52 protein-coding genes (1 of these 52 running past the window's edge) are annotated in these 57,671 nt (G+C 44.7%); 26 read left to right on the forward strand and 26 right to left on the reverse strand.

Annotated features, from left to right (window positions below; all coding sequences use genetic code 11):
• Positions 1 to 1,158 precede the first annotated feature (1,158 nt).
• From A8L45_RS15250 to A8L45_RS15260, 3 genes are read left to right on the forward strand one after another with little or no spacing between them, the layout of a single operon-like run.
• Positions 1,159 to 2,787: an AMP-binding protein gene (locus A8L45_RS15250; protein WP_217492169.1), complete on the forward strand. Its 1,629-nt coding sequence runs from the start codon at positions 1,159 to 1,161 to the stop codon at positions 2,785 to 2,787.
• Positions 2,787 to 4,121, forward strand: a complete 1,335-nt coding sequence (locus A8L45_RS15255; RefSeq protein ID WP_068903793.1) for a ferredoxin reductase domain-containing protein — start codon at positions 2,787 to 2,789, stop codon at positions 4,119 to 4,121. Before A8L45_RS15250 ends, A8L45_RS15255 begins: the two co-directional genes overlap by 1 nt.
• A gap of 13 nt (positions 4,122 to 4,134) precedes the next feature.
• Positions 4,135 to 4,896, forward strand: a complete 762-nt coding sequence (locus tag A8L45_RS15260) for an enoyl-CoA hydratase-related protein (RefSeq protein ID WP_068903795.1) — start codon at positions 4,135 to 4,137, stop codon at positions 4,894 to 4,896.
• 71 nt (positions 4,897 to 4,967) lie between these two features.
• On the opposite strand, the gene A8L45_RS15265 is transcribed toward A8L45_RS15260, so the two are convergent.
• On the reverse strand, positions 4,968 to 5,531 hold the full coding sequence (locus A8L45_RS15265) for a DUF2726 domain-containing protein (RefSeq protein WP_068903797.1): 564 nt from the start codon (positions 5,529 to 5,531) through the stop codon (positions 4,968 to 4,970).
• Positions 5,532 to 5,872: 341 nt separating this feature from the next.
• Between A8L45_RS15265 and A8L45_RS15270 the strand changes: the two genes are divergently transcribed.
• The 4 genes from A8L45_RS15270 to A8L45_RS15280 all read left to right on the forward strand — a co-directional run bounded on the left by A8L45_RS15270 (position 5,873) and on the right by A8L45_RS15280 (position 10,550).
• Positions 5,873 to 7,786, forward strand: a complete 1,914-nt coding sequence (locus tag A8L45_RS15270; RefSeq protein WP_068903799.1) for a hypothetical protein — start codon at positions 5,873 to 5,875, stop codon at positions 7,784 to 7,786.
• Between the two features lie 186 nt (positions 7,787 to 7,972).
• On the forward strand, positions 7,973 to 8,116 hold the full coding sequence (locus A8L45_RS24615; RefSeq protein WP_175402000.1) for a hypothetical protein: 144 nt from the start codon (positions 7,973 to 7,975) through the stop codon (positions 8,114 to 8,116).
• Between the two features lie 231 nt (positions 8,117 to 8,347).
• Positions 8,348 to 8,752, forward strand: a complete 405-nt coding sequence (locus A8L45_RS15275; protein ID WP_068903801.1) for a hypothetical protein — start codon at positions 8,348 to 8,350, stop codon at positions 8,750 to 8,752.
• A 196-nt stretch (positions 8,753 to 8,948) separates the two neighbouring features.
• Positions 8,949 to 10,550: an SIR2 family protein gene (locus tag A8L45_RS15280; RefSeq protein WP_068903802.1), complete on the forward strand. Its 1,602-nt coding sequence runs from the start codon at positions 8,949 to 8,951 to the stop codon at positions 10,548 to 10,550.
• A gap of 26 nt (positions 10,551 to 10,576) precedes the next feature.
• Here the strand turns inward: A8L45_RS15280 and A8L45_RS25730 are convergent, their stop codons facing one another.
• From A8L45_RS25730 to A8L45_RS15305, 5 genes are all read right to left on the reverse strand, one after another.
• Complete coding sequence (locus tag A8L45_RS25730) at positions 10,577 to 10,786, reverse strand: hypothetical protein (RefSeq protein WP_390335568.1); 210 nt, start codon at positions 10,784 to 10,786, stop codon at positions 10,577 to 10,579.
• Between the two features lie 675 nt (positions 10,787 to 11,461).
• Positions 11,462 to 11,668, reverse strand: coding sequence for a hypothetical protein (locus A8L45_RS15290; RefSeq protein WP_068903807.1), 207 nt, complete (start codon positions 11,666 to 11,668; stop codon positions 11,462 to 11,464).
• Positions 11,669 to 12,118: 450 nt separating this feature from the next.
• Entirely contained in the window at positions 12,119 to 14,200 is a 2,082-nt protein-coding gene (locus A8L45_RS15295) for an ATP-binding protein (protein ID WP_068903809.1), read from the reverse strand.
• Positions 14,197 to 15,393: an FIST signal transduction protein gene (locus A8L45_RS15300; protein ID WP_068903889.1), complete on the reverse strand. Its 1,197-nt coding sequence runs from the start codon at positions 15,391 to 15,393 to the stop codon at positions 14,197 to 14,199. The genes A8L45_RS15295 and A8L45_RS15300 overlap by 4 nt, the downstream gene beginning before the upstream one ends.
• A 503-nt stretch (positions 15,394 to 15,896) precedes the next feature.
• Entirely contained in the window at positions 15,897 to 16,307 is a 411-nt protein-coding gene (locus tag A8L45_RS15305; protein WP_068903812.1) for a hypothetical protein, read from the reverse strand.
• A gap of 263 nt (positions 16,308 to 16,570) precedes the next feature.
• Here A8L45_RS15305 and ccoN point away from each other — a divergent pair, with 263 nt between their 5' ends.
• The 10 genes from ccoN to uspE all read left to right on the forward strand — a co-directional run bounded on the left by ccoN (position 16,571) and on the right by uspE (position 25,469).
• A complete protein-coding gene (gene ccoN / locus A8L45_RS15310) occupies positions 16,571 to 17,998 on the forward strand; it encodes a cytochrome-c oxidase, cbb3-type subunit I (protein WP_068903891.1) in 1,428 nt (475 codons plus the stop codon).
• A 12-nt stretch (positions 17,999 to 18,010) separates the two neighbouring features.
• A complete protein-coding gene (ccoO, locus tag A8L45_RS15315) occupies positions 18,011 to 18,622 on the forward strand; it encodes a cytochrome-c oxidase, cbb3-type subunit II (RefSeq protein ID WP_068903814.1) in 612 nt (203 codons plus the stop codon).
• Between the two features lie 9 nt (positions 18,623 to 18,631).
• On the forward strand, positions 18,632 to 18,793 hold the full coding sequence (locus tag A8L45_RS15320) for a cbb3-type cytochrome oxidase subunit 3 (RefSeq protein WP_068903816.1): 162 nt from the start codon (positions 18,632 to 18,634) through the stop codon (positions 18,791 to 18,793).
• On the forward strand, positions 18,793 to 19,767 hold the full coding sequence (gene ccoP / locus A8L45_RS15325; protein ID WP_068903817.1) for a cytochrome-c oxidase, cbb3-type subunit III: 975 nt from the start codon (positions 18,793 to 18,795) through the stop codon (positions 19,765 to 19,767). The genes A8L45_RS15320 and ccoP overlap by 1 nt, the downstream gene beginning before the upstream one ends.
• A 61-nt stretch (positions 19,768 to 19,828) precedes the next feature.
• The gene (locus tag A8L45_RS15330; protein WP_068903819.1) at positions 19,829 to 20,320 is read left to right on the forward strand and encodes a FixH family protein; all 492 of its coding nucleotides are present in this window, start codon (positions 19,829 to 19,831) and stop codon (positions 20,318 to 20,320) included.
• A complete protein-coding gene (locus A8L45_RS15335; RefSeq protein WP_068903821.1) occupies positions 20,317 to 22,695 on the forward strand; it encodes a heavy metal translocating P-type ATPase in 2,379 nt (792 codons plus the stop codon). The genes A8L45_RS15330 and A8L45_RS15335 overlap by 4 nt, the downstream gene beginning before the upstream one ends.
• A 14-nt stretch (positions 22,696 to 22,709) precedes the next feature.
• Positions 22,710 to 22,883, forward strand: coding sequence for a cbb3-type cytochrome oxidase assembly protein CcoS (gene ccoS, locus A8L45_RS15340; RefSeq protein WP_068903823.1), 174 nt, complete (start codon positions 22,710 to 22,712; stop codon positions 22,881 to 22,883).
• Positions 22,884 to 22,888: 5 nt separating this feature from the next.
• Complete coding sequence (locus A8L45_RS15345) at positions 22,889 to 23,557, forward strand: sulfite exporter TauE/SafE family protein (RefSeq protein WP_217492172.1); 669 nt, start codon at positions 22,889 to 22,891, stop codon at positions 23,555 to 23,557.
• A 65-nt stretch (positions 23,558 to 23,622) separates the two neighbouring features.
• The gene (gene fnr, locus A8L45_RS15350; protein ID WP_068903825.1) at positions 23,623 to 24,363 is read left to right on the forward strand and encodes a fumarate/nitrate reduction transcriptional regulator Fnr; all 741 of its coding nucleotides are present in this window, start codon (positions 23,623 to 23,625) and stop codon (positions 24,361 to 24,363) included.
• A 152-nt stretch (positions 24,364 to 24,515) separates the two neighbouring features.
• Complete coding sequence (uspE, locus tag A8L45_RS15355) at positions 24,516 to 25,469, forward strand: universal stress protein UspE (protein WP_068903827.1); 954 nt, start codon at positions 24,516 to 24,518, stop codon at positions 25,467 to 25,469.
• Between the two features lie 132 nt (positions 25,470 to 25,601).
• On the opposite strand, the gene ttcA is transcribed toward uspE, so the two are convergent.
• The 4 genes from ttcA to A8L45_RS15375 all read right to left on the reverse strand — a co-directional run bounded on the left by ttcA (position 25,602) and on the right by A8L45_RS15375 (position 28,911).
• Positions 25,602 to 26,495, reverse strand: a complete 894-nt coding sequence (ttcA, locus tag A8L45_RS15360) for a tRNA 2-thiocytidine(32) synthetase TtcA (RefSeq protein ID WP_068903830.1) — start codon at positions 26,493 to 26,495, stop codon at positions 25,602 to 25,604.
• A gap of 186 nt (positions 26,496 to 26,681) precedes the next feature.
• Positions 26,682 to 27,326: a DUF2987 domain-containing protein gene (locus A8L45_RS15365; protein ID WP_068903832.1), complete on the reverse strand. Its 645-nt coding sequence runs from the start codon at positions 27,324 to 27,326 to the stop codon at positions 26,682 to 26,684.
• The gene (locus tag A8L45_RS15370) at positions 27,323 to 28,069 is read right to left on the reverse strand and encodes a glucosaminidase domain-containing protein (RefSeq protein WP_068903833.1); all 747 of its coding nucleotides are present in this window, start codon (positions 28,067 to 28,069) and stop codon (positions 27,323 to 27,325) included. Before A8L45_RS15370 ends, A8L45_RS15365 begins: the two co-directional genes overlap by 4 nt.
• 32 nt (positions 28,070 to 28,101) lie before the next feature.
• Positions 28,102 to 28,911 carry a DUF2189 domain-containing protein gene (locus A8L45_RS15375; RefSeq protein WP_068903834.1) on the reverse strand — a complete coding sequence of 270 codons (810 nt, stop codon included), beginning with the start codon at positions 28,909 to 28,911 and terminating at the stop codon, positions 28,102 to 28,104.
• 334 nt (positions 28,912 to 29,245) lie between these two features.
• Between A8L45_RS15375 and potA the strand changes: the two genes are divergently transcribed.
• The 4 genes from potA to A8L45_RS15395 all read left to right on the forward strand — a co-directional run bounded on the left by potA (position 29,246) and on the right by A8L45_RS15395 (position 33,130).
• Positions 29,246 to 30,361, forward strand: coding sequence for a spermidine/putrescine ABC transporter ATP-binding protein PotA (gene potA, locus A8L45_RS15380; RefSeq protein ID WP_068903835.1), 1,116 nt, complete (start codon positions 29,246 to 29,248; stop codon positions 30,359 to 30,361).
• Entirely contained in the window at positions 30,348 to 31,202 is an 855-nt protein-coding gene (gene potB, locus A8L45_RS15385; RefSeq protein ID WP_068903836.1) for a spermidine/putrescine ABC transporter permease PotB, read from the forward strand. Before potA ends, potB begins: the two co-directional genes overlap by 14 nt.
• Positions 31,199 to 31,969, forward strand: coding sequence for a spermidine/putrescine ABC transporter permease PotC (gene potC, locus A8L45_RS15390; protein WP_068903838.1), 771 nt, complete (start codon positions 31,199 to 31,201; stop codon positions 31,967 to 31,969). The genes potB and potC overlap by 4 nt, the downstream gene beginning before the upstream one ends.
• A 120-nt stretch (positions 31,970 to 32,089) precedes the next feature.
• On the forward strand, positions 32,090 to 33,130 hold the full coding sequence (locus tag A8L45_RS15395) for an extracellular solute-binding protein (RefSeq protein WP_068903840.1): 1,041 nt from the start codon (positions 32,090 to 32,092) through the stop codon (positions 33,128 to 33,130).
• A gap of 169 nt (positions 33,131 to 33,299) precedes the next feature.
• Here A8L45_RS15395 and cobB read toward each other — a convergent pair whose 3' ends face one another.
• Complete coding sequence (gene cobB, locus A8L45_RS15400) at positions 33,300 to 34,007, reverse strand: Sir2 family NAD+-dependent deacetylase (protein ID WP_068903842.1); 708 nt, start codon at positions 34,005 to 34,007, stop codon at positions 33,300 to 33,302.
• 263 nt (positions 34,008 to 34,270) lie between these two features.
• Between cobB and A8L45_RS15405 the strand changes: the two genes are divergently transcribed.
• A complete protein-coding gene (locus A8L45_RS15405) occupies positions 34,271 to 35,896 on the forward strand; it encodes a sensor domain-containing diguanylate cyclase (protein WP_068903847.1) in 1,626 nt (541 codons plus the stop codon).
• Positions 35,897 to 35,947: 51 nt separating this feature from the next.
• Here A8L45_RS15405 and A8L45_RS15410 read toward each other — a convergent pair whose 3' ends face one another.
• The 8 genes from A8L45_RS15410 to A8L45_RS15440 are packed head-to-tail and all read right to left on the reverse strand — an operon-like array spanning position 35,948 to position 42,922.
• Complete coding sequence (locus A8L45_RS15410) at positions 35,948 to 36,721, reverse strand: DNA-binding transcriptional regulator (protein WP_068903849.1); 774 nt, start codon at positions 36,719 to 36,721, stop codon at positions 35,948 to 35,950.
• Positions 36,722 to 36,758: 37 nt separating this feature from the next.
• Entirely contained in the window at positions 36,759 to 37,601 is an 843-nt protein-coding gene (locus A8L45_RS15415; protein ID WP_068903851.1) for a fumarylacetoacetate hydrolase family protein, read from the reverse strand.
• Positions 37,598 to 39,103, reverse strand: a complete 1,506-nt coding sequence (mhpA, locus tag A8L45_RS15420) for a bifunctional 3-(3-hydroxy-phenyl)propionate/3-hydroxycinnamic acid hydroxylase MhpA (protein WP_068903853.1) — start codon at positions 39,101 to 39,103, stop codon at positions 37,598 to 37,600. Before mhpA ends, A8L45_RS15415 begins: the two co-directional genes overlap by 4 nt.
• Before the next feature lie 6 nt (positions 39,104 to 39,109).
• Positions 39,110 to 40,093 carry a VOC family protein gene (locus A8L45_RS15425; RefSeq protein ID WP_068903854.1) on the reverse strand — a complete coding sequence of 328 codons (984 nt, stop codon included), beginning with the start codon at positions 40,091 to 40,093 and terminating at the stop codon, positions 39,110 to 39,112.
• A gap of 27 nt (positions 40,094 to 40,120) precedes the next feature.
• Positions 40,121 to 41,125, reverse strand: coding sequence for a TRAP transporter substrate-binding protein (locus tag A8L45_RS15430; RefSeq protein WP_068903856.1), 1,005 nt, complete (start codon positions 41,123 to 41,125; stop codon positions 40,121 to 40,123).
• Positions 41,126 to 41,151: 26 nt separating this feature from the next.
• On the reverse strand, positions 41,152 to 41,691 hold the full coding sequence (locus A8L45_RS25535; protein WP_217492173.1) for a TRAP transporter large permease subunit: 540 nt from the start codon (positions 41,689 to 41,691) through the stop codon (positions 41,152 to 41,154).
• Complete coding sequence (locus A8L45_RS25540) at positions 41,586 to 42,455, reverse strand: TRAP transporter large permease (protein WP_217492170.1); 870 nt, start codon at positions 42,453 to 42,455, stop codon at positions 41,586 to 41,588. The genes A8L45_RS25535 and A8L45_RS25540 overlap by 106 nt, the downstream gene beginning before the upstream one ends.
• Positions 42,455 to 42,922, reverse strand: coding sequence for a TRAP transporter small permease (locus A8L45_RS15440; RefSeq protein WP_068903858.1), 468 nt, complete (start codon positions 42,920 to 42,922; stop codon positions 42,455 to 42,457). Before A8L45_RS15440 ends, A8L45_RS25540 begins: the two co-directional genes overlap by 1 nt.
• Positions 42,923 to 43,267: 345 nt before the next feature.
• Here A8L45_RS15440 and A8L45_RS15445 point away from each other — a divergent pair, with 345 nt between their 5' ends.
• Together A8L45_RS15445 and A8L45_RS15450 are read left to right on the forward strand one after the other, a co-directional pair.
• Positions 43,268 to 43,717, forward strand: coding sequence for an NUDIX domain-containing protein (locus A8L45_RS15445; protein WP_068903860.1), 450 nt, complete (start codon positions 43,268 to 43,270; stop codon positions 43,715 to 43,717).
• Between the two features lie 419 nt (positions 43,718 to 44,136).
• Positions 44,137 to 44,856, forward strand: coding sequence for a DUF3581 family protein (locus tag A8L45_RS15450; protein ID WP_068903894.1), 720 nt, complete (start codon positions 44,137 to 44,139; stop codon positions 44,854 to 44,856).
• Positions 44,857 to 44,960: 104 nt separating this feature from the next.
• Here A8L45_RS15450 and A8L45_RS15455 read toward each other — a convergent pair whose 3' ends face one another.
• Positions 44,961 to 45,581, reverse strand: a complete 621-nt coding sequence (locus tag A8L45_RS15455; protein ID WP_068903862.1) for a murein L,D-transpeptidase catalytic domain family protein — start codon at positions 45,579 to 45,581, stop codon at positions 44,961 to 44,963.
• Between the two features lie 618 nt (positions 45,582 to 46,199).
• Complete coding sequence (hrpA, locus tag A8L45_RS15460) at positions 46,200 to 50,102, reverse strand: ATP-dependent RNA helicase HrpA (protein WP_068903864.1); 3,903 nt, start codon at positions 50,100 to 50,102, stop codon at positions 46,200 to 46,202.
• 539 nt (positions 50,103 to 50,641) lie between these two features.
• On the opposite strand from hrpA, the gene A8L45_RS15465 reads away from it, so the two are divergent.
• Positions 50,642 to 51,091, forward strand: coding sequence for a tellurite resistance TerB family protein (locus A8L45_RS15465; RefSeq protein WP_068903866.1), 450 nt, complete (start codon positions 50,642 to 50,644; stop codon positions 51,089 to 51,091).
• 262 nt (positions 51,092 to 51,353) lie between these two features.
• A complete protein-coding gene (locus tag A8L45_RS15470; RefSeq protein WP_068903868.1) occupies positions 51,354 to 51,800 on the forward strand; it encodes a cupredoxin domain-containing protein in 447 nt (148 codons plus the stop codon).
• A 215-nt stretch (positions 51,801 to 52,015) separates the two neighbouring features.
• Here A8L45_RS15470 and btuD read toward each other — a convergent pair whose 3' ends face one another.
• The 5 genes from btuD to pheT all read right to left on the reverse strand — a co-directional run.
• Complete coding sequence (gene btuD, locus A8L45_RS15475) at positions 52,016 to 52,765, reverse strand: vitamin B12 ABC transporter ATP-binding protein BtuD (protein ID WP_068903870.1); 750 nt, start codon at positions 52,763 to 52,765, stop codon at positions 52,016 to 52,018.
• On the reverse strand, positions 52,762 to 53,748 hold the full coding sequence (gene btuC, locus A8L45_RS15480) for a vitamin B12 ABC transporter permease BtuC (RefSeq protein WP_068903871.1): 987 nt from the start codon (positions 53,746 to 53,748) through the stop codon (positions 52,762 to 52,764). Before btuC ends, btuD begins: the two co-directional genes overlap by 4 nt.
• 270 nt (positions 53,749 to 54,018) lie before the next feature.
• The gene (locus A8L45_RS15485; protein WP_068903873.1) at positions 54,019 to 55,080 is read right to left on the reverse strand and encodes a succinylglutamate desuccinylase; all 1,062 of its coding nucleotides are present in this window, start codon (positions 55,078 to 55,080) and stop codon (positions 54,019 to 54,021) included.
• Between the two features lie 738 nt (positions 55,081 to 55,818).
• Positions 55,819 to 56,115, reverse strand: a complete 297-nt coding sequence (ihfA, locus tag A8L45_RS15490; protein ID WP_068903874.1) for an integration host factor subunit alpha — start codon at positions 56,113 to 56,115, stop codon at positions 55,819 to 55,821.
• Between the two features lie 406 nt (positions 56,116 to 56,521).
• On the reverse strand, positions 56,522 to 57,671 hold the 3' end of the coding sequence (gene pheT / locus A8L45_RS15495) for a phenylalanine--tRNA ligase subunit beta (protein WP_068903876.1). Its footprint extends 1,238 nt past the window's final position; 1,150 of the gene's 2,388 nt are visible here — the last part of the coding sequence; its start codon lies off the right edge, out of view; its stop codon occupies positions 56,522 to 56,524.

Here is a 57,671-nt window from a genome sequence, read left to right on the forward strand (position 1 = left end):
AAAGATATGCGTAATAATGGTTCTTGGTAGTTTTACCTTATAAAGCCGTTTGTTATATAGTCAGTAATATTAGCATTAATATCCATAGAGAGAAGGCCGACAGTAATCTGCATTACTCCTAAAGTGATAACGTCATAGATTGAATTTTCCATATATCCCTTATGTTAAAAAAGTTTCATAATCAATTGAAATTTATAGCTAATCAACTAATTTTTAAGGTGTTATATTATTTTTTAAACCTGCTTTTTTGTCTAAAACATAGTGGCGATCTCGAAAGCTTGAAAAATATGTTATGGATAATCACCTATCATTATATATTTCAAGATTTTTATATTCCTATCCTTTTATATTCTTATCTTTTCATATTTTTATAGTGCTGGATTAACCTGAGCGCTAATATTTTATGATGTCATAAGGCTATGAGCATATTGATTGGTTATGCTTATGATTACCCTAATAGGTTTTTCTTTATCTGAAGTGTTTTTATCATTTTTCTTAAGTGATCATTCCATGTTACTTGAAAAGACTATTATATTTTATGATTTTTTATAAAAGATAAGCGTTTTTATTGAGTATGATTTTTTGCTAAAAAAGCATATTCAATTCGATGTTAGATATTAATTAATTAGCTATAAAAACTGGTCGTTTTAAGGAAGATTCAGAGAGCAAATGACGAATGAAATTTTATGAGAGTCAATAATCACTGATAACAAGGTAACATGGTGATCCATTGAACAGATATAAGTTAAGATTATATTTTTCATCATTTTTTCTATGTGGTTTAATTTGTGAGGAACATGATTCTTCAATATCCAGCCTGAAAAAGCATCATGAATTTTACGACAATATAAATTGAAAAAATGAGCCAATGTATGACTCCTTGTAATTTCAGATAGGAAAAGTCTAATAAATTGTATATTAAATGATATTGGATTTTTTCTCCTCTGTTTTCATTGATAAAAAAAGATATTTACTCCCTCTTTAATTGTATAGACCTCGCAATACACAAAATGCCGAAACCACATTGTCACTGTGGGATAAAGATAAGATAGAAATGAGAGAATTTTAAGAAATAATTTGCCTATCGTTTTTTTACTATTTTAGCAATCAAAATATTTGAATAGTTGCATTCACGAATACTAATAAATAGTGAGGTAAATGATGGATTCTCTTCTAAATAAAGGGCAAGCAATGCAGAAGGTTGATAATACGGCTCTTCAATCAATCAGAGGTCTAACCTTTTCGTCTCTTAGCTACTGGGACATCATACGGTTTAACCAGTTCGGCTTCGGAAATGCTGAATTACCTGATGCAACGTTTGTGCTTGAAGCTTTTGAGAAATATGTTCGTCAAACACCATACGCTACCGCGGTGACTAACGGTGAAGAAAGTCTCAGCTATTCGCAGCTCAACGACCTTGCTGATTGTGTTGCTTGTGAGTTAATGCATCGCGGCATTGGTAAGGGCGATCATATCGGGCTGTTTGTTGAAAGATCGATGTATCTCCTTGTCGGAATTCTTGCATCGTTAAAAATAGGGGCGACCTACATACCACAAGACGTTAAGAAGGCACCCGCGTCTTTCCTGGAGAAAATAGTCAACATAGCCAATCCCAAAGTAGTGTTAACGACTCGCTCCAGTGACGTGCAACTTCCACAATTCGAAACGGCTGAAACGCACAATATAGAAACTCTGATAGCACGCGGTGCTCGCCACCTCAGCAACTTCTCACCCATACCTAAAGTCAGCGAACACGATAACTGCTTTATTCTTTTTACGTCAGGCACGACTGGTACACCCAACGGAGTTTGTGTCAGTCATAAAAACCTGAGCAATATTATCATGACTCAACCCGGCGACTTAGGGATCAAGCCCGGAATGACAGTATCACAACTGCTTTGCATCTCCTTTGACATGTCCGCATGGGAGATTTTTGGCGCACTGTGCCATGGCGCAACATTGCTATTAAGAGGAAGTGATTTTCAGGAAACGGCCAGCAAAGCGAATGTCATTATTGCCACTCCCTCTATTCTCGGCCGAATAGATCCTGCTTTGTGTCCCGATGTAAAAACCGTAGCAGTAGCCGGTGAGCCATGCCCCAGACCTCTGGCAGACAAATGGTCTCATTACTCAAATTTCTATAATTGCTGCGGTCCGACAGAAACCACCATTGTGAATACCATGCAACTTCACAACGCCAAACATCGCCTAACCATTGGCAAGCCAACTCCCAATAACACCGTGTACATTCTCGATGAAAATATGCAGCCTTGTGAAATTGGTGAGGTAGGAGAGATGTGGGCAGGGGGAGCATGTGTCACCAATGGCTACCTGAAAAACCAGACGCTCACAGCAGAACGTTACGTGCGAGATCCCTTTATGGCTGATGGCAGTTTGATGTTCAGAACCAGAGACTTGGGAAGATGGACCGAAGATGGCGAGTTGGAGCATTTGGGAAGAACCGATGATCAAGTGAAAGTGCGCGGTTTTAGGGTAGAACTAGATGGCGTCTCCAAGCAACTTGAATCCATACAGGGTATCGATCTTGCCGTCACGCTGAAGTTAGACGAACGCACGTTAATTTCCTTTGTTTCGCCGGAAAAGTGTTCTGAAGAAGAAGGAAAACGTTTCCTTGAAGATCGCCTTCCTTATTACTCCATTCCTGAACACATCATAGCAATGCCCGAATTACCGCTTACTCCACGGGGAAAAATAGACAAAAGAAAGCTAATGCAGCAGTTTTTAGACTCCATCGCCTCTGGCACTCACAGTGAGGGAGTAGCCTAATGGTCATGCATGTCGAAAATACCCCGTTGCCAGCACAACAAAGCATGCCGGGCAGGCTCCTCAAGCACAGGGCATTGGAGCATTATGTTCGCCTGTTTATTCTTGTGTGTCTGACAAATGCTTATTTTGCCGTCGACTTTGCTCTTTCAACCTCATCATTATTCAGTACAGAGACAGCTACCTTTGTGAACAACATGGTGGTCGGTAATTTTTTCATCACTGTGTTAGTTCGCCAGCAATATGTGATTAACTTTCTGTTCTGGCTCGCCACACGGGCCCCTGTTTCATGGCCGCTGTCTGTTCGATGGCACCTTGGCAAGGTATACCACCACGGAGGGTTACACACGGGATCGGCAGTGTGCGGAACGCTCTGGTTCGCATTGTTGCTGGGAGTAAACTCAACCTTTTTTCTAAACGGGAACAGCAACATATCGCAAAACACATTTGGTATTTCAGTTGCCATCATGGTGTCACTGCTGGTGATCATCACTATGTCATTGCCGAAGATGAGAAACAAATACCACAACCAGTTTGAGATGGTGCATCGTTTCGTTGGCTGGACAGTGCTGGGCTTATTTTGGTCAGTGACGCTGTCACAAATAAAAGATACATCACCAGATGCAACATGGATAGAGATTGTCAAAACAACACCAACAATCTGGCTATTAGCCGTGATGACATTCAGTGTCTTGCTGCCCTGGCTAAGGCTGAGAAAAGTGCCTGTTGAGATCACCACACCATCGTCACATGTCGCACTGCTCAAATTTAAATACGGTGTGACCCCATTTGCAGGTTCCTCGATGGCAATCAGTCGTTCGCCTCTGCGTGAATGGCATCAATTTGCCAATGTACCGAGCCCACATGAAGAAGGGTATAGGTTAACGGTTTCGCGTGCTGGCGACTGGACCGGAAGGTTGATCGATGACAAGCCGACGCATTTATGGGTAAAGGGAATACCCACGGCAGGCGTCGCCAATATTGAAGTGCTGTTTGATCGCGTAGTGTATGTAGCGACGGGTAGTGGAATTGGCCCTTGTTTGCCTCACCTATTAGCCAAAAAACTCCCCATGAAGCTTGTGTGGGTGACAAGAAACCCGAGAAAAACCTTCGGTGATCAACTGGTTGATGAGATTTTGGAAGCCCAGCCAGACGCCGTTATCTGGGATACCGATGCCAAAGGCAAACCCGATATGGTGGCGCTGAGTTATCAGGTATTCAATGACTATGCTGCTGAAGCCATTATTTGTATTTCCAATCAGAAACTTACACAACAGGTTGTTTACGGTATGGAGAGCCGCGGAATTCCAGCCTTCGGTGCAATTTGGGATTCGTGAGGGGAGATAAATTATGACCGTATTATTAGAGAGAAATGAGCGAGTGGCTATTGTTACCCTCAATAGACCAGAGAAAAACAATGCACTAAATCGCTCCCTGACCCGCACCCTGATTGACAGGGTGAAAATGCTGGACTCAGATCAATCAGTAGGCTGTATTGTCTTGGCCGGAGCTGGTAATCATTTTTGTTGCGGTGCAGATATCACCGAAATGAAGCAGATGAACTACGTCGATATGGTAACGGAAGATTATTTTTCCGCCTGGGATGATTTTGTTCGCGTTCGCACACCCATTATTGCGGCCATTCATGGATTGGCTCTGGGAGGAGGTTGCGAGTTAGCTATGATGTGTGACATTGTTTTTGCTGACAAATCGGCCCGATTCGGTCAGCCAGAAATCAGACTCGGAGTGATCCCCGCGATAGGCGGTACCCAACGACTCACCAAATTAGTCGGAAAAGCGAAAGCCATGGATATGGTACTGACTGGTGACACGGTTTGTGCTGATGAGGCGAAGCAACTCGGCTTAATATCAAGAGTCTTTGACGACAACCTCATGGAACGCACCATGAAAAAAGCGCATCACATAGCCTCGCTCAGTCAACATGCCGTCCAGTTGGCAAAAGAGTGTGTTAAGCAGGCTAATAATCTCTCTATCAATGACGGTCTGGTATACGAACGGCGCGTTTTTCACGGATTGTTTGCAACAAATGATCAGACCGAGGGAATGTCCGCCTTTATAGAAAAACGATCCGCGTTATTTACAAACACGTAAAAAGCACAGTTGATCGTTGGAAACAGAGCAAGCATGTTAACCCCGTAATACAATTACGGGGGTGACTTTTCTTATACAGCTTCCTGTTCCGAGCGCGGGGCGTACACCTCTGAAAAATCCCCAACTGCAAGCCCGTTATCACCGAGGATCTGAGCCACCTCAGACAATTTGTAACCTCTGGCGGCTTTGAATCTTAATAGTTTCAAGTTAGCTGACTGACAGGCAGAGTTTACAAAGTCGTCACGCTCAATGCGGCTAGCTCTGTTATGGCTGGCATCATCGAGCTCAATTACGGCGACAAAAGACAGGTCTTTCTTGTTGCAAATAACATAATCAAAATACTTTGAAGAGATCTTATTAAACGAAGACCACCAGTCTTTTTTGTTGTTTGCGTTATCAGGGCTTAATACATCAGATATTCTTACTTTCCCCAATACCTCATAGTTATCATTCAATAACCTGTGTAGCACGCCAAGGAATGAACGCTCAGCGGGGCTAAAGAGTGACTTTTTTACCTTATAAGTGAATTTAGTTTTATCTGACGATTGTTGCCTGTTCGTTTTTAGACTGACGATAAGAACATAGGTGAAGAACACAGCAACGCCGAGATAAATCCAGATTGCGCTTGAAAACATAACTACCTCCGTTTTGGGAGGTGGATTATAAGAGCCAGTAAATTAGACAGATATGCACAAATTTCTGATTTGAGGGTTTGATCTGTTTGACGGTACGGAGCTCAGTCACATTTTGGGTTGGCGTCCCTTCTAGAGCGTGATAAAGAGCCTCGCTTCTTAGCCTAAAGAAGAAAAAGAGCAGAAAAAATATGCTATTGATTTCTTAATAAAAAAATTACGTTCTTTCAATTTTACTTACCAATATTCTCAATCCCTAGACCCTTACATCAAAAGCATCCCCTAGTCTTTCAAATATAAAAATAAATTAGATCTTAATAACATTAAATTTATAGGGGAAAGTTATGACTACAAGAGTTACTGGAGTATCTTCAAATAGATATAAAAGGCAGATTAATAGAGACGATAATACAACAGAAAAAAATAAACGGCTGAAACCAAAAAAGTCGAGTAAAAACAAAACGGCACAAAGAGAAACCAATAGGCCCGTCAGTGCTAAGCACTTATCAGGATCCCATCAAAGAAAAGTGAGCGTTAAGGCGAAAGTTAATGACGCCTTACAGAAGAATAAAGAGGCAGAAAGCACGTCAAAAGCGCAAGACATATCAGTGCATCGCATCGATAAGCAGAAAGGTGACGTTGGTACGAAGCTTCTTCAGGTATCGACAATCAATGATGCCGCAAACAAGCGAAACAAAGACATCAAAACAGAGGCAAATAAACCACGTGGTACAGAGCAGGCGGTAGATACAGCTGAAGGTAAAGACACGCCAATCAAAGCGTATTCGTCTGAGGGTAATCAGGAAACGGCGAGGCGTGGCTCGAGACAGAATCCATATAGTTATGAAGACTTGAGTAAGCCTCATCCACCGTTGGTCACTAAGGAAATACCAGAAGCTTATTACCGTGATCGGCAAGAACAACTGTGGAAATTGGAGTATAAAAATCGGGTAGAGGGGTCAACTAAAGGGAGTTATTCGAACCAGTGGATCGCAGTCGATGAAAAAGACGAAGACAAACAAAGCGTAAATAAAAACGAATCAGTCAATAGCGAGAACAAACCCGACGAAACAAACGGAGCCAGCAAGCCATCAGGCCCTTTCTTAAACGGCAGTAATACACCAAGGGTCGCTGTTGTCGATGGTTTCGGCTACCCTGGGTTAGGAGATATTCATGGAAAAGGGGTAAGACACAATATTGAGAGTGTTTATGGTGAGGATGGTGAAGCGATTAAAATTGATGAATTTACAACGGGTGCAGGATTGGAAAAGGTGGTTAAACAGGCAGAGGAATCTGGCCCTTATGATGCGGTTAATCTCTCTTACTCGCTAAATATGACCGAGGGAACGACTCAGGATTCTAGTTATACTTTTACTAGACAGTTACATCACCAAATGTTTCACGATGCGAGTAGAGAATCTGATCCTGATCAATACACGTCGAAAGAAAAAAGAGCCATGGCGGAAGCACTCATAGAATACGGGAAAGGAGACATGAAACAAGATAATGAACTGTATCCTTTCCTAGAAAGCTGGAATAAGTATGGCAAGTTGGAAAAAATAGGTGCAGATCTTGAAGCTGGAAAGCAACTGATGAAAGACGGGACAGAAATTTTCATGGCGGCGGGTAATGAGCCGAATCACGTAAACATGTTCTCATATTTGACTGGTTATGACGAGTTTCCTGGAAAGGCACATGTTGTAGCAGCAGCCCCAATGACTGACGGTTATGCAACTGACGGAAGCTATAAGGACAATGTTCAAAAGGTAATTGAACCCGTGGTAGCATATGATGACCGCATGAAGAAATCTCAATCAGAACATTTTGTTACTGATATTGCGCGAGCAGTACATGAAAACAGTACTCATGAGCATCGCATCAAGCAAATTCACCCACTCTACTTTGAATCGCTTAGAGCACAAGTCAATGCGCTGATCCCGGCAGATCAGCCAGAGGAAAGGCAAGCTAGGTTGGAAAGAGTAGTTAAAAGTTCGGTAAGTAGTTCAAGTTATGCATCGCCTGTTGCACTTGCATCCTTTTTACGAGAAAAAGCAGAAAATGGTGGAGTAGAGGTCCCTTCGAGGACCTATAACGAAATATATGAGAAAAACACGAGGGATAAAGAGCAAGGGTATCCAGATATAAAAGTGATCGGAACAGATGAATCAACAACTCCTTCTGTCATTCCTCCTCCAAGCCCAGAGGAAGCAAAGGAGTTTGTTGAAGAACAAAAAAGAAGATGGGGCATTGGTAATTAAGCTGGCCAAGATAGGGCGAGAAACTGTCGGGCATTTCGTGTCCCTCGCATAATGTTTTAGAGTGGCTTGTTGCAAATGGCCTGAGTGATTCAGAGTGGTCTGCCAAACTTTAATGGGTAAAATGGTGTTTGGCAGCCCTCTGCATTTCGTCTTTTCGGATTGTTTGTTTTGGTAAGGGGAAGAACAATGCTGATTGCTCATTTGCCTGCGTGTTACATCATTTCTAGACTGCTCGCCAATAACATAGAGACGACAACCAAACAAAAGAGAGTCATAGTGGTCTGTGGGTTGTTCGCCAGTATTCTCCCAGACCTTGATCTGTTGCATTAGTTGTCTATCTCGATGCAAAGAAGCGCCCAGCCACGTTAAAAAGAGAAGTGTAAAAGCAAAGGGCAGGGACGCTTGTTTCAGTTTGACCAGACATAAAAAAGCCCGGGATTGCGGTTTTTTTTACCTTGTTGCGCGTACATTCGGCACTTAAATTCCGCCCTAGCTGATCTCGATTGAAATTCACATATAAACCAATGAAAATTCGGGTTAGCAAAGCAATCAAGTATAAAAATGAGTAAGAACCAAAAAACGATGGATAAAAACTACCCAACGAAATTAGAGATATCAGAACTATGGGCAGCCATAGAGTCAGGCAGGCCAAAGAACTTGGTTATTCTATTGAATGTTCTGATATTGACCGCTTCATTAGTATTTGCAGGCTATTCGTTCTTTAAGGTAATACAGAATGGAGATCATCTTATTTATTTAATTCTTATTCCACTGATACCAATAGCTGCAATCAACATAATTGCTGAAGTGGGGGCATTGCTTAATTTCTTACACGTCAGATCTGTTTTGAATAGGTTAAAACCTTCAACCAACGTCGTAGTATTTTTGCTTGAATGTGAAACTTTACTTTCTATTGGTAGCGGCAGTATGAAGGCACTTGAAAATTATATTTCATCGTCAGAGTAACAGACTGTCAGCAGCGATTAAGAACACTCGTGAGCCTGCCGTTCCCCCGAGACTGTTGAGATATTAAACGTTCAATGAGAAATGCCGCCGTATGGCGGTATTTTTACTAACAAATTCGAAAAAATATGTCTCTATAGCTGGATGTTAACTCATAAAATACGGCAAAATAGAAAAAAAAGTAGGCAATGTTAGTAGTATGAGTGTCAAAGAAGAGTTAATTGAAATCTTTAAATCACGTTCTGGGGGGCCATTTTTATTTTTGGGGAGTGGGTTTTCCAGAAGATATTTAAATTTAGAGGACTGGAACGGCCTCCTCACAAGATTCACCAAAGGGGAGGGAATGAAACGTTTTGGATTTTATTTGAGTCAATCAAATGGTTCTATGCCAGATGCTGCGACGCGGCTGGCAGAAGATTTTAATGATTATTGGTGGGGCGCTTCTGAGTATGCTGAAAGCGTTGCAAGACATCATCAAGACGTAAAATCACAAGATTTTGCTCTAAGGCTAGAAGTATCAAATTACCTGAGAAGTTATCAAACTGAAAAGATATTGTCAGGCGTTGAATATAAAGAAGAAGTTGAGCTGTTAACAAAACTCAATGTGGATGGTGTAATAACCACTAACTGGGATAATTTTTTAGAGAATATCTTTCCTGACTACACAGTCTACACCGGACAGGCTGATTTGTTATTTTCGAATTCGCAAGAAATAGCGGAAATTTACAAAATACATGGGTGTATAAAAGATCCTTATTCACTTGTTCTAACGGGTGAAGACTATAAAGACTTTAATGATAAAAATACATACCTAGCCGCAAAATTAATAACTCTATTCGTAGAGCACCCAATTGTTTTTATTGGATACTCAATTGCTGATCCAAACATTAAATCTATTCTTAAATCAATTTCTCAATGCATAGGGAAAGAGAATATTGAGAAGCTAAGGCAAAACCTAATTTTTATCGACTGGTCGCCAACTCCTATTGAAGCTTCAATTTCACATACATACCAAACGGTCGAAGGAGTCCAAATACCTTTTACTTTAATTCAAGCAAATGATTTTATTGAGATTTATGAGGCTATTTATGAAACGAAACGTAAAATACCAGCGAGAGTTTTGAGGCATTGCAAAGAGCAGTTTTATACTTTTGTCCAGTCTTCAACACCTGAGAAAAACATATGTGTTATTGATATGGATGACATTGATAATCACACTGATATTGAGTTTGTAGTGGGTGTTGGTGTAGCTGAAAAAGCGGCAAGCTTTAGTACAACAGGTTACAGATCGATCAGTGTTTATCATTTGTTCGATGATATCCTGCTTGATAACCAAGAACTAGACCCGGAGTCAGTGCTACTTGACAGTGTGCCAAGTCTTTCAATTTTATCGCCGAATGTCCCGATATATAAATACCTGAAAAGTATGTCAATCAATGACGAGGACTCCTTCTCGAACTATATCTCCGATTGTAAGGGGGCCGGTAGACATCCTGAATCTATAATTCAGCTTCATGAGAATAATCTTTTTCACGTATCTGAAAAAAGTTATTACAACAAAGCATATAAACAAAAATATTCTTACCACAGCCTAACTGATCTTCTTGGCTCATTGAAAACAAACAGCATACCTCACTTTCTCAATTGTTTACCTGAGGAAAAATTACGTGAAGAGGTCGATGTTTTAAGAGAGTATTTGATAGCCCACATAGACCATACAGATAGTATTGTGTCTAAAAGTGCGTCATCACAGTACCGAAAGCTTATATGTAAGTTAGATTACATAGAGAATGGTTTCTAAGCCCGTGACTGCGGGCTTTTTTATGCTCAGCGTTTGCCGCGCTGGGCGGTCGGGATCCAAGGCGCGGGCGCTTTACGGCGTCCGTTGCCTCTGTGCGGTAACACATGCTCACGGGGTGGTTTGACGGGCGCATTCAACAGGCTACCGTGTTTGGCTTTCAACGCTTCATATTCTGCGCGCCACAGCGGGAAACCCTCCAAATCCTTCGGGTTGAAGATATGGCCCTCGGGGGTAATGAGAAAGCCTCGAACTTCATCGACCTTGAATCCTTGTCAGCGCCAGTCGTTCGGCAGGTAGTCGCGGGCCTTAATCAAAAGCAGCATTTCAGCCATCGGGTTGACGGTGACTGAGCCTTTGAGCCAACGCTTGACGGTAATCGGTCGCACATGAAAAATAGGCCGCGCCGGTATTTAAAGAACTCATAGATTACGAATACATGGATTCAAAACTTCCATCAGAGAGATAAGTAGAGTTCTTGTGATGACTTAGTTTTGGAATCGTCCGGTCAGTAAAATGTGGAAAGTGATTGGTATGTGTCTGTTAAAAAGCGGAGATTCTTGCTGGGACTCAGGTAATGTTGATTGAGAGATTTGCTGAGATAGGAATTTAAGAAGTTCAAAGGTTATAAAACACAAGGTGCGCACAAGGACATCCAGGACTGAAGATTAGGAGTAAACGCCTTGAAATAGCGGTGATTTTTGCCAGAATTCCCATTATACTTTAGTTCGCTTTATGTATATTATGTTAAATATGATCCCATGTTGTTTCATCACCTAATACCACTCTCTCCTCCTTTATAGATGTTGTTGAACATAATCTATTTACCATAAAGTATATAATAACCAGTATGTTAATCAGAGATTCACACCTGAATTATTATATTTTCAGCTATTGTTGATAGCTGCTTATTATCAGAGAAAGATCTTAGCGAGTACTCCCATGAGTTTAATGAAGCCATCAATTACTTTCAGAAATGTGCTGAAATTGAGTGAGTTAAGAATGCCCTGAAAGAGATCAAACATGTTGGAAAAGATATCGGCATTTCCTCCCTGAATCTCCCGCGCTTCATCCATGGTGATTACCTTTTTGTATTTTATCTCATGTTGTGTGATTTCCATTCACCTGCCTTTCAAAGATATTCACCTTTCCTTATATAAAGATAATCGCGGTGACGGAGTCGATATGCTCCAAGTTTAAGACTCTAAAACAACAAGTGCATCGAAAGTTTTTTTCTTACTCTAAATGGCAAATAGTTATTCAACAGAATTTTCAGGGTTCAGTTTTGGCGTTTGTATAAAAATTTGTAGATAGCTTGCCCATTTTTGCTCATGAAGAAAAATGAATGTCGGCAAATTTAATACCAACATAGGGCTGAATTTTAATATTAACTAATATTCACTGTGCTGTGAGGTTGCCAGCCGTTCTATCCGTAATTGATGCCGACTTTAATGAGATGATTATGATAATTGTGTGGGTTTTTGCTCGTAACATGAGATAAGTGTTGGCGAAAAATCTACGAGATACCGAGGCATAGGTTTTATTGACGCCTCGGTAAATGGTATTTACTTCTACGCACTGACTGATACAGCTTTCAGCATTTGTTTTAGCATTGCAGACCGAACTGGCTTTGTAATAAATTCGTTCATACCTGCTTCAAGGCACTTAATTTTGTCTTCTTCCATTGCATTGGCAGTCAGGGCAATAATTGGAATGTTCACTCCCGCAGTTCTGAGCAATCGGGTCGCCTCTATGCCGTCCAATTTTGGCATCGACATGTCCATCAAAATGAGATCGAAGGCGTCTTTCCTGTCTCGCTCAATCTCTTTAATCACCTCAATACCGTCACCGGCGACAACCACACTGTGCCCTGCCCGTTCCAGGATCAGCTTCACCACCATTTGATTCGCTTTGTTATCCTCAGCAACCAATATATGCATAGGAGGAACCGGCATATCCTGGTCGTCGGCCGACAAGGCCTGATTTCTGGTTAATGGTTGAGTGATCGGTATTGAGACTTTAAAACGCGAACCTATGCTCGGTGTACTGACGCACTCAATGGTGCCGTTCATCATTTCAATCAGCTTCTTGCAGATAGCAAGCCCAAGCCCCGTGCCACCATATCGTCGGGTGATACTGTTGTCGGCCTGCATAAACGGAGAAAATATCGCTTTGATACCTTCTTGGGTGATTCCGATTCCGGTATCGCTGACACAAATAACCAGCTGGTCATTGTCGCGGGTTACGTTGATATCAACCTTACCAAACTCGGTAAACTTGACTGCATTTCCGACCAGATTAAGTAAAATTTGGGTAAAACGATTCCCGTCCTGATACATAAGCTCAGGAACGGTCTCATCGATCAGCACATTCAGGGCAATACCCTTCTTGGTTGCTAATCCGAGAATTTGCTTGTAGACAATCGATACGCTGTCCCTCGGATTGATGTTTTCCGGGTGGAGCGAAAAGTTGTCTGATTCGATAAGTGATAAATCCAACACATCATTGATGATAGTCAGTAACAGCTGTGCGGATTTGTCCATCATTGAGACATAGTCTGTCTGTTCTTTTTTAAGCCCTGTGTATTGAAGATTATCGATAAGCCCCAGCACAGCATTCAGTGGTGTGCGGATCTCATGACTCATCATCGCAAGAAAGCGGGATTTTGCCTCATTGGCTTCCTCTGCCTGCTTGCGGGCTGTCTGCAGTTCGGCCAGTTGCTGCTTTCTGTCTGTAATATCTTTTGCGGTACCGCGATAGCCAAGATAGTCGCCATGCTCAGAATAGACAGGTTGACCAGAAATACTCACCCAATGCACAGACCCTGCGTTTCCTATATGCGCTTCAAGGTCTGAAATATGCTCTCTTTTTTCGGTTATTGAGGCCAATAAAGCACGTAAGTCAGACTGGGCCTGAATCTCTTCCATAACCAAATTAGGTGCCATAGGCCGAATTTTATCGGATGGCGATGAGAGATATGAGATGTTGTTATCTGTGTCTGTCTCCCAGAACCAGTCACTTGCTGTTTTCGCAAAGTCGCGGAATCGTTGTCGGCTCGCAGAGAGCTCACGGGTTTTTAAAGACACCAGACTTTTCAGCTTATCTCGGTAATCAATATCAATGATGGTTCTGACAATAAGCGGTCTGAAACGCTTGAGCACTTGCTTTGCTTTGATATCAAACCGGCCGCGATCAGAGGAAAACAGCATGAGCACGGATTCACTGCCATTGACGGTCAAGCCGGTGATGACAGCAGATTGATAGTGAATATGGCTTTCTTGGTAAAGATGATAGAACTCAGGAATACTCTCTGGTGAATAAAGCACAGCGGTATGACCGTTAATACAACGCATAATGGTATTACCGTGACACCACTGAAATTTTTGCAATGCTTTTGATGTGGATACCAGACAGGTGAAAGGCTCTTCACTGAGCTGTGTTCTACTCAAAACTACGGCATCATCAAACGCGATGTATCGCTTGATTACATCAAGTAACGTGTCGAAGATCTCTGCTTTGTTCGTCGCGCCAGACATAGCTGAAATGGCTGACAGTATGGCCTGATTTTCTTCGTGAAGACGTTGCTCGCGCTCTTCTACCCGATTAAGTTCAAAAAGGGTTTCCTGTAATTGCTCTGAAACCAGATCAGTCATACTCGATCCTCATGGAAAACAACTGCGGAAATCATTAAGTTTCCGTGAGCAAGCTCGCCGCAAAGGAACTGTCCCTGTTCTCCAAAAGTGAATGCACAAGCAAAGGGGCTTCCTTTCATTGTCTTGTGCATTTGACTGGCAACCTCATGAAGCTGGTCTTTTATCAGCAACATGCAGCCAGCGCAATAAATTGCTAAGCCACCGATAGGTTTAACATTATTTTCTTTATAGCCACATGCCGAACGCAACACCCGCCCTGCCCTGGTAACCAGCATTTGCCGGGTGCCAGACATCAGGTAGACGGTTTCGCCCACATCAATGTTTGTAAACATCTCAATGCCGCCCCTTTCACTCACAGCAGATGGATGGCTTAGAGCAAAATATGGGATGCCGTGGATCGTTCCTGTTTGCCTTCCTAATGGAAAAAGAGTGGATTGTTTAAAAATACTTTCATCATGAATTTCTTTACGGGTGATTTCCCGATACCACTCACGATAAACATCTGCCGCTGGACGATGATCTAACTCGACCACTTCCCTGCCGTCTACTTTTGTTACTTTGGCTTCAAACCCTACGGTTGAAAATCCACTGTTAAAGGCATAACTGGTTCTTACCGAGGGGTAAAAGACGGCAATTCCCAAGCCATTACAGGTTTCATGCTCATTATCAAAGACTGACCAATTCCCATCTAAATGATTGTCGGCAGCTGTACCACCAATAATGGGAACCGATACGCCAAGCTCTTCAACAATAGATTCGAGAATATCCTCTTCACATCCCGGAGTGGCGTGTAAAACAATCAGCTCGGGCAGCTCTCCCGGACGGTCACTGTTTTCAATTGCCTGTATAAGAGCCGCTTTCGTCACCTCAGCGGCATCTGATTGTCCGTGACCAAAATGTAATACAGCAGAGCCGTACGCTCCCTCTGGGTCTTCTAATGCCCATACAGCAACTGTTTGGCCGTCAATGTAACCACTCTCTGTGATTAAGCCCTGACATGAAGAGCAACCAATTATTTGAGCATCGGGATAGCACATTCCAAGTTGTTGACGAATCACAACTATGTCTGTCTCTTCGGTATGATACACCACTAACAGAGATGGCGAGACAATGGTTTCACACAAGCTCTCTACAATTCTGCTGACGGCTGTCCGACTGCATTTGTCTGACGAAAAAGCGGTGGCTATCTTCATGAGGCTTGGTGTCCTGTTTTTCAAATAGTGGCTGATGACGAGTGTCATCGGTATCAAGGCGAGCAGGCTACCTTTTTGTCTCAAAACTGGGCAGAATGGCAAGTAAATAAAGGGAATGGCTCCAATTAAAGTGACGATGATCACGCTAATTTTTATCACTCTTAATTTATATGCAACAAAGCTCTTATTCTAATTATTTTCTTAATTGAATGCTTTTATTAATTAATCATCAGAAAAACATATTAAAAAATCACTTCACTTCAATATTTAAAAAATAAAATAAAACAATAATTAAACATATTATTAACAATAATAAAACATATTTATATGAGGGTATAATGAGTTGAATTATGCATATTTAATTCAACTGTACTTTAGTATTATTTTTATCTTTTTTTCATTTTTAGTAATGAGATTTATTCTCAATTGAGCCTTTTTAAAATAAAAAATGGCAACCGAAATTTGAAAAAAATCCACCGTTGCCATATCTATTATTTTTGCACTTAAAATGCCACTTTCACTTGATCTTCATTAAGGAAAACAATCGCGCGTTCTGGCTTTTCATTCACATCCAAATTAGATGTGGGCACAGTGTACACATACTTATCATCCGTGTTTCCATCTACTGATTCAGCTTCTATTTTTTTGTTTTTATTAATGTAAAACAACACCTTGGTTGGCTTCTCCATAGATGTGACGGTCAATGAGAAATCATCTGAAGAATTTGCTCCAACACGGATTGAGACAGGGCCAGAAACGGCTTTAATATCGCATTGGTTATTATGTAAGACGCATGTTTTAGCGGAGATGCTGGTATCGTGATTGAAGGTTCTCCAGAAGAAAGCAGTGATAAGCAGACTCATCATGAAGAGTATTTGGAGAAGTCTAGCGCGGGTCAGTTTTTCAGCTGCCATAATAATATTGGTCCGTGTGTATTAGTTCAAAGTTTTTATATAAATATACATTGGTACAAATCACCATTTTGGGTGAATCTGTATTTAGTTTGTTAACTGCAGTATCATCGGAGGTGAAAAATGCCACCTTTAGATAAAAATAGCAATGGAATGCGAACTTTAGTCTTACGTCACACTTCTGCATTCAACGCATAGAGTGGCATATTGACCCTTTTGGTCACATTTAACTGCGAGTGAAGTCATCAAAATGTGGAAGCATGCAAATGAACCAAGAAAAGCAACTTGAATCCGGCTACAACTATCGTGTAGTCCGGCAGTTCACTTTGGTAACGATTCTTTGGGGCATAGTCGGCATGGCTGTCGGTGTGTTAATTGCCGCTCAGTTGGTCTGGCCCTCTTTGAACTTCGACACCCCATATCTTACCTATAGCCGATTACGCCCACTGCATACTAATGCGGTTATCTTTGCGTTTGGCACGAGTGCATTGTTCGCGACCTCTTATTACGTGGTCCAGCGAACCTGTCAAACAAGACTCTTTGGAGGAAAACTGGCTGAGTTCACCTTTTGGGGTTGGCAAGCAGTTATCCTATCTGCCGCTATTTCGCTACCACTCGGATACACAACCAGCAAGGAATATGCTGAGTTGGAGTGGCCCATTGATATCGCGATTGCGATTGTCTGGGTGTCGTATGCGGTAGTTTTTTTCGGTACATTAGTAAAAAGAAAAACCTCACACATCTATGTGGCGAACTGGTTTTTCGGTGCCTTTATCCTGACCGTCGCTGTACTTCACATCGTGAATAGTATGGCTATCCCTGTTTCGGGCATGAAGTCATATTCAATATACTCAGGTGCTGTCGATGCCATGATTCAGTGGTGGTACGGACATAATGCAGTCGGTTTTCTGCTGACTGCAGGGTTCCTGGGAATGATGTACTATTTCGTGCCCAAGCAAGCTGGACGCCCCGTTTATTCTTACCGCCTTTCTATTGTCCACTTCTGGGCCCTGATATCTCTGTACATCTGGGCTGGCCCGCATCATCTTCATTACACTGCGTTACCAGACTGGGCGCAGTCGCTGGGTATGGTGATGTCAATTATTCTGTTTGCGCCCTCATGGGGTGGCATGATTAACGGCATCATGACCTTATCTGGTGCGTGGCATAAGCTGCGTTACGATCCGATCCTTCGATTCTTGATTGTTTCCTTATCGTTTTATGGGATGTCGACGTTTGAAGGCCCTATGATGGCAATCAAATCGGTCAATGCCCTCTCCCACTATACAGACTGGACCATTGGTCATGTTCACTCTGGCGCGCTGGGCTGGGTAGCCATGGTCTCTATTGGTGCTGTTTATCATCTGGTGCCCAAGCTGTTCGGTCAGGAACGGATGTATTCAATCAGCCTTATAAATACCCACTTCTGGTTAGCAACTGTGGGTGTTGTGCTTTATATCGTTGCGATGTGGATTTCAGGAGTGATGCAGGGACTAATGTGGAGTGCTGTAAATGCTGATGGCACGCTGCAATACAGTTTTGTTCAGTCACTTCAGGCCTCATACCCCTTCTACTTTGTACGCTTCGTTGGAGGTGCCATTTATCTATCTGGCATGCTCCTCATGGCCTATAACGCTTATAAGACGATCATGGCACCCAAAGCCAGTCTTAAAGCCATAGAACAAGTTGCATAGGGAGGCATGAAAATGAGTTCTAAACGTCATGAGATTGTCGAAAAGAATGTCGGCCTGTTCGCCATACTAATGATTCTGGCCATCAGCGTCGGTGGTTTGGTTGAAATCACGCCGTTGATGTTTCAAAAACAAACCACAGAGCCAGTCACCAACTTGCGTCCTTACAGCGCGTTGGAAATGGAAGGCCGTGATATCTACATCCGAGAAGGGTGTAATGTGTGCCACAGTCAGATGGTTCGCCCTTTCCGTGCAGAAACAGAACGCTATGGTCACTATTCAGTTGCAGGTGAAAGCGTCTGGGAACACCCCTTCCTTTGGGGTTCCAAACGAACAGGGCCTGACCTTGCCCGTGTCGGTGGTCGCTATTCTGATGAGTGGCACCGGGTACACCTGATCAACCCACGCGATGTGGTGCCAGAATCGAATATGCCGGGGTTTCCGTGGTTAGCTGACACCATTCTTGATGGTGAGCTGTCAGGTAAAAAGCTGGCGTTGTTCCGCGACAACTTCGGTGTTCCCTACACAGATGAACAAATTGCCAACGCTAAAGCGGAGGTAGCGGGCAAAACTGAAATTCAGGCCTTGATTGCTTATCTCCAGTCTCTTGGCCACGCGATGAAATAAGGAGTTCTCATGGCAATGTTTAATGCAATTTGGACGCTGGTACTGTTCATCATGTTTGTAGGAATTGTTCTGTGGGCTTACAGCAGTAGTCGCAAAAAAGATTTTGAGGAAGCCGCCAATCTGCCCTTTGCAGATGAAGAACAGAAATTAAATAAAGATGGAGAGAAGTAATGACTACATTCTGGACCGTTTTTATATCTGTGCTGACTCTGGGGACTATTTTTGGTTGCGGCGCCTTGGTGCTCTGGTGTAGCAAAGACTATGAAGGCCTGAAAGATGGAGAGGATATGGGACACGAGTACGACGGTATTCGTGAATTGAACAATCCACTCCCTAAGTGGTGGTCATACATGTTTTGGATGACCATTGTATTCGGCCTTGTGTATTTACTACTCATGCCGGGGTTGGGCGGTTTCAAAGGCCTTCTTGGATGGCAAAGCTCCGCCCAAACAGTGAGAAGCCTTGAGGAGTCTCGCGAATTCGCTAAAAACGCAGATCATGTTTATGACCAGTATCATCGAGAGCTTGAGTACAAGGAAAAGCTATATGGCAAAACCTTCCGTGCACTGGCATATGTCCCGAACACGGACCAGTTACTACCCATTGAAGCGATAGCTCAAAATCGGGAGGCGTTACGTGTGGGCGAGCGATTGTTTGCACAGAATTGCTCTCAATGTCATGCCTCGGATGCCCGGGGGCAGTCAGGTTTTCCGAATCTAACCGACAAGGCATGGTTATACGGTGGCGCTCCTGCAAAAATTAAAGAAACCATTGTTCGGGGCCGCGTGGGAAACATGCCTGCGTGGCGTGACGTTATGGGCGAGGATGGCGTTAAAGAAGTGGCAGCGTATGCCCTGAGTCTGTCAGGCCGTAAGGTGGACGCAAAACTTGCTGCAAAAGGCAAAACCCGTTTTGTGGTTTGTGGTGCCTGCCACGGCACTGATGGTAAGGGCAATCCGGCCTTCGGTGCGCCTGACCTGACCGATAACGTCTGGCTTTATGGGGGATCGCGTCGAGCGGTAGAGGATACCATCAACTACGGCCGCCAAGGTGTGATGCCTGCGTGGAAAGATATTCTGGCGGAAGACAAGATCCAGTTATTGTCTGCCTATATCTGGCAACTCAGTCACCTCGAAAACCAGTAATAGTCCGAACGCTTCGAGGTTTTCGGGGCTTTTTTCTTTTGTCATCGGAGACGCTATTGAGATGATACGACCTTGGTATAAGCAGTTTTGGCCTTGGTTTTTAATTGCCCTACCCGGCACTGTTGTTGTTGCCAGTCTTTTTACTTTTTACTTGTTCTCTAAGAACTCAGTTAGCTTGGTGACTGACGATTATTATAAGAAAGGAAAGAGCATCAACCGGGATCTGTCTAAACTAAAGGCAGCAGATAACCTAAACATTCGGGCATCACTGACAGGAAATGAAAACCGGATGACGCTGCGACTGAATAAAGGCGCATTGCCTTTCTACCCGCCAATTCGCATTAAGTTTCAGCACAGAACATTACCTGAAAAAGATGTGATTAGAATGCTGTCACCGGATGCCAAGGGAAATTACCGATTTTCACTGGAGAAAGCTTTAACCGGCCCTTGGTTTATAGAACTGAGTGCCCACGACAACAGTTGGAAGCTGGCAAACCGCGCAAATTTTCCAACTACAGAAACCGTCACACTTTATGGCCAAAATAAGGAATGACAGAAAACTGCTATCACTGCGGAGAGCCTGTATTAACCGGTGACTCCTACCAAGTTGAGATCTTCAACGATATCAAGACTATGTGCTGTCCGGGATGTCAGGCTGTTGCTGCCACAATAGTCGCCAGTGGATTGACGTCGTACTACCAGTACAGGACGGCTACTGCCGATAAATCAGACCTTGTTCCGGAAGAACTTCAGTCCTTCTCTCTGTACGATAATGACGATGTCCAAAAGGACTTTGTTTCTCAACGCGATAACGTTAACGACGTAATATTGTCTATTGACGGTATTTCCTGTGCCGCCTGCGCCTGGCTCATCGAGAAAAAGCTCTCAGGACAGAAAGGCGTCATCCGGATTCAGGTCAACTCCACCAATCAACGAGCCAGTGTCAGCTGGGACCCCAACCAAACAAAGTTGAGCAAGATCCTCAGCTCAATTCATCGGCTGGGTTATCAGGCCGCCCCCTTTGAGGCAGATAATCAGGAGATCATTTATCACAGACAAACAAAGCAGTACCTTTATCGCCTTGGTGTAGCTGGCTTAGCCACGATGCAGGTAATGATGCTGGCGTTTGCCCTGTATTTTGAAATATTCAGTGATATGGATGAAGCCTTCAGAAATTATCTCCGTTGGGTCAGCCTTATCTTTGCCACACCAGTGTTGCTTTACTCAGCCTTACCTTTCTACATCAATGCATGGCGTAGTGTAAAAGCGAGAACCTTGGGTATGGATGTGCCTGTGTCTATCGCCCTGTTGTTCGCTTACTCAGCCAGTCTGTATGCCACGGTTCAAGAAAAAGGTGAGGTGTTTTTTGAGTCTGTGGCAATGTTTACCTTCTTTTTGCTATTGGGACGTTTTCTTGAGCTGCGTGCCCGCAGAACCGCAGTTGCTGCAAGTGCGAATTTACTTAAGCTGATCCCAAAACTGGCAACCTTGATAGATGGCAGCCAATTGCCCGCCAAATCATTGCAACCGGGAGATAAGGTTCGCATCCTGCCAGGGGAAGCCGTGCCCGCTGATGGCGTGATCATCTCCGGTATCACTCAGATTGATGAGTCGATGCTGACAGGAGAATCCATCCCAAAGAACAGGAGCGTGGGGGATAGTGTTTTCGCCGGGACGGTTAACATTGAGGGAAACCTTGACATTGAGGTGTCCAAACGTCGTCAGGATTCATTGATATCTGAAATTGTTCGACTGCAAGACGAAGCCCAGATGACCAAGCCTCGAATTGCAGAGCTGGCAGATGTGATTGCGCGCTATTTTATCGTCACCATCCTACTGGTATCTCTCTGCACATGGCTTTATTGGACTCAACAACAACCAGACGATGCTTTCTGGATAATGCTCTCTGTACTGGTCGCGACATGTCCATGCGCACTGTCACTGGCAACTCCTGCCGCCCTTACCTGTGCAACCAGCTCTCTCGGTAAGCTGGGTATTCTTCTGAGGCGAGGCCATGCGTTAGAAACGCTGCCGAAGGTGAATCGACTGATCATTGATAAAACAGGAACACTAACCGAAGGTAATATTGAGTTACAGTGTCACGAAATTTATATTGATAAACCTCCCGCGGAATTACTGAGCATTGCATCTGCCTTGGAGTCATTTTCGAGCCACCCCATCGCCGCAGCATTTGCAGAGGTAACACCCAACCCAAATGTATCAGATGTTAGCAATGATATAGGTTGTGGCTTAACGGGACGCTATCAGAATCAAACGTGGAAGATTGGTAAACCTGATTATGCATTGAGTGATACATCACTGTCAGAGGTTTCGAAGCATCAAGTGTGGCTTTCGTGTGAAGGTAATGCTATCGCGTCATTTCATCTCAGCGATCCCATCCGTGACAGCAGCTTTGCGCTGATTCAGTCGTTCAAAGAACAGAATATAGAGACCACAATATTAACCGGCGACAGCTCACAACACGCCATGCATGTTGCGGAAGAACTGGGTATTGATAATGTCGTTTCGGGGGTCACTCCCAAGGGTAAGCTTGAGTATCTTAACGAATTAGCACCGCATGACGTTGCGTTGATGGTAGGTGACGGCGTCAATGACGCACCGGTTTTAGCCGGTGCTCATCTATCCGTCGCCATGGGTGGAGGGTCAGATATCGCCAAAGCATCAGCCGATATGATCCTTTTGGGGGACGATTTACAAAGAATTCTCGATGCAAGAGCGCGTGCGATTAAAGTACGACGAATCATCAGACAAAATCTCGCTTGGGCACTTGGCTACAATATCATCATATTGCCTTTGGCCGTTTTGGGGTTTGTTGCCCCCTATGTTGCTGTGGCGGGTATGTCGGCCAGTTCGTTGATCGTAGTAGCTAACTCATTACGTCTACTGAAAGACCCATATGAAAAATAAGTACGGTAAGTGATATGGAAAGTTTATACATACTGATACCACTCGCGATCATTCTGGTTACCATCGCGGTGGGTATTTTCATCTGGGCGGTAAAATCTGAACAATTTGAGGATTTGGAACGTCAGGGAATGAATATTCTGCTTGATGATGACGACAACAAAAAAAGTAAAAATGAGCCAGAACAATGATGACAATGTCTGGTGACTTTCTCGCTGCATTGCTTATTGGCCTGTTGGGTGCCGGTCATTGCCTTGGTATGTGCGGTGGTATTGGTGCTGCAGTCTCGATGGCGACACCAGACTATAAAAGTAAATGGCCTTTTTTGTTCGGTTATAACCTCGGTCGCCTAGCCAGCTATGCCTTTGCAGGATTTATCCTGGGTGGGGCATTTTCCAGCGCTATTGATATAGCCAATATCAAACATGGATTAGTCTGGCTGAGAATAGTCGCGGGTATCATGCTGGTGCTGGTCGCCCTGTATCTTGCCCGAATCTGGAATGGGCTTGCCTACATCGAGAGAATCGGAAAATACCTCTGGCGATTTCTGTCGCCTCTCACGACAAAACTGTTACCCCTGAAGAGTCCGTTATCAGCTGTTCCCTTTGGGATGGTGTGGGGATGGTTGCCCTGCGGTCTGGTATATTCTGCATTGAGTTGGTCAGCAGTCTCTGGCTCTGCATTTCAGGGAGGCCTGCTGATGTTATTTTTTGGATTAGGTACCCTGCCTGCTATGTTGGTTGTTGGCGGAGCAGCGGAAACGATGAAAACCTACCTCAACAATATGATGTTTAGACGTTTTTCCGCATTAATAATGCTAGTGTACGGAATTGTTACCGCTTTCAATGCTGCAAAATTATTATAGGTGTGTCGCATTTTCCACACACTAAGTGGTAATATAAACGCATCCTCATCAAGACCCGCAAACGTATGAAAAACACAATAGCCACCTTCAAACGTTCTACATCCGGCACCTGTCCAACCATTCATTGCCAAAATTGCAGTATCAGTCAGCTCTGTATCCCTTTCACACTCGATGAACAAGAGCTCGACCAACTGGATGACATTATTGAACGGAAAAAACCCGTTCAAAAAGGACAGACACTGTTCAAAGCTGGTGATGGTCTACAGGCTCTCTATGCAATACGCTCGGGCAGTATCAAAAGCTACACCATTACAGAGCAAGGTGAAGAACAGATAACAGGCTTCCACCTCGCTGGCGATCTTGTTGGCTTTGATGCCATAACAGAAATGAGCCATCCAAGCTTTGCGCAGGCTTTAGAAACGTCAATGGTGTGCGAGATCCCTTATGAAGTGCTGGATGAACTATCTGGACAAATGCCGAAGCTTCGACAACAAATCATGCGTTTGATGAGTAGCGAGATAAAATCTGACCAGAATATGATCTTGTTACTCTCGAAGAAAAATGCGGAAGAGCGACTCGCAGCCTTCTTATACAGTTTGTCTACCCGCTTTGGCGAACGAGGATTCTCAGCCCGGGAGTTTCGCCTGACGATGACCCGCGGCGAGATAGGTAATTATCTCGGTTTGACGGTAGAAACTATCAGTCGTTTATTGGGTCGCTTCCAAAAAAGTGACTTGCTGGCAGTGAATGGTAAATACATCACTATTCTAGATAATGAAAAAATGCGTGATCTTGCAGGATATTAATCGCTAAGCTTCTGTTAAAAATCGTTTTTATTGAATGGCGCCCTGTGCGCCATTTTTGTTTTCTCTCACATATCGCTCACAATGTCTCAAACAAATGAGCAGAACTACGTTAAATTAAGGGTAAGACTCATTTTGTTGTTCAGGAGACCAAGATGGACAGATATACCAATATACTTGTCGCCATCGCAGCCGAGCAGGAGGAACAGCCTGCCCTGTCCCGTGCTATCCTGATAGCACGTAAATCCGCTTCTCCCGTTAAACTGACATTATTCCTCGCCATTTATGATTTGTCCTATGAAATGACATCCATGCTGTCTTCTGATGAAAGACAGGCTATGCGCTCTGGTGTGGTCAAACAACGTGAGGAGTGGCTGGAATCGCTGCTGGCGGAGCAGGACACGACACACATCGACATTCAACGACATGTTGTCTGGCATAACCGTCCTTATGAAGCGCTAATCGGTAAAGTGTTTGATGATAATCACGATCTACTGGTCAAAGCTACGCACATGCATGACAAATTAGGGTCAGTGATTTTTACCCCCACAGACTGGCATCTACTTCGAAAATGTCCCTGCCCTGTTCTTTTGGTTAAAGAACACGGTTGGCCTGAAAACGGAAAAATTCTTACTGCGGTAAATGTGTCATCAGACAATGAAGCGCATATCGACCTCAATGACAAGTTGATCTCTGAATCTAATGCCATTGCGTCACTGCTGAATGCTGAGGTGCACCTGGTTAATGCTTACCCTGCTACACCAGTAAATATTACCGTTGAGCTCCCTGAATTTGATCCTTCTTCATACACAGATGCGGTGCGTGGTCATCATTTATTAACGATGAAAACATTGCGTCAGAAACATTCTATCAATGATGACCTGACCCACGTTGAGGAAGGTCTGCCTGAAGATGTGATCCCTGAGGTAGCAAAAAAATTAGATGCTGAGCTTGTCATTCTTGGTACCACTGGCCGCAGTGGTCTCTCAGCAGTGTTCATTGGAAATACCGCGGAACACACCATAGACCAGTTAGATTGTGATTTATTGGCAATCAAACCTGATGGTTATGTGAGTCCTCTGGCTCCTGCATCGGTAGAGAGAGATTAGTCTGGGAGCGACCTGACGAAGATAGCCTCTAGTGAGGCTATCCGGTGAAAGTGTCTTGAGCTGAAATGTACTCTTTTGACGATAAAATGATGACTTACCAGCGGCAGCAAAGCCGATTACTGTGGATATAAGTCAGACATTCGTCACATCAATAAACATCGATTCATCAATGTTTGTCGATGATACCGTCGCCTCACTGAACGCATATTCTTGTCTTTTTTCCGTTCGATCAATCGGTAAATTAACGAAATCAAACAGTTCTTTATCTGCTAGCTGGCTTGGGCTGACATTTTGTATAGATTTGAAAATACTCTCAACCCTACCCGGTGTCTTTCTATCCCAGTCAACTAACATTGCTTTAATTGACTGACGCTGAAGGTTTTCCTGTGAGCCACAAAGATTACATGGGATGATCGGGAAAGCTTTGTGTTCCGCATACTGAATCAGGTCTTTCTCCCGACAGTATGTCAGTGGACGGATAACGACATTACGACCATCATCAGAACGCAGTTTTGGTGGCATGGCTTTTAGGCGCGCACCATGAAACATATTAAGGAACATTGTCTCTACAATGTCGTCAAGATGATGACCCAGAGCTATTTTCGTTGCACCAATTTTTTCAGCAAACGAATACAAGGTACCGCGACGTAAACGAGAGCATAAACCGCAAGTGGTTTTTCCTTCTGGCACCTTCTCTTTCACAACTGAATATGTGTCTTTATCAACTATGTAGTAAGGAATATTCAGAGACTCAAAGTATTCAGGCAAGATATGTTCAGGAAAACCAGGTTGTTTCTGATCAAGGTTCACTGCGACAACCTCGAAATTGACTGGCGCTGACTCTTTTAGCCTTAGCAGAATATCCAACATTGCAAACGAGTCTTTACCACCACTGATGCATGCCATTACAACATCATTTTCTTCGATCATGTTGTAATCAATGATGGCATTGCCAACGTTTCTTCTCAGCCGTTTCTGAAGTTTGTTGAATTCAAGTGTTTCTTTTCTGGTGTCTTGTTGACTCATGCTGACTTCTCATGCTCCCGGCGTTAACACCGCTTACAATTTTTATGGTTGGATATATTTAAGGGGGCGGATTATACGGATTTTTACTTAAGGTGAAAACAATTCTCTCCCTGATGCTGGGTTGCGGCTACCCAAAGACGGTGCTGATGAAAAATAGCCCGCCTACTTGTTTCGTTAAATGCTATGTCAGTCTCTCGGGATCCAAGGGGTAATTTTTACCGGGGGTGATGTAAACAGTACCCTCTCATTTTTACTCAGAATATCAGGGTGTAGGATGGCCATCTTATTTTTCACATCAATTATATTTCCTGTGTTGGTCGTTAAATGATTCACAGGCTGGCTAAAGTGCACAGTGACGCCTTTTACTTCTGGCATAAACCATGAGGACAACATACCGCCAAGGTCAGCCATCATGGCGTTCATTTGCGGTAATATGTCAACCAGTTGTTGATGCGATATGCCTTGTGAAAACGTATCGGTTGTCATCACCTGATAGGATATATCACAGGGAATATCCCCATCGGTGACGATAAAGACGTCAGGGTTTACTTTTTTTAAGTGGCGGTCTATTGGCAGCAGCAATTCCTGAGATTCAGGGACAGAAATTGCTTCGTAATTGTCTTTTTTGGTCATCCACGCCTTGGTTATCCGGCATACCTCGCCAGTATTAGGGGAAACCATAAAATAACCCACTTTGACTGCCGGATGATCGACACCCTGATTATGTTTGAGCTGGGCGTAGAGCTTACTATAACTGAACGTTAGCTGAGTTGCCGAGGCGCAGGGAGCGAATAGAAGAGCCACCAGCAAAGCCGCTATACGTTTGCTCATCCTTGTCTCCAAAACTTATTGTTGTGCCGAAGCATGTCTTTTACTTCATCGACGTAAATCTGACCACGTTCAGAATATCGGGTCAAGCCGTCAGCGAGCATCGCTGCATCCAGCATATCCCCCTTTTCTCTGAGTTGCCTGCGAATTTCTCTGACCCCGGCATACGCATCATTGCGATTGATGTTGATAAAATATGCATTAACCGAGTCTGATACAGAGTCAAAAACAGCGACCTCATGTGTTTTATCACTGGAGCGTTGATTCGGCACCATTCCGCAGCCTCGCTGATAGCACCACTGACCAAAGTAGTTATTCCCTTCAACGGCAAACCGTGATGTCCCCCAGCCTGATTCTTTTGCTGCCTGCACTAAAACCAACGATACGGGAATGATGTCAACTCTTGATAACATTTGTGCGAACCACGTGGAGTCCGGTGGCCGATGGCCAAAATCCACGTCGTATCTCACCGCAAGCTCGCGCAAGTACGCGACGTCATTTGTAGAAAGAGTCTGTTTTTTACTGAGGGAGAGAAGATGCTCTCTCGTATTCAGGGCATCTCGGTTTGCCTGTTCAACAGCTGGTCTGAGATAGGAAAAGAACGCGGCTTTTTTTTCGTTCACATCGGTGATCGATGAAAAGTCTGGTTTAGCCGCTGCGGAAGAGTAGTGAGCGCTGTGTGGCTCATTTTCCGGGACTTGCGTCTTATTAGCAGGTGGTTGACAGGCGGTGATCGTCGTACTCATTGCTATTACAACGACAGCAAATTTACATCTATTCAAGCGTCAAAGTAACCTCGAGGTCCTTGCTCATCATCAAATGGTTCAGGTTTATCTTCTGCGACAGTAACAGAAATGCCTACGCCAAACATTTCGCGATAAACAATGCCTTTTACATTAAACAAAAAGGGTAATGCCCAAAACAGTGCTAAACCGACAGTAATAAGGGAAAGCACGAATAGCCCTGCTATGACCACATAAACAGCGCATAATGGTAACAGTTTTTTTGTCACAGCTCTAAGCGAAACCCACATTGCCTCGGTTACCCGCATCTCTTTCTCACAGACCAATAAGGGCGTCATTGAAAAGGCGATACCAAAATAGAGCCCAAGCAGAGGCAGAAGATAATTAGCAAATGTTTGTAGTGACGTTGTCACAAGAATAGCAAAAGTAATGGCCGACGCGTAAGCCAAACCTTTAAGCAGATGACGGGGCTTTGTATCAAAACCAATAGCATGGCTCAGTCCCATCAGGCTGGCACCTGCGTATAGAGGTGCACAGATCACCGTACTACAGAACGAAGCTATTCTCATTGCCGCACCCTGCTCAAGGGTAAATGGTTCTGCTCTTCCCAAAGACTGTAAAATGCTTGACGGATTTTCAATTGCTAAAGAAATAACCACCAGCCACACCGAAACATTCGCCAGAAATAAAAGCAGCATCGCGGGCAGAAAACGCCAAAATTGTTTCGTCGTGAGGGTAACGGCCTCATCTAGAATATTTATTGCACTCAGCGAGTACGTGCCTTTAAGCGCCTTATCTATGGAGCCACCAATATTTAGCTCATTATTGAGTTCTTTTTCTTTCATATTGGACATTTATCCATCAAATGAAAATTTGAGGTGTTCTCTTAAGTTATAGATGAAATCACCTATGGGATCTCAGCCAAGTTCCTTTTTTGCGTTTTTTATAAGCGGTATACTTTGCCGCCATTGCCCGAGAGGGTGGTTGATGTCGGGCTACAAGAACAAAAATTAAACGCATTAACCGGGCATGAAATATGTCTGGCTAGTTTCATGATTATGCATAGCGGATATTGTTAAAAAACGCTTTAACTTACATGTTCGCACGTCTATCATGCGCTTCTATTTTTTTGGGGAAATTCATTAACTAATCGCCCGCGATTTAGGAGAGATAGAAGAATTGAACGCGACACAAGCCAATAACAAACCCGTCGTACAGCTTAGAGATTTATGCAAAAGCTTTGACGGTAAAAAAATCATCAGTGATTTTAACCTGGATGTTAACCATGGTGAGTTTCTTACCATTCTCGGTCCTTCAGGTTGTGGTAAAACAACTGTCCTTAGGCTCATAGCGGGTCTTGAAGATGCCGATGAAGGAAAAATCCTTCTCGCTGACCAAGATGTCACACGTATCCCCGCTGAAAATCGTCATGTAAATACTGTCTTCCAAAGTTACGCGCTTTTCCCGCACATGACGGTCTTTGAGAACGTCGCTTTTGGCCTGAGAATGCAGAAGGTCAATGAGAACGAGATAGAACCCCGGGTGATGGAAGCGCTTCGTATGGTGCAACTGGATCAGTTCGCACCGCGTAAACCTCATCAGTTATCGGGCGGCCAGCAACAACGTGTTGCCATAGCGCGTGCAGTTGTGAATAAACCCAAAGTCCTTTTGCTTGATGAGTCGCTTTCTGCGCTTGATTACAAACTGCGTAAAAAAATGCAGATGGAGTTGAAACAGCTTCAACGCAAGCTGGGCATTACCTTCATATTTGTTACCCATGATCAGGAAGAAGCTCTGTCGATGTCAGACCGTATTATTGTGATGCGTAGTGGTGACATTGAGCAGGATGGCTCACCCCGTGAGATTTACGAAGAGCCGAAAAATCTCTTTGTCGCGCGCTTTATTGGCGAAATTAACGTCTTCGATGCCACCGTTATTGAGCGTCTTGATGAGAAACGGATCACTGCGACTGTTGAAGGACGACAATGTCAGGTGTTCTGTGACTTGGATGTGTCTACCGGTGATGAAATCAAAGTGCTGTTGAGACCAGAGGATTTGCGTCTGGAAGAGCTTCATAACGGTGACGCGGCAAGTGGCATTGTCGGTTATGTCAGAGAGCGTAATTACAAGGGCATGACATTAGATTCCGTGGTTGAGCTTGAATCGGGTAAATCAGTGATGGTGAGCGAATTCTTCAATGAAGATGACCCGGATGTTGACCACTCACTGAATCAGAAAGTCGCTGTCACCTGGGTTGAAAGCTGGGAAGTGGTACTGCCTGATGAAGAAGATTAATTTACAGAACGCCATTATTGGCCTGATAGTTGGCTGGTTGTTGCTGTTTGTCTTTATTCCGAATCTGATGATCATTATCACGAGTTTTCTAACCCGCGATGATGCAAATCTGGTTGAGATGACGTTCACCTTAAGCAACTATGCCAAGCTGCTTGACCCGCTTTATGCCAAGGTGGTGTGGCACTCTTTTTATATGGCGGCCATTGCTACCCTGCTTTGCCTGTTAATTGGTTATCCGTTTGCTTACGTGATTGCCAGAATGCCGGAAAAGATGCGGCCTATTATGCTGTTTCTGGTTATTGTGCCGTTCTGGACCAATTCCTTAATCCGTACTTATGGCCTCAAAATTTTTCTCGGCACACGCGGATTGCTCAACGAGTCCCTGCTGTCTATCGGAATAATTGATAAGCCCCTGCGAATCATGTACACAGAGTATGCGGTTATGGTGGGTTTGGTATACATCCTCCTGCCCTTTATGATCCTCCCTCTCTATTCAAGTATTGAGAAACTGGATAACAGCTACCTAGAGGCAGCAAAAGATCTCGGTGCCAGCAAACTGCAAAGCTTCTTTAAAGTGGTTGTTCCCCTGACGATGCCGGGCATCATTGCCGGTTGTCTGTTAGTTCTCCTCCCTGCTCTGGGTATGTTCTACGTGTCGGATCTTTTGGGCGGAGCAAAGAACCTGTTAATTGGTAACGTTATCAAATCTCAGATCCTGAACGTACGAGACTGGCCGTTTGGTTCGGCGGCGAGTATCTCGCTGACAGTGCTGATGGGACTGATGCTGTTCGCATACTGGCGGGTGGGTAAATTGCTTAACAGGAAGGTGGAGCTGGAATGAATCGTTTATTTAAAACCAGCTTTATGACGCTGGTTTATGCATTTTTATATATTCCTATCATCATTCTGATTGTTAACTCGTTTAACGCCAGTAAGTTCGGGATGAAATGGAAAGGCTTCACCACAAAGTGGTATGAGCAACTGGTGACAAACGACAGTCTGGTGCAGGCGGCGGGTAACTCGCTGACTATCGCCGTGATCTCTGCGACCGCGGCTGCGTTAATTGGCAGCCTGACGGCCGTTGCACTGTATCGCTATCAGTTCCGTGGCAAAAACTTTGTCAACGGTATGCTGTTCGTGGTGATGATGTCACCTGACATTGTTATGGCGATCTCTTTGCTGGCGTTATTTGTGTTAATGGGTGCTCATCTGGGCTTTCTGACTCTGTTGTTGTCGCACATTACCTTTTGCCTGCCGTTTGTGGTGGTGACTGTGTACAGCCGCCTTAATGGCTTTGATGTCAGAATGCTTGAAGCGGCGAAAGACCTTGCCGCTAATGAGTGGGTCATTCTCAGTAAGATCATTTTGCCTCTCGCCGCACCCGCTGTCGCTGCAGGCTGGCTACTAAGTTTCACTCTGTCGCTTGATGATGTCATTGTCAGCTCTTTTGTGACCGGGCCAAGCTATGAGATCCTGCCGTTAAAGATTTACTCCATGGTCAAAGTAGGTGTCTCTCCTGAGGTCAATGCCCTGGCGACTCTGATGCTGATCGTCTCACTCTTCATGGTGATATGTTCGCAACTGCTGGCACGAGACAAAGTGCGCTAACACATTTTCACTATCAGGCACGGCGGTAAACCCGGTGCCTTTCGCATTTATCAGTCACGGGTGAGTTTTCTCACCCGTTATTCTTCTCAACGATATAAACATAAAAACGAGGAGCTCTCCATGAAATCATGGTCTAAGTTCTTGCTGGGCGGCGCCCTGGCGCTATCAGTGACATCTGGCACAGTGGCTGCAGAGGAAGAACTGTATTTCTATAACTGGTCAGAGTACATCCCGCAGGACGTGCTGGAAGATTTCACCAAGGAAACTGGCATAAAAGTTATCTACTCAACGTACGAGTCTAACGAGAGTATGTATGCCAAATTAAAGACCCATCCTGAAGGCTATGACCTCGTTGTTCCATCTACCTACTACGTGGCAAAAATGCGTGAAGAAGGCATGTTGCAGAAAATCGACAAGTCTAAATTGCCACACTTCAAAGGACTGGATCCTAACAATCTCGACAAGCCTTTTGATCCGGGTAACGACTACTCTGTGCCTTATATTTGGGGCGCAACCGGGATTGGTGTAAATACCGAGTTTATGGATAAAGACCAGGTGTCATCATGGGCGGATTTATGGAACCCTGAATGGGAAGGCCAGTTAATGATGATGGATGACGCCCGCGAGTTTTTCCACATTGCGCTGCGCAAACTTGGCTACTCAGCAAACACCCAAGATCCGAAAGAAATTGAAGCGGCTTACAAAGAACTGAAGACCTTGATGTCGAATGTCCGCGTATTCAACTCTGACTTTCCTGCTAACCCGTACATGGCGGGTGAAGTCTCTCTTGGCATGCTGTGGAATGGCTCTGCTTATGTAGCCCGTAAAGAAGAAGTGCCTATCGATATCGTATGGCCTAAAGAAGGTGCTATTTTCTGGATGGACAGCCTGGCTATTCCAAGTTCATCGAAAAATGTTGATGCCGCGCATAAGATGATTGATTTTCTGTTGCGACCTGAAAATGCAGCCAAACTGGCGATGGAAATTGGATATCCAACGCCAGTGAAGGCCGCTTACCCATTGCTGCCAAAGGCATTCAAAGATGACCCAAGCATTTACCCACCTCAGGACGTAATGAATGCGGGTGAATGGCAAAGCTCAGTGGGTGAAGCCAATGCCCTGTATGAAAGCTACTTCCAAAAGTTAAAGGCGGGTCAGTAATGGGGTCAGTGATGATCACCGTCTAATAAGTGACGTCGTAACGAAAACAGCACTCGAGGTGCTGTTTTTTTATTCCTGTTCCTTAACGACTCCCGCCAGTCGTTTTACTCAAGCAGCGAAGGGAAAACACCCATAGCCATTAAAGACAATTCATTTACCCAATGCCACATTAGGCAAGTAACTCATTAACCAGTTCAGGCACCAGCTCAGTGGCTTTGCCGTAACGCTTCTCAGCAAACTCACTTTCCACCGCGCTGGGTTCAAGGTTGACCTCGATAGTATGTGCGCCATAAATGCTGGCTTCATGGACGAATCCTGCCGCCGGATATACCGCACCTGATGTACCTATCGAAATAAACAAATCAGCCTCCACCAGCACATCATGAATTTTGTCCATTGCGATTGGCATTTCGCCAAACCAGACAATATGGGGTCTAATCGGTGAAGGTATCTGACAGCAGTGACAAAGATCTTCGGTATTCAAATCTCCCGGCCAGTCAATGACCTGACCGGATGTTGTGCACCGCGCTTTGAGGAGTTCACCGTGCATATGAATAATATTCTGACTCCCTGCTCGCTCATGCAGGTTATCGATGTTTTGAGTGACAACCGTCACCTTACCCTCAATTTCCCGCTCCAGCCTCGCCAGCGCAAGGTGTGCATTGTTAGGCTCTATAACACCGTGTAGCTGTTGTCGCCTCTCGTTATAAAAGCGTTGAACCAACTCAGGGTTTCTCTCATATCCCTCTGGTGTCGCAACATCTTCAATATGATGCTCTTCCCACAGCCCATCCTGGGCACGAAACGTTCTGATCCCCGACTCAGCAGAAATGCCAGCACCCGTGAGAACAACAATATTTTGATAAGGAAACTGCATAGGGAAAAGTCCTTCGGTTATCTAAATGCGGTTTTATCGGACTTTCTCTGTCTCATCAAAGGCAGCACTCTCATAAAAGTGAAACCCCCGTTAATTTGCATATGGTTAAGCCTTTTTAAGCCATACTTAACAGGTATTTTCATTGATATAGTTATTATTTCGACAGTGCTCAGCTCTTCTCTATTCCGCGTTGCGGTTTGAGGCAGACAGAAAAAAGTGCTTCTTAAAGCAATATTAATCAATATCTTTCATGGTATGTTGAGTTGACTATCATAAATAGCAAAATCCATTTCAGAGTTGCTGCGGGTGTCACATCTGGATCACTGTTGTTCGCCTCTTTGATCGCGTTGATTCTGCTTTTCACGTCATACCAGAGCCACACAGAGACAATACGACAGTCAGTAAAAGAAGCGGTTTACGCCAGCGGTGTGGATAAATTGCTGATTGCACAATTAGAAATTGGTCTGGATGAAGACATCCAGCAATCCCTTGATTTATTGCGGGTGATCACGGACGCCAAACTGGCAAAAGGAACCAGTCTAAAAGGTAATTTTTCCTCTACCGCAACCGCATACTCGCCCTCCGGGTTAGATATCCATACCGTGTTACCGATCAAAACATCTGATGGCAAAGCACTTGGCCGTATTGATCTCTATCATGCCAGTGACAACCTGTTCGAATCTGTTATTTCGCCGCTGAAGTATCCGGTATTGATGCTACTGGTTTATTCCCTTCTGGTGTCTATTCTCGCGTTTTTGATTGTCAGTAAAATACTGACACAACCAATGAAACAAATCGCCCACCAGTTTCATCAGATCACTCCGGGGGAAGATGACCGAATTGATACACCGCAGGGCCATGAAGATAACGAGATTTCAGATTTGGTTGGCGATTTGAATACACTGCTCGACTCTGTTCAGGAGACGATTGAGAATGAGCGCCAGCTGAATGTTAAAAATGAAGCCCTGTCGAGAAAATTCCGTTTTATTTTCGAGCGAGCCAGTGCAGGTATCGGTCTGATTGATGGTGATAATCGTTTGGTGGTAGCCAACCCGGCCTTGATGCGGCTGTTTGGGCAAACGGTGATTGCTGAGCCAGAAAATTTTAAAAACGCTGATTTTTTCTATTTCTTTAATGACAAAAGTGAAATGCAGGATTTGTTAGAGGAATTTCGGACAAAGCCGGGTAATGCGTTCACGTCCATCGATATTCTGTTACGCCGAAAGCTAAAAAGCCCTGATCGGTGGGTGCACTGTTTATTATCAAAAGTAGAGGATTTGGATGACCCGGATACTACGCTATTGGAACTGGTCGTCTATGACATTACTGAGCGTGCAGAACGCGAGCAGAATATTATCTTTGAAGCTGAACATGACCCTGTCACACATTTACTCAATCGCCGGGCGGCAATGAGTAAGTTGTCTGCTGGATTACGACAGGCGGAAGACACAGGGCGTTACTTCGCACTGATGATGATTGATTTAGATGGCTTTAAAAACGTCAATGATACGTATGGTCACGATGCGGGCGACAAGGTGATCATTGATGTGGCGAAAAGAATCCGGCAGTTTTTTAGAAGTTCAGATGTTGTCTCTCGCTGGGGCGGTGACGAATTCCTGATTGGGTTTTCGTATAGCCCGGAGTATGAATCAGCAGTGACAGACATAGCGACAGACTTACAAACTAAAATTGCTCAATCTATTGATATTGGCCATGAACAAAGTGCTACCGTCGGTTCAAGTCTGGGCATCAGCCTTTTTCCGCAAAAAAGTAAAAATCTTCATACCCTAATTGAGCAAGCAGACAGTGCCATGTATTACGTGAAAAACAATGGCAAGAACTTCTTTCACTTCTACACCTCCGACACACCCAAAATGCAGACCCGATGATCTTGTACTCGAGTATGCCATCTCATGAAAAGGTGGAGCCCGTTCTGAAAGTTACTGATCCAGTGCCTGCTGTAGCTGATGAGCAATGTCTTTTAAATCATCACGGGCAAGTAACAGTGCTTGTCTTAGCGTCAATGCTTCTCGCGTCCACACCATAGACACACAGGCAATGATCCTGCCACTGGAAAATACCGGTACAGCAATAGAGGATGTTTTAGATTGAAACGCCTCTCCCACTCTGCTCGCAAGGCCGTCCTTTTGTATCTCTCTTAGCGTCGCAGTCAGTGCTTGACCAGAGATAAATTCACTGTCCATTGGATCATCAATTCGACGAATATGCTCAATGATGAGTGAACGTTCCTCCGGTGGACAATGCGCGAGGTAGCAACGACCGGGTGATGTCCTCAGCATAGGTAATCGAAACCCTGACATGCCACGGTCAATAGACAGCGGACTTCGGCCATGCGTGGTTTCTTGTATCACCATCGCCGCGTCTTCATATGTCGATAAATCCAGAGGCCAGACAAGTTTTTGCGAGTAACGAGCAAAGAGAGGTCCTGCAAGTTGGCAAACTTCTGACTTGGTTGCATAGCCATCACCCAAAGACGCAGCCAACCGGGTAACACGGACCCTTTTAGATGTTGGAGAGAAAGCGATATACCCCTCCTCTTCAAGTGTCTCAAGCAGTCGATACACTGTCGATCTTGGAATATCCAAGCCCGAAGCGATGTCTGCAACTTTACATACCCCGGAGCGATTCACGAATTTCAGAACATCCAGCCCGCGCCGGAGTGCCCTGACTGATTCGGATCTGCGTTTTTCCATTATTTCTCCGTCAATCGTCCTGAGACAGCACGAATCGCTACTTCTCTGCCATGATGATATTTCGCAATATGCCTATATTTGAGATCTCAATTTCACACACATCACCCTCTTTCATGAAGACGGGAGGCGTTCTTCTCGCGCCGACACCGCCCGGCGTGCCCGAGACAATCACATCGCCTGGTAACAATGGAAGAATAGTTGAACAATATGAGATTAACCGCGGTATTGAGGCAATCATCAGATCAGTGGTTGTATCCTGCATGACTTCACCGTTGAGGCGAGTTTGTAAATGTAGTTTGGACGGATCCGGGATCTCGTCAGCGGTTACCATCCATGGACCAAAAGGTCCTGTCGCATAAAAGGTTTTGCCCGGCATAAACTGATGAGTATGTTTTTGCCAGTCCCTGACTGAGCCATCGTTATAACAGGCATAACCGGCCACGACAGACAACGCATCGTCTTCGCTGACACGACGGCATTCTTTTCCAATGATCACTGCAAGCTCACCTTCGTAGTCAAACTTGTCTGACTCCAAAGGCTTCAACATTGGCTGTTGGTGTCCAATCTGACTGCCGGAGAAACGAGAAAACAAAACAGGGTTAGGCGTTTCTTCACGGCCAGTCTCGCTGATATGCGCATGGTAGTTAAGGCCAACACAAATAATTTTATCGGGATTTGTAATGACAGGCAGATGTTCCACTTCATCAAATTGATAATCGGGCTCTTCAGACAAAAAAGCACTGGCCTTTGAAAGTCCGTCATCGGCAATAAATTCCCTGAGCGACGTTGCGTCTACCCGACGGCCAAGATCAATGATCCCTCCCTCAATGACAACGCCAAATGATGCCTGAGCATCAGTACGGAAAGAGCAAAGTTTCATATCATCATTCCTTTTCGTTTCTTTTGTTGATAATGCTGAGGCAGGGTGTTGACCAGCTCAGCCAGCGCATTAACGGTCTCACCGCAGCCAAGAATGTACCTGTCAGGCCGCAGGAGGACACCTTTGGTCTCAAGTTGCATCAGATAATCTGCCCCATTTTGGGTCTCGCTGACGGAGATAACGGGAAGCGAAGTGAGTGAACGCAGGTCAACAGCGATGTCATCGGTGGTGACATAAACATAGCGATAGCCTATGTGTTCGTCCATCCTGCTTCCATCGAGCATTCTTGGCTGACCAAACTGCTTCCCCGCATTCGCGCCCGTACCCAATCCAGGGCCAAGTATCGGGTAGAGAGACTGCATTTTTTTATTGCCATCTTCTCCCGACATCGCGGCACGCAAAGCGGGCTCACTGTCAACGGTATTGATCAGCCTGCCCAGTGCTATCGCTTTTGAAATATACGCTTCTGCATTGGGCTGCCTCTCACTCTGATAGCTCTCCAGTAAAGTATCGCCATCTCCCTGCTCAACAGATTCAGCAAGCTTCCACGCCAGATTGGCGGCATCGCGGATCCCGGCACACATTCCCTGTCCCATAAAAGGTGGCGTCTGATGTGCGGCATCTCCGGCTACCAGTAACCGACCTTTCTGCCAGACCTCAGCTGACAACGAGTGAAAGGTATATACCGCACTTCTCTCTAAAGTGGCTTCATCAGGCGTAAGCCAAGGCGAGAGCAATTGCCAGACAAAGCTGTCTTTGGTCACCGCTGTATTACTCTCCTCAGGCAGCACAGTGATCTCCCAGCGTCTGCGGTTTTTCGGCCCTCTGACGTAGGTCGCTGGCCTGTTGGGATCGCAGAACTGAATGGAGTGGTCACCCAGTTCCGGTTTATCCTGATTGAGAAGAACATCGACAACCAGCCAACGCTCATGAAAGCCAAAATCTTTCATTCTTGACTCAATAAAGCGCCGCACCAGTGATCGGGCACCATCGCATCCGACAGCATATTGGGCTGTTACTCGATGAATCTCACCCATTGCCATATCTTCAAAGCGCACTTCAACGCCATCACCCTTGTCTTCCACCATGAAGGCCTCTGCTCGGCAGCGGACGGTGACCGAGTCATAGGTGGTCAGTTTTGAGCGCAATATACGCTCCAGATCCGGTTGGTGAAATCGCCAGCTGGGATGCCATGCATGAGGGCCCTCTTCCAAGGGTCTTGGCCAATCAAGGAGCAGTGTCCCATCCGGTGATTGGAAGCGCATGCCAGGGTTGATTCTGATCTCGGGCAATAGCTCGTCTGCGATGCCTATCCATTGAAAAACACGCATCACTTCATCATCAAAATGAACGGCTCTTGGCAGATGATAGGCTTCTGCTTCACGATCGAGCACCAATACCTTGATGCCAAGCATGCCAAGTAAGTTGGCCAGTGTGGCTCCGACCGGGCCGAGACCAACCACCACGACATCATAGGTGTCATGGAAATCATTATTTTTCATATTTGCTTACCTTGCTTTTTTCAGGGCACCGTAAAGCCACGGACAATCAATCACGGGAGGTGCCCTGTGACCTTCAGCAGCCGCTTTAAGTCGCATCTCTCTCAAGCGTTTTCGTCCGCCGTCTTCGGGTAAATACAATCTCTCGTGACCCCAAAAACTGGGACCGAGTGTCGTCTCGTGTGGCTCCCATGTGTCAGGGTCAATGACCAGACCACCCCAGCCACTCTCAACAAAGAAGCCAGATGGTGTGTAGGCGTAATAGGACGTCATATGGTCATTGGTGTGGCGGCCAAGCGTGTAGGCAATGGTGTCTTCTTTGTCCTGTAACTGTGCCAAATCATAGCCTTGTCCGACATCATCAAGGTTTGTAAATTCCACCATAAAATGATGAAAACCCTGCTGACCGGAGCCAATCATGGCAAAGCTATGATGACGACCATTAACATGGAAAAAATACATACCGTATGGCGACAGGCCGTAGTCTGAAACATTAAAACCAAGCACATCGCGATAAAACGGCAGCATGGTGTCCAGATTATCGACATGCAGCACAGCATGCCCCATGCCTAATGGCCCGGTGTTGAAGCCATCTATGGGTCTGCCGGGAACAAAGGGATCACTGCTCAGCATAGGGTTAAACACGAGCTCAACGCGATTTCCCATCGGATCCAGGAACCAAATCATCTCGTCGACAAAGCGTCTGTCCGCCAATTCGCGCCCGCCCCAGAAAACAGGATACCCGGCATTATCGAGCCTTGCGGCGTACATGTTGAGATCATCATGATGACTGACCTCCCAGCCCATAAATGCGAGGGTATCCCCTTTTTCTCCCGAAATAAGCAGGCGCTGTTGTCTGTCATCCATGCGAAATACAGACGTTTTTCCGCCACGGTCAACTTCCTGCATAGCCAGAATTTTTCCGGCAAATGCTGACCATTCGCTTAATTTGTCTGAATGAATGCCCAGATAACCTAATGCACAAATTGCCACAGTTGCCCCCTCTCGCAGCCGCTCCAGTTAGCGGCTGGCGATCTCCAATGCCCGCTTCAGTACTTTGCTGGCATTTTCCGGTTTACCTGAAAGCCAGAGTTTGCGGGCATCTTTAAATGATGCGTCCCATGCCGCTTTTTGCTCCTCAGTGAGGTCTACAAAATTTATCTTGGCATTTTCTCTCATCGCTTTTTCAATTTCGGCTTCGCCACGATCTATCCGGTCAGCAACCCAGGCGCTTCTCTCAGCAAGGGACATGTCGTCAATAGCCGCCTTATCCTTTGCCGGTAATCTGTCATAGGTCTTTTTGTTCATGAGGAACACAAGAGGCGTAGCAATGAAACGGCTGTTAGTCACATTAGGAGCTACTTCGTAAAGACGGAAAGTGCGGTAGGCATCCATGGTCCATGCCGCGCTGCTGACCACATTACGTTCAATGTTCTCATACACCTGAGGAGCTGGGATGGGCACGCCGGATGCTCCTAGTTGATTTAGAAGCTGAGAACCATAAGGGGAAGGAGAACGCATTTTTATCCCACTAAGATCACCCGGCATTTTCACCTGTCTGTCAGCACTGAAAATCCGGTAACCCGGCGTTGTGAACAGAGCGATCGCTTTGTAGTCTGAAAACTCATTACCGAGCAGCCCCTCAGCATTAAGGGTATTGAGCACTTTTGTTCCCGTGGCTGCATCACCAGCAATACCGGGAATTTCTGCCACCGTTGTCATTGGAAAAAGGCCTGCGGTGTAAGTGGGCACAACAAAGGCCACATCTGCCACTCCTTTGGCAACGAGCTCTGCCTGTGCTGGTGGCGCACCCAGTATTGAACCGGGATAAAGTTTGAATCGGTTACCTTTTGACAGTTTGGGATTCACTTCATCTATCCATGCCTGAAGTGTTTGGGAAAAAAAGCCTTTTGCCGGTTCAAACGATGAGACCCGCATTTGCTTCGCATTGACACCAAAACTGCAAGCGGCAATGAGGCCTGCAATGAGGCAACGGGTTAAGGGTAAACGCATGATATGTATCATAGATAATTCCTCCTTGAGTCTCGCACTCAACGGGCAGCCTCGGGCAGCCACATGACCAGTGCGGGAAAGGCGATGATCAGCCCGATACGAATAACATCCGCAACGACAAAGGGCATGACGCCTTTCCAGAGTGCAACCATAGGTATGTCGCTGTTTGTCGTTTTGAGAACGAACAGATTCATACCTACAGGTGGGGTGATTAATCCCATTTCAACCACCATCACGACATAGATGCCAAACCACACCAAATTGATACCTGCAGCATCAGCGATAGGCACAAAGAGAGGTACGGTCAGCAGTAGCATCGCAAGGCTATCCATCAAAGTGCCCAGCACCAGATAAATCGCGCTCATGAGTAAAATGACGGTGAGAGGTGAAGTGAGAATGTCGGAAAACAGCGATGTCAGAGAGAAAGGAAGATCGGACAACGCCAGAAAAAAGTTAAACAGATTGGCCGCAATTAATACCAGATACAGTGCGCCACAGGTCTTTGCTGTGTCGGTTGCGGCGCTATGAAGCCTTCTTTTGATAAACGGCGACTGAAGATGCCATAACTCAGAACCAATGCAAGACCGACAGCTGCCGTTTCATTTGCAGTGAAATAGCCACTGTATAGGCCTGCCATGATCAGGCTAAACACACCGACCGGTGGCCCCAGCTCTTTCAAAGCATGTGCCCTCTCAGCGCGGGTGGCTTTGACGCTTTTGTCAGAATTGGAGCGACCTAGCCTGATAGAAAACCAGATTGCGGCAAAATACAACAGGATAGCCAATGAGATCGGGCCTGCCGTAGCAAGCAATAGCTGCCGGATGGACTGCTCTGCCAGAAACGCATAGATAACAAGGACAGTCGAGGGTGGAATGAGGATACCCAATGTGCCCCCCGCTGCTACAGTGCCCGATGACAGGCTGTCGGTGTATCCTGCGCGACGCATTTCAGGTAAGGCAATTCTCCCCATGGTCGCCGTTGTTGCCAGTGACGAGCCGGAAATCATCCCAAAACCTGCGGACGCACCAATTGTTGCCAACGCCAATCCACCTCGTTTGTGTCCCAATAAGGTTCTCATTGCTTCATAAAGGCGGCTGGACAACCCGCTCTGGGAGGCAACGTTTCCCATAAATACAAACAAAGGCAGCATAGCCAGCGTATAGTTAGTCAGCGATTCCCATACTGTCGTTGCGCCTATGGTCATCATACCTTCAGCGCCAATCACAAAAGTACAACCAGCGATCGCGACAAGCCCCATCGCAATACCGACGGGTACTTCGAGAAGAATCAACACTAAGGTGACAGCAAACCCAATACCGCCAAGGAACAGTCCGTCATCCATCAGGCATCTCCTTTAAAAGCAATAACAGCACGTTTAGCGGCTGCAACTACGGCGACCAGAAACGACACCGTAACAATTGTGATTAACACGTCTTTAGGTAAGGCCAGATCAGGCGTGGTTTCAGGGCTTCCCCAACTCTCCACGCTGTACATTGTCATGATCCAAAACATCAAAAGAGAAAAAAACAGTGAGAACATGGCGCCAAATATCGCCAGTGAATATTTAAAAATGTTTGGCCTCAGTTCACTGAGTAACCGTGCCGTCACGTTGGCATCTTTGAGGTAGCAGGCTGGCATAGAGAGCAAGGCTCCAAGGCCAATAAGTAATGTTGTGGTCTCTATAACACCTGGCAAATGGCTACCAGACATTGCTCGCATCAACACATCAATAACCGTAACAACAGCACCTCCCAGAAAGCACAGGGCTGACAGAACTAAAGAAATACGGGTCAATGCTTCGCTGCTCATACCGCCACTCCAAGACATTTTTAATGTCATTAACGTTAGTGGTGATACGTTATATTGACTACCTACCCCATCAGTTCGTCCACTGTGCGGACAACCTTGCTTTATATGATTAATTCGTGTTTAAGCGATAAATAGGAGAGAACTGTCGGTTTGATGAGGTTTTCTGTCACAGGAATAATATTTATGCGTGATTAACACTGGTATTTAAAGAAATAGGATGGGCAGAATTTTTGCCGGTAACGTAATAATTGAAAAGCACAGAGCTGTGTCACTAATCAATAGCTTTGCTAATGCTTCATCGGTGATCATGGAGCATGCCAGCCTTTTTAATAAATAAGGAAGAAAATGAAAAACGTACGAGTATCAGTAAGGGCTGTGTGTTATCGGGACAACAGCCTGCTTCTCGCGGAACATCGGGATGACAGAGGTCTCTGGTATATTCTACCGGGAGGTGGAGTGCAACATAATGAGACGCTCGACCAGGCATTTGATCGGGAATTAATGGAGGAAACAGGCGGTGAAGCGACGATGGGTGACATCCTTTTCGTTCGGGAAGTGCTGGCAGACCGACTTAATACATCATACCTGCCCGCTCATCTGCATCAACTGGAGCTGTTTGTTGAAACCACTGACTTTAAAGTGGTCGCTGAGCCCAAAGACTTTGACAAAGACCAAATCGGATATGTCTGGATGCCACTGGACCAACTAGACGACATTCTCTTTTTTCCCAAAGCGATGGTGAAGAGTTTTCAAACCCGATGTTTTGATAAAATCTACCAAGGTCACATTCGTTAAGTGGTATTTAATGCTAATTCCCACTTCTGCACATTTAACAATTACATTATCGTGTGACGCAGAACATTTAAATATCACTGCTATCAGCTCGTCTAACGCAGCTCTCTCTCTGCTTGTAATGGTAAATAATTATCATTTAAGCGTATGACTTAGTTAATAAATTTATAAAACGTTTTTTTAAAAAACAACGTCATAAATCGCTTTAAAACTGAACACACTTAATAAAGTGCAGTTATCATTTTGTCGCTATTGTTGGAAATTGAGCCAGTGACTGTCTTGTAAGTCACTATATCGAGTAAACAATTTGTGACGTAACCCAGTAATGTAAACTGCAAATCAACTGGCTAGACCATTTATCCTAATGATGTGCTATACAATGCAAACCCACGGAAGATATTCAGGAAATAATGATCAAAATCATGCAACTGGAAAATTATTATACAACGAGCGATAACAAGCTTCAGTTCAGTCGCCAACAAGCCAGTCATTTTGCCAAACTCGTCGCGGGAGACTTCAACCCAATTCATGATGAAGACGCAAAACGGTTTTGTGTGCCTGGGGATTTGCTCTTTTCTGTTCTGTTGAGCAAAGTCGGCATCAGCAAGGAAATGCGGATTGAATTCAACGGTATGATCAATGACGGCACCGACCTTGAACTTCAGGATACCGAAGACGGACACCTGAACGTTGTCGATGACGCTGGAAAACTCTATCTAACACTCGAGCGTCGTGGCGAGACGATTAACGACCCTCGTATTGCAGAAAAAATCGCCTCTCACTACGTTCGCTTTTCAGGTAAGAACTTTCCATACATCATGGTTCCACTCATGGAAGAAGCGGGCATGATGATCAATCCAGCCCGACCATTGGTGATGTATGAGAGCATGGAACTTAAATTTGATAAACTCACCTTTGACAACCCTGAAGTGGTTCTCAGTGAAACCAGCATGGATATTGACGGTAAACGCGGTGTAGTGACGCTGGGTTTTTCTATCAAAGACAACGGTGAAGTAATAGGAAAAGGCAATAAGCGTATGCTTTGTAGCGGCCTACGACCTTTTGAGACAGACGAAATTAATAACTTGGTGACTGAATTTTATCAAAGGAAAGATGCTTTCCTATCTTCTGTCAGCGCCTGATATAAAAAAAGATAACCTGTCATAGATCTTCTGTCAGAAATAAATAAGCCCTCATGTTGAGGGCTTTTATTTGTTAGCAAAAACGTCATTGAACTCAATTGTTCTCAAGAGAACGCGTAGATGAACGTCCCCTCTTTGATCATATTAATGACTCTTCTCGACACGCTGAGAGGAAGCGCCGGACAACCCCAACTTCGACCAAGCTGTCCGTGCTCGCTAATCACTCTGGGATCGGCATAATCAGCACCGTGAATAACAATCGCACGCTTTCTGGCGTTATCGTTTAGCCCTTTGGATAACCCATCGAGCCTCAAAGAGTAACCGTGCTTACCATAGTAGACCTCGGCAGCTTTAAAAATGCCGACAGATGTTTTCAATGAGTTAACTTTGTTTGAAAACGTAACGGCGTAGAGTTCTCCGCTATTTTTTCCGTGTGTCACGTGAGATTCAAACAACACTCTGCGCTTCTTGACATCAATGACCCAAAATCGCTTTTTTGTGGAGGGTTTTCCATAATCGATAAGTGTAAATATCGGTTTTTTACTGCCACTGATAATAAAATGATGATAAGCGCGCTCAAACTTATCAAATTCTATCTGACCAAAGAGTGCCAACCTACTATATAGACTCTTGGCATCCAACAAAGGAGCTGCTTTTACAGGCGCGGTGAAAAAAGCCGTAAGGATAAGTAAAGTTAAAAATAATTCTTTGTATTTTTTGAACATTCTTATTTTCCGGTTGTTAATTCATCTGTGACAAAAATACGTTTTGTGTGTCTAATGCCACACACTTTTCAGTATTGGTTTAAAAGGTAACAAGACGTGATTTCATGTTGATAAAACACAATCAAGATGCATGCCACCCACAACTGAAAAAACTACTTTTTTAAAATTAACTGCCAGATTAATACGTTAGAAAAAGTAGTGGATTTCGCCAAATTCCAGATTCACCACATTCACCTTGTTATTGGCTCTAAATACTTACTTGGTAAGCTTTTACTGATATCTGGAGGCAACATATTGCCATAGTGACTTAAAATCTAAATACTCAAAAGTCACCATTTTGTTTCTCGTATTAATAATGAGACACGATAAATAGGTTTGAAAAATGGATAAAAAAATGTAAGGAGAAGACATCTTTTCCGATATAAAACAGAGTACGGTTTGTGATTTATTCGCAAATAACAGTGCAATTTATCATTTTGCGAGCACCCATTAGATTTTCACTTTTACGACATGTTGAGACACTTGCCTTTCCTGATCGCTACGGCAAAAAAAAGCCGACAAAATTGCCGGCTGATTAATATGTTTTTGACTTAATACAAAGGGAGGATATGACTCGCGTCAGATCTCAGCAATAGCGTTTTTGATCCGCTTGTCCGAGATTGGATATGGCGTACCAAGTTGCTGCGCGAAATAACTCACCCTTAATTCTTCCAACATCCAGCGTACCTCTTTAATACTCAGTGGAACCTGCTGCCCTTTAGGAACCTTATTCAAGAGTTCCATGTAGTCTTTGGTCACGGACTCCACTTTCAGCATATGAACGCGGTCTCGATTGGGATCGATAGGCAGTTTCTCCAATCGTCTCTCAATTGCCCGCAGGTAACGGTGAATATCAGGTAGACGTTTCCAGCCGCACTGTGTCGCAAAGCCCTTAAAAATCAGGCTTTCAAGCTGTGCTTTAATGTCCGACATGGCAAATGCCATCGATAAGTCGACTTTTCCTTTAAGCTTCTTATTAATTGAAAAGGCAGTGGTCAATATCTGCTCAACCTGTTTGGCGATTTCTACCACTGTATCTCCTAATTCCGCCCTTACATGCTCTTTGAGCGCATCAAAAGCCTCAGGTTGCCAAGTCAACCCCCCCTGCTCTTCAACCAGCTTATCGACACCACAGGCAATGCAGTCATCAATCAAATCCATTACCCGGCCATATGGATTAAAGTAAAGACCCAGCTTGGATTTGTTTGGCAGGTTATCGTGCAAATATTTGATTGGAGATGGCACATTCAGCAGAAGCAAACGCCGCTGCCCCTGTTGCATCACTTGATGTTGCTCTTCCTCAGTCTCAAACAACTTAATACTGACAGAGTCTTTATTATCAACAATGGCAGGGAACGCTTTTACCTCAAAGCCACCACGCCTTTGCTGATATTTTTGCGGCAGCGTGCCAAAACTCCACGTCGTCAGACCTTGTTGCTCAATATCGTCGTCGGCCACTTTTGATAAGGTCTCTTGCACCTTCTCTTTCAGGCCTTCCTTCAGTTCATAAAGATCCTGACTTTCTTTTAACTTACGGTTTTTATGGTCCACTGCCCGATAACTGATTTTCAGATGCTCAGGGAGTAAATCTGTCTGCCAGTTTTCACGTAGCACAGTCACACCTGTCATTCGCTTTAATTCTTTCTCAAGCGAATCAAGCAATGGCGCTTCCATGGGTTTAGCTCGCTGAAGGAACGCAGATGCGTAATTAGGCGCGGGCACAAAGTTACGTCGTAACGTCTTTGGTAGTGACTTTATTAATGCAATGATCAGTTCTTCCCGTAAACCCGGAATTTGCCAGTCGAACCCTTCCGGCTCAATTTGGTTGAGTAAGGGTAATGGAATGTGAACTGTTACACCGTCATGGTCTTCGCCGGGCTCAAACTGGTAACTGAGTTTGAGTTTTAGGTCGCCCTGATGCCAGAAATTTGGATAATCAAGCTCTGTGACATGACTTGCATCGCCGGCCAGAAGCATGGCTTTTTCAAAATTCAGAAGCTCTGGTTCATTGCGGCTGGCTGTTTTCCACCAAGAATCGAAATGACGACCAGATATTACGCTGAGATCAACGCGCTGATCATAAAACTCATACAGAGTGTCGTCATCTGCCAGCAAGTCACGGCGCCGGGACTTGTGCTCAAGATCCTCGATCTCTTTTAGTAAGCGGCGGTTTTGATGATAAAACTTGTGGCGGGTTTCCCAGTCCCCTTCTACCAAGGCAGAACGAATGAAAATTTCCCGCGACACTGTCTGGTCAATGTTGCCGTAATTGACTTTACGCTTCGGCACAATTGGAATGCCATAAAGCATGACTTTTTCAAAGGCAAACACTGCTGCCTGCTTTTTCTCCCAGTGTGGCTCACTGTAGCTGCGCTTGATCAGATGTTTTGCCAGTGGTTCGACCCACTCTGGCTGTATCTTTGCAGCAATACGGCCCCATAAGCGTGAGGTTTCAACAAGCTCGGCCACCATGACCCATTTAGGCTGTTTCTTAAACAGACCGGAACCGGGGAAGATACCAAAGCGTGCATTTCTCGCTCCTTGGTACTCATTTTTTTCCTGATCTTTAAGGCCAATATGAGACAGCATACCCGCCAGTAAAGAGGTGTGAACCGATTGATAATCCGCAGGCGTTTGGTTAACAGTATGCTCCAGTTCCCGCATTACCTGACGAATCTGAAAATGCACGTCCTGCCACTCACGGACCCTCAGGTAATTCAGGTAATCTTTTTTACACTGTTTGCGGAACTGGTTACCGCTCAGTGCTTTTTGCTGCTCTGTCAGATAATCCCAAAGGTTAACGAATGCCAGAAAATCTGAGTCTTTATCGTTAAAACGTCGGTGCTTTTCGTCAGACGCCTGCTGTTTGTCAGATGGTCTCTCTCTGGGATCCTGAATTGCCAGTGCAGAAGCAATGATCATCACTTCCTTCAACGCACCATGGCGTGAGGCCTCCAATACCATACGAGCAAGGCGCGGATCGATAGGCAACCTTGCCAGCGCCCGGCCTGTTGGTGTAAGGCGTTTATGATCGCCCTGCTTCCCGGCCTGCATCGCGCCGAGCTCTTCTAGCAGTCTGACACCGTCCTGAATATTACGGCTATCCGGTGGCTGAACAAACGGGAAGGCCGCGATATCACCCAGACCTATTGCTGTCATTTGAAGAATAACGGATGCCAGGTTGGTTCTTAGAATTTCAGGATCAGTAAACTCAGGACGACTGAGAAAATCCTCTTCGGAATAAAGTCGAATACAAATACCATCGGAAACCCGACCACAACGACCTTTACGCTGGTTTGCACTTGCCTGTGAAACACGCTCAATGGGTAGTCGCTGCACTTTGGTGCGGTAGCTGTAACGGGAAATTCGAGCGGTACCCGGATCAATCACGTACTTAATACCCGGTACTGTCAGTGACGTCTCGGCAACGTTGGTTGCCAGCACAATACGCCTGCCTCTGTGCGACTGAAAAACCCGGTTTTGCTCAGAAGCAGACAGACGGGCATATAGCGGCAGGATTTCAGTATCGCGCAGATTTCTTTTGGTCAGTGCGTCGGCGGTGTCTCGAATCTCACGTTCACCGTTCATAAAGAGAAGAATGTCTCCCGGCCCTTCATCATGCAGTTCATCAACTGCATCGAAAATAGCCTGCAACTGGTCACGCTCGCTCTCATCACTCTCATCATCGCCTACTGGGCGGTAACGGACCTCTACCGGATAAGTGCGACCTGACACTTCAATAATTGGCGCACCACGGAAATGATTCGAAAATCGCTCAGGATCGATAGTTGCCGACGTGATAATCACTTTCAAATCGGGACGTTTAGGCAACAACTGCTTGAGATAACCAAGAATAAAATCAATATTAAGGCTGCGTTCGTGCGCCTCATCGATAATGATGCAATCGTACTGGTTCAGGTACCTGTCGTGCTGAATTTCTGCCAACAGGATCCCGTCGGTCATCAGCTTCACTTTCGTTTCGTCTGATACCTGATCATTAAATCGAACCTTATAGCCAACCGTTTTACCCATCTCGGTATCCAGCTCATCAGCGATACGAGCTGCAACGGTTCTGGCGGCAAGTCGCCTTGGTTGCGTGTGACCAATCACACCAGATACACCGAGCCCCAGTTCGAGGCATATTTTAGGTAGCTGTGTCGTTTTACCCGAGCCTGTTTCGCCCGCCACAATCACAACCTGATGATTGGCGATAGCCTCTGCAATATCGGCTTTTTTCTGACTAACGGGCAGTTGTTCTGGGTAAGAGATTGCGGGTAAGGTAGCTTGTCGCTGAATACGTACCTGCATGGATTTGGCAATATCCAGAGCAATTTCATCAAAGACGGCGTTACGTGCCTCATCTTTCTTGATGCGTTTTGCACCCTGAATGCGTTTGCTTAAACGAAATTTGTCCCTATTCATGCAGTCTTCAACTGCGGCGAACAGAGTCTTAGCATTATTTTGATGGTTAGAAGCTGTCAATTTTGTTTCCAAAGCTAGCGGGATTGGTCGGACTAGGAAGGGTTTAATCGATGACCCGACGGTGACTACGCGAATTACTTGAGTTTAACATAGCCAACACCTGTTTGTAGCCTACGTATATGTTCAATCAATACAAAATGTCTCGTCCCCGGCATTTATTGAATGAGCTGTGCATTTTGAAACGAGGAACAAGAATCCAGTTCTAATAATGCCTTAACTACTGACAAAAAGCTTCACTGACAAAAAGAATCACATTAACAAGAACTTTTGAATGTGAAATGCTTCTAATGTTCATGAATATGTACAGATCACCACTGGCTCAGATGCCCATAAATCACCGAGCACTCTTTTCTCTCTGTACTAAAGATCAATCAGGGGCTGTACTAATCAGCTGCCGCGTATCATGTCACGTTTGATGTGTTTGCCTTTTAGCGAAGACAAGCAAACTGTGACTGAGAACTGTATGGGTAACAGAGGGTATCAAGTCGTTTGGGTGTACACTTACAATTAAACCAATAATGGGTATAGGATTTTTCATTATGCTTAATAATTTAGTATCGCGTCTTAAGGAGATCCTCACCGATCCTCAATCCGACGTGGTTGACGATACTGATTACAAAAAAGCTATTGCCGCACTTTTATGTGAGGTTGCAGGCGCTGACCATAATATTGATGAACGCGAACAAAAAGCCAAGATTCATTTGCTGTCCCAGTTAGTTGATATTGAAGAGAACGAGGCTGAGGCCTTACTCGCTTGTTCAATGAGTGAAACTGAAGGGGCAATTTCGCTTTTCGAATACACAGATAAACTCAGAAAATTATCGGTAAATGAGAGATTTGCACTTATCAAGGCAATGTGGACAGTGGCCTTTTCCGATGGCGAACTAGACCCGTTGGAAGACATGGTGATCAGAAAAACATCAGAGCTTCTTTATGTGGATCACAGCATGTTTATTAAGGCGAAACTGGAAGCCCAGTCAGAATCTTAGTTTTGTACCAGTAAGGAATAAATTTTTATATATTGATAATAGTATATAGTTATAGTGCATTAACTAATCAGTTAACTAACGGTATATCTAAAACCTTGATGTCTTCCTAATGTCGATTCTTGACTGCACGAAAGATATCCCATAACTCTCCAAAAAGTAGGTCAGTCACTGCACTAAAGTACGATTGAGAGAGCAAATTACTCCTTATACGATCTTCTCCGATATCACAAAGATTGGCAGTTTGTTGAACAGGGAGTCAGTTATGAATTTTAGAGAGTTAATCATCGCTTCAGCGCTATTTACCACCGCGTTTTTCAGCCAAATGTTGCACGCCCACGAACTCGGTTTTGCCGGACTCCTGTCAAAAAGTAACAAGGGAGTAATACCCAAGCTCACCTTGTCAGCTGGGAAGCCAATTTCTGAAACAGGTAAGATAACGCTTGAGTCAGGTAAATACTATGAGATGGAGATCATTGGCGACGGTTCTGCAGAGTTGGCTCTGAGTGGCTCAGAGTTTTTTCATGCTATATGGGTAGACGAAGTGGTAATAAACGATTTGGAGGTGCGCCCGATAGGTATCAGTAGCATTGAATTTGATGATGCTGGCGAAATGGAAATTGGCTTTGTTGCTATTAAGCCGGGGACATATCGCCTATCGATACCCGGCTCAACAGGTAAAACACAGGGCGTCGATATCATCATCGAGTAAACGTAACCCGGAAAGCTCGACTATCCCTGCCCCCAATAAACTTGGGCCATCAACAGGCAGGGTTTTTAGTTTCAAAGTATGTCAAAGTGGTGATATCACTTTGGTGTGAGTCGATGAAAATCCATTTGAATCAAACGAGACCGTCACCCATGACTGTGAGCCAGTAAATCACCCGTCATTGAAAAGAGTATGAGTAGAATCAAAAACGCTTAGGGCTAAAGAAGAATCGATTTACCCTCAACAACATGGCGGCGCATCTCAACACCAAACACATCGCGGATCACCTCAGGCACCATGACCTTATTGGCGAGTCCCTGCTTTATTATATGGCCAGATTTCATTATCACCACCCTATCTGCCTCGTTCAAACTCTTATTTAAATCATGATTGGCCATTACGATAGTTATCCCCAAATCTGACACTGTCTTGATCAACCGATACAATACGTCCTGCTGGGCAATATCAAGAGCAGAGGCCGGTTCATCAAGGATCAAAACTTTCGCTTCCGGGTTAAGCTCGGGCCAAATCTGAAGGCAGACTCCCGCCAATCTTACACGCTGCCACTCACCACCAGAGAGCTGCTCAGTATTCCGACTCAGCTTATCGTTGATCTCCAACGTGTCGCAGAGTGTCTTCACTACGCGATCGATAATTGTACTGTCAGTTACCGTAACTGCATTGAGACACAGACTCAGGTATTGATGGACGCCAATCGCAAAAGGTGGTTTACCCTGCTGGCTTAAGTAGCCTCTCACTTTAGCTAAATGCTGATTATCAAACTCTGCGATTCTTTTGCCGTCTATCCAAATATTTCCCTCTCCTTCTTCAAGCCCAGATAACAGAGAAAGCAAAGTACTTTTCCCACTTCCATTGGGTCCAAGAATATGAAGAATTTCTCCTTTATTTACCGTGAGATTGACAGGTAATAAACGAGGGGGTAACGAGAGGTCTTCAATACGTATCATGTTCTTCTCAAAAGCATCCAGATGAAGATTGGCGTACCCAGTGTCGTCGTCACGACTCCAACCGGCAGCTCGGTATTACTGATAGCAAGGCGACCCACGGTATCAGCCACCAGCAATAAGCTTGCGCCACATAATGCAGACAGTGGCAACAGAAAACGATTTTCAGTGCCCAAAACTATGCGTAACAAATGCGGGATAACTAAACCGACAAAACCAATCACACCAGCCATCGCAACTGAAGCACCGACTAAAAGACTCACCATAAGAATTAATTGCCACCTGAGACGTCCTGACTCAAGACCCAGTTGTCTGGCCTGCACATCGCCAAGCATCAATAAATCCAGTTTTTTTCCTTGAAGGCATAGCCATGTAAGAACAGGCAGCATCAGAAAACTCAACGTCAGTTGCGACCAATGTACACCAGACAAGCTTCCCATTAACCAGTACATCAGTTGGCGAAGACTAAGATCCGTACTGAAATAAAATGCCCATGTCACCACAGACCCTGATAGGATCCCGAGTGCCACACCGATTAACAATAATCTGGTCGTCGACACAAGGCGTTTTCTCGCCATCAAAACCAAAATTGACGTAAACATGAGTGCACCAGCCATCGCAGCGATAGACATCCAACCAGCCTCTGTATAGCCTGGGAAGACAAAGGTCATCACCACGAGTGCAACACTTGCACCTCCCGAGATGCCGAGGACACCGGGTTCAGCCAGTGGGTTCCCCAACAATACCTGAAGTACGGCTCCAGACACGGATAATGATGCACCAATAAGAATGGCAGCAATAACTCGGGGTAATCTAAGCTCAGTCAGAAACTGATATTCAAGCTCACCATTCGGCGAGAAAGGAAAAATCCAAAGCTCACCCGCTGAAAGTGCAAATAATGCGCTGAAAGATAGAACAAACAGGCTTAAGAAAAGCGCCCACTTCCACCTGACTGAGTGATGATGGACAAGTTGTTGTAATAGCATGGGTTAATGTTCAGGTTTTTATTTGTTGCTCACCTTACCCATGTCCATTGGAAATGAAAAGGTCTAACTCATATCGTCACATAAAAACGTCAGCGACAGTTGGTTTTTGACTTTAGTATGTCTTCATAAAGCAGTCACCAGACTGAGCGCATGAAGTGATAAGCCAGATAAAATGAGATTTTCTAAGCGATGTGTTTAGCGGGGTATTATATCTCAGTGGGTATCGCCAGATTGCAGATGCCATATCTGGCGATATGTAAAAGAGGCCAATCAACCAATGTGCAGTGGACCCGGGTCTGCATCAATATTGACATACAAAGGCTTAGACCAGTCATAACTGAATGACTGAACCATCAGACAAGCCCGCTGACCGTTAGCAACTTTAGAATTTGGAAAAACAACTGCTTCTCCCCCTTCCGCAGCACGATATTCAATCCCGCCTTCCTGTGCCAATAATTCACCCGTGTCAAACTGGGTAAAATTTGCAGCATCATCACTGAATGACAAAGAGAAATGGTCTGTATACTTAGTGATTGTTCGAGTTACCTTGTAACTTTCTAGCCGAGTGGGTTCTTTTTTCAGCAGTGAGTTCTTATCCTGAACCAGCATGTTACATAAGGTTTTTCTCAGTGGTTCAAACTCTGTCATATCGTTCTGATACAGGGGAGCGACTCTCCCCATTTCGAGAGTGGCGCCAATTGCGCCAAATTTTTCACAACTGAACCAGCTAAAAGTTGAAGATGGCGTGCGGCTGAACATAACGGCATTCATCTCAGCATCATCCAGAACCTGAATGAGGGGGCGGATATCACATGGGTGCGATGTGGCAGGAACAACAGCAAACATATAATGCGCAGAATTTCGAATAGCTGAATGCAAGTCGAAATGCCAGCGTTCAGCGCCCAGAGGTGCTGGAGCAAAAAAAGCCTCTACACAATGTTGATAGAGATTAGCGAGTGCCCTCTCCTCATTCTTCTCTTCATTGATACCATTGAACAGGCGATTTAGATTCTCTTCGATAAACCGCGTATGTGCCAGAATGGCTTGGGGGTGGGCAATGATAAGCAACAAACGGACTTTTGGAACTAACTTTCCGGTAATAATGTCTGATGCGAGCCTGTCTACCAGTTCAATAGGTGCGGTTTCATCACCATGAATACCTGAAGAGATGATAATGGATGTTTCACTATCATGAGGGAGAATCTCAAGGACACCATTAGCTACATGACTGATTCGAAGCCCTGTATCGGTTAGCCAGGAATGTGGCTCAAAATGAAGTGGATTGTCCAGCGTACACTGGAGAAAGTGCCCATCAAAAATACTTGCAGTCATTACATCTTCCTTTACTGTCCCTAACCGCGTTCAGGGAACTCTGTCACGCTTTAATGTATGGCAGAATAGCACTTCTTTAGAAACATATCAGTCAGTTAGAGGAAACAAATGAGGTATTGTGCTCATATACATTATACGTAGGGAAAAAGAAAAAGGCGCTGTTATCTAACGTTAAGTGTGTAACCATTCAATCACAAACCGACAGTTCGTGAATAAAAGTCATTTTTATTAAATACCCATTCACACTAGCCTCCCAATAAGAAGGTAGAAAATTTTTTCCGAGAAGATTTGTTTTTACGTGTATGCAGACAGAACTTCAGGCAACGCCTACTTCATTTAGCCAGTTATCACTTATACGTTCCTATCTTGAGTACAAGTGCCGTTTTTGCCTGATTATTTGTATAAATTTTGAGGATTCATGACGATTAATGAAAAGTAGTTAAAATACGCATCGGCAATATTAAGTAACCGGATAAAAGAATAAACTATCTCTAATCTACCGTTCACTTTGCTAATTACCAGCAACATTAAGTCGGGGGAAACAATTTCTTGGAAAGGAATTTTGTATCTATAAATTAGATTTTTTAACGCAGTTTTGCTTATGCCGTTTTACTAAAAGGCAACTGCTTTAGTAGCCGTTTTTACAGAACTTTATTAGGTATAAATAAAGGTTTTTGCCAAAGAAAACACAACAAACACTACAGACTAAGCGCCTGTAGTGTTTGTCAAAATACGGAATTATGATCCTATTTTTGCATTCTCAACACGGGCTTTCAATTTTTGCCCGGGTTTAAATGTGACTACCCTTCTGGCCGTGATTGGAATATCTTCACCCGTCTTTGGATTACGACCTGGACGTTGATTTTTATCTCTCAAATCAAAGTTGCCGAATCCCGACAATTTTACTTGCTCGCCACCTTCAAGCGCTTTACGAACTTCTTCGAAGAACGCTTCAACAGTATCCTTGGCGTCCCGCTTGCTCATTCCCACATTTTCAAACAGGTTCTCAGCCAAATCGGCCTTGGTGAGCGCCATAGGTCATTCCCTCAAGAAATGTTGAACATAAATGTAATACCAATGTATCTACATCACGAATCAGGATTGCTTATTCACTTTAACGCTAATGGCATTATTTAGTGAACTAAACCCTAACTGAGATAAAGTGTATGCCAACTAGCTGATTTGCGCCAACTTTTTTACATATCAATATTTAGAATACTGCTCTGTTTATGAGCCTTTTTACTTTTTTTCATGCATAAAAATGGAGGCATAAACAATATTAAAGAGTGTTAAACAAGAGAATATTTAATATACATGAAACACCATAGAACATATTTTAATCAGATTTAACATTTTATTTAAATATGCCGTCGTGTTTGTGTCAGGTGTTCTGGGCAAAAAAAACAGCCTAGAACGGCTGTTTTTTTAATTTTCTTTGTCATTAATCACGAAGTTGAGCGTCGAATTTCTCGCCAACTACCGAGATCACGGCCTTAACTGCCTCAGAAATATCACTTTCTTCAAGTGTCTTTTCTGATGACTGAAGTGTAAGAGCAATGGCCAGACTCTTGTGGCCTTCCTCTACACCTTTACCCTTGTACACATCGAACAGCGATGCTGATGTGATCAGAGAATGGCCCGTTTCACGGCAAGCAGACACAATGTCATCAGCATTGACTTCATCCGCAACAATAAGAGCAATGTCACGGCGATTCGCTGGGAATTTCGATACTGCCGCTGCTTCTGGGATCACGCGGGTGTTAATTGCATCCCACTCAATCTCAAACACGACGGTACGACCGTTTAGGCCAAATTTCCGCTCCAACTCCGGATGAACAGTGCCGATATGACCAATCACTTTTCCATCGAGTTCAATCGCAGCTGTCTGACCCGGGTGAAGTGCTGGGTGTTTCGCCGCCTTAAAGCTGTAAGACAGAGAATCAGCTGTAAGCTCAAGCACAGCCTCCAGATCGCCTTTCATATCGAAGAAATCAACAGTATTACTTTCAATATCCCAGTGGTCTTCGCTACGTGATCCGGAAATAACACCAGCCAGCATCATTTCCTGACGGATACCATTCTCTGCACTCTGCTCTGGAATGAAGCGCAAACCTGATTCAAACAAACGCACGCGGGGTTGTTGACGTTTCTGGTTATAAGCAACGGTATTCAGCATACCAGTGAGCAGGCTCAGACGCATTGCTGACATATCTGCTGAGATTGGGAACGGCAGAATAATCGGCTCAACATCAGGCACAATCAGCTTCTGTTGTTCAGGCTCGACAAAGCTGTAAGTAATTGCTTCGTAGTAACCACGGTCAACCAGCAAATCACGTACGCGCTTCAGAGGAAGATTCGCTTCTTTATATGTGTTCATTACCAAATCGGCTGCCGGGGCCTGATCTGGAATATTGTTGTACCCATAAATGCGCGCCACTTCTTCAACCAGATCCTCTTCGATCTGAATATCAAAGCGCCATGATGGTGACGTTGCAGTCCAACCCGAGTCAGTGGTCTCAACTGAACAACCAAGGCGTGTCAGTATTTCTTCAACATCATCGTTAGGCACTGAGTGTCCAAGCAGACTGTCC

This window comes from Veronia pacifica (assembly GCF_001707825.1).
In the GTDB taxonomy this organism is placed as follows: Bacteria; Pseudomonadota; Gammaproteobacteria; order Enterobacterales; family Vibrionaceae; genus Veronia; species Veronia pacifica.

Coding starts and splice junctions, on each gene's coding strand:
- A8L45_RS15250 (WP_217492169.1), top strand. CDS start 1,159: ATGATGGATTCTCTTCTAAATAAAGGGCAAGCAATGCAGAAGGTTGAT.
- A8L45_RS15255 (WP_068903793.1), top strand. CDS start 2,787: ATGGTCATGCATGTCGAAAATACCCCGTTGCCAGCACAACAAAGCATG.
- A8L45_RS15260 (WP_068903795.1), top strand. CDS start 4,135: ATGACCGTATTATTAGAGAGAAATGAGCGAGTGGCTATTGTTACCCTC.
- A8L45_RS15265 (WP_068903797.1), bottom strand. CDS start 5,531: ATGTTTTCAAGCGCAATCTGGATTTATCTCGGCGTTGCTGTGTTCTTC.
- A8L45_RS15270 (WP_068903799.1), top strand. CDS start 5,873: ATGACTACAAGAGTTACTGGAGTATCTTCAAATAGATATAAAAGGCAG.
- A8L45_RS24615 (WP_175402000.1), top strand. CDS start 7,973: ATGCTGATTGCTCATTTGCCTGCGTGTTACATCATTTCTAGACTGCTC.
- A8L45_RS15275 (WP_068903801.1), top strand. CDS start 8,348: ATGAGTAAGAACCAAAAAACGATGGATAAAAACTACCCAACGAAATTA.
- A8L45_RS15280 (WP_068903802.1), top strand. CDS start 8,949: ATGAGTGTCAAAGAAGAGTTAATTGAAATCTTTAAATCACGTTCTGGG.
- A8L45_RS15290 (WP_068903807.1), bottom strand. CDS start 11,668: ATGGAAATCACACAACATGAGATAAAATACAAAAAGGTAATCACCATG.
- A8L45_RS15295 (WP_068903809.1), bottom strand. CDS start 14,200: ATGACTGATCTGGTTTCAGAGCAATTACAGGAAACCCTTTTTGAACTT.
- A8L45_RS15300 (WP_068903889.1), bottom strand. CDS start 15,393: ATGAAGATAGCCACCGCTTTTTCGTCAGACAAATGCAGTCGGACAGCC.
- A8L45_RS15305 (WP_068903812.1), bottom strand. CDS start 16,307: ATGGCAGCTGAAAAACTGACCCGCGCTAGACTTCTCCAAATACTCTTC.
- ccoN (WP_068903891.1), top strand. CDS start 16,571: ATGAACCAAGAAAAGCAACTTGAATCCGGCTACAACTATCGTGTAGTC.
- ccoO (WP_068903814.1), top strand. CDS start 18,011: ATGAGTTCTAAACGTCATGAGATTGTCGAAAAGAATGTCGGCCTGTTC.
- A8L45_RS15320 (WP_068903816.1), top strand. CDS start 18,632: ATGGCAATGTTTAATGCAATTTGGACGCTGGTACTGTTCATCATGTTT.
- ccoP (WP_068903817.1), top strand. CDS start 18,793: ATGACTACATTCTGGACCGTTTTTATATCTGTGCTGACTCTGGGGACT.
- A8L45_RS15330 (WP_068903819.1), top strand. CDS start 19,829: ATGATACGACCTTGGTATAAGCAGTTTTGGCCTTGGTTTTTAATTGCC.
- A8L45_RS15335 (WP_068903821.1), top strand. CDS start 20,317: ATGACAGAAAACTGCTATCACTGCGGAGAGCCTGTATTAACCGGTGAC.
- ccoS (WP_068903823.1), top strand. CDS start 22,710: ATGGAAAGTTTATACATACTGATACCACTCGCGATCATTCTGGTTACC.
- A8L45_RS15345 (WP_217492172.1), top strand. CDS start 22,889: ATGTCTGGTGACTTTCTCGCTGCATTGCTTATTGGCCTGTTGGGTGCC.
- fnr (WP_068903825.1), top strand. CDS start 23,623: ATGAAAAACACAATAGCCACCTTCAAACGTTCTACATCCGGCACCTGT.
- uspE (WP_068903827.1), top strand. CDS start 24,516: ATGGACAGATATACCAATATACTTGTCGCCATCGCAGCCGAGCAGGAG.
- ttcA (WP_068903830.1), bottom strand. CDS start 26,495: ATGAGTCAACAAGACACCAGAAAAGAAACACTTGAATTCAACAAACTT.
- A8L45_RS15365 (WP_068903832.1), bottom strand. CDS start 27,326: ATGAGCAAACGTATAGCGGCTTTGCTGGTGGCTCTTCTATTCGCTCCC.
- A8L45_RS15370 (WP_068903833.1), bottom strand. CDS start 28,069: ATGAGTACGACGATCACCGCCTGTCAACCACCTGCTAATAAGACGCAA.
- A8L45_RS15375 (WP_068903834.1), bottom strand. CDS start 28,911: ATGAAAGAAAAAGAACTCAATAATGAGCTAAATATTGGTGGCTCCATA.
- potB (WP_068903836.1), top strand. CDS start 30,348: ATGAAGAAGATTAATTTACAGAACGCCATTATTGGCCTGATAGTTGGC.
- potC (WP_068903838.1), top strand. CDS start 31,199: ATGAATCGTTTATTTAAAACCAGCTTTATGACGCTGGTTTATGCATTT.
- A8L45_RS15395 (WP_068903840.1), top strand. CDS start 32,090: ATGAAATCATGGTCTAAGTTCTTGCTGGGCGGCGCCCTGGCGCTATCA.
- cobB (WP_068903842.1), bottom strand. CDS start 34,007: ATGCAGTTTCCTTATCAAAATATTGTTGTTCTCACGGGTGCTGGCATT.
- A8L45_RS15410 (WP_068903849.1), bottom strand. CDS start 36,721: ATGGAAAAACGCAGATCCGAATCAGTCAGGGCACTCCGGCGCGGGCTG.
- A8L45_RS15415 (WP_068903851.1), bottom strand. CDS start 37,601: ATGAAACTTTGCTCTTTCCGTACTGATGCTCAGGCATCATTTGGCGTT.
- mhpA (WP_068903853.1), bottom strand. CDS start 39,103: ATGAAAAATAATGATTTCCATGACACCTATGATGTCGTGGTGGTTGGT.
- A8L45_RS15430 (WP_068903856.1), bottom strand. CDS start 41,125: ATGATACATATCATGCGTTTACCCTTAACCCGTTGCCTCATTGCAGGC.
- A8L45_RS25540 (WP_217492170.1), bottom strand. CDS start 42,455: ATGGATGACGGACTGTTCCTTGGCGGTATTGGGTTTGCTGTCACCTTA.
- A8L45_RS15440 (WP_068903858.1), bottom strand. CDS start 42,922: ATGAGCAGCGAAGCATTGACCCGTATTTCTTTAGTTCTGTCAGCCCTG.
- A8L45_RS15445 (WP_068903860.1), top strand. CDS start 43,268: ATGAAAAACGTACGAGTATCAGTAAGGGCTGTGTGTTATCGGGACAAC.
- A8L45_RS15450 (WP_068903894.1), top strand. CDS start 44,137: ATGCAACTGGAAAATTATTATACAACGAGCGATAACAAGCTTCAGTTC.
- A8L45_RS15455 (WP_068903862.1), bottom strand. CDS start 45,581: ATGTTCAAAAAATACAAAGAATTATTTTTAACTTTACTTATCCTTACG.
- A8L45_RS15465 (WP_068903866.1), top strand. CDS start 50,642: ATGCTTAATAATTTAGTATCGCGTCTTAAGGAGATCCTCACCGATCCT.
- A8L45_RS15470 (WP_068903868.1), top strand. CDS start 51,354: ATGAATTTTAGAGAGTTAATCATCGCTTCAGCGCTATTTACCACCGCG.
- btuD (WP_068903870.1), bottom strand. CDS start 52,765: ATGATACGTATTGAAGACCTCTCGTTACCCCCTCGTTTATTACCTGTC.
- btuC (WP_068903871.1), bottom strand. CDS start 53,748: ATGCTATTACAACAACTTGTCCATCATCACTCAGTCAGGTGGAAGTGG.
- A8L45_RS15485 (WP_068903873.1), bottom strand. CDS start 55,080: ATGACTGCAAGTATTTTTGATGGGCACTTTCTCCAGTGTACGCTGGAC.
- ihfA (WP_068903874.1), bottom strand. CDS start 56,115: ATGGCGCTCACCAAGGCCGATTTGGCTGAGAACCTGTTTGAAAATGTG.